The organism is Streptomyces sp. ISL-100 (assembly GCF_018614615.1).
Lineage (GTDB): Bacteria > Actinomycetota > Actinomycetes > Streptomycetales > Streptomycetaceae > Streptomyces.
Map to the genome: position 1 here is coordinate 1 of NZ_JAGGOK010000050.1, position 57671 is coordinate 57671.

General features: G+C 70.6%; 43 protein-coding genes, 1 tRNA gene and 2 pseudogenes (1 of these 46 running past the window's edge). 19 read left to right on the forward strand and 27 right to left on the reverse strand.

All coding sequences use genetic code 11. The features are described 5' to 3' along the window. The first annotated feature begins 147 nt into the window (after window positions 1–147). Window positions 148–1263 carry an ADP-ribosylglycohydrolase family protein gene (locus J7E89_RS22155; protein ID WP_214976120.1) on the forward strand — a complete coding sequence of 372 codons (1116 nt, stop codon included), beginning with the start codon at window positions 148–150 and terminating at the stop codon, window positions 1261–1263. A 22-nt stretch (window positions 1264–1285) separates the two neighbouring features. On the opposite strand, the gene J7E89_RS22160 is transcribed toward J7E89_RS22155, so the two are convergent. The 3 genes from J7E89_RS22160 to J7E89_RS22170 all read right to left on the reverse strand — a co-directional run bounded on the left by J7E89_RS22160 (window position 1286) and on the right by J7E89_RS22170 (window position 5738). Continuing rightward, window positions 1286–2842 carry a sodium:solute symporter family protein gene (locus J7E89_RS22160; protein ID WP_214976121.1) on the reverse strand — a complete coding sequence of 519 codons (1557 nt, stop codon included), beginning with the start codon at window positions 2840–2842 and terminating at the stop codon, window positions 1286–1288. 349 nt (window positions 2843–3191) lie between these two features. Continuing rightward, window positions 3192–3974 carry an SDR family oxidoreductase gene (locus tag J7E89_RS22165; protein ID WP_214976230.1) on the reverse strand — a complete coding sequence of 261 codons (783 nt, stop codon included), beginning with the start codon at window positions 3972–3974 and terminating at the stop codon, window positions 3192–3194. A gap of 114 nt (window positions 3975–4088) precedes the next feature. Then, the gene (locus tag J7E89_RS22170; protein WP_214976122.1) at window positions 4089–5738 is read right to left on the reverse strand and encodes a recombinase family protein; all 1650 of its coding nucleotides are present in this window, start codon (window positions 5736–5738) and stop codon (window positions 4089–4091) included. Window positions 5739–5911: 173 nt separating this feature from the next. Here J7E89_RS22170 and J7E89_RS22175 point away from each other — a divergent pair, with 173 nt between their 5' ends. Next, window positions 5912–6775: a hypothetical protein gene (locus tag J7E89_RS22175; protein WP_214976123.1), complete on the forward strand. Its 864-nt coding sequence runs from the start codon at window positions 5912–5914 to the stop codon at window positions 6773–6775. A gap of 99 nt (window positions 6776–6874) precedes the next feature. Here the strand turns inward: J7E89_RS22175 and J7E89_RS22180 are convergent, their stop codons facing one another. The 3 genes from J7E89_RS22180 to J7E89_RS22190 form a co-directional block, all read right to left on the reverse strand. Next, complete coding sequence (locus J7E89_RS22180; RefSeq protein ID WP_069928331.1) at window positions 6875–7084, reverse strand: DUF397 domain-containing protein; 210 nt, start codon at window positions 7082–7084, stop codon at window positions 6875–6877. Window positions 7085–7270: 186 nt separating this feature from the next. Next, window positions 7271–8128, reverse strand: a complete 858-nt coding sequence (locus J7E89_RS22185; protein WP_214976124.1) for a helix-turn-helix transcriptional regulator — start codon at window positions 8126–8128, stop codon at window positions 7271–7273. A 305-nt stretch (window positions 8129–8433) separates the two neighbouring features. Next, window positions 8434–9174, reverse strand: coding sequence for a GPP34 family phosphoprotein (locus J7E89_RS22190; protein WP_214976125.1), 741 nt, complete (start codon window positions 9172–9174; stop codon window positions 8434–8436). 144 nt (window positions 9175–9318) lie between these two features. Between J7E89_RS22190 and J7E89_RS22195 the strand changes: the two genes are divergently transcribed. Both J7E89_RS22195 and J7E89_RS22200 read left to right on the forward strand, forming a co-directional pair. Beyond that, the gene (locus J7E89_RS22195; protein WP_251060922.1) at window positions 9319–12321 is read left to right on the forward strand and encodes a D-alanyl-D-alanine carboxypeptidase; all 3003 of its coding nucleotides are present in this window, start codon (window positions 9319–9321) and stop codon (window positions 12319–12321) included. Between the two features lie 158 nt (window positions 12322–12479). Next, the gene (locus J7E89_RS22200; RefSeq protein WP_214976126.1) at window positions 12480–14408 is read left to right on the forward strand and encodes an MFS transporter; all 1929 of its coding nucleotides are present in this window, start codon (window positions 12480–12482) and stop codon (window positions 14406–14408) included. Between the two features lie 42 nt (window positions 14409–14450). Here the strand turns inward: J7E89_RS22200 and J7E89_RS22205 are convergent, their stop codons facing one another. The 5 genes from J7E89_RS22205 to J7E89_RS22225 all read right to left on the reverse strand — a co-directional run bounded on the left by J7E89_RS22205 (window position 14451) and on the right by J7E89_RS22225 (window position 21535). Further along, window positions 14451–15533: a C40 family peptidase gene (locus tag J7E89_RS22205; protein WP_214976127.1), complete on the reverse strand. Its 1083-nt coding sequence runs from the start codon at window positions 15531–15533 to the stop codon at window positions 14451–14453. 30 nt (window positions 15534–15563) lie between these two features. Further along, window positions 15564–16046: a poly-gamma-glutamate biosynthesis protein PgsC/CapC gene (locus J7E89_RS22210; protein WP_214919524.1), complete on the reverse strand. Its 483-nt coding sequence runs from the start codon at window positions 16044–16046 to the stop codon at window positions 15564–15566. Beyond that, window positions 16043–17815 carry a poly-gamma-glutamate synthase PgsB gene (gene pgsB / locus J7E89_RS22215; RefSeq protein ID WP_214976128.1) on the reverse strand — a complete coding sequence of 591 codons (1773 nt, stop codon included), beginning with the start codon at window positions 17813–17815 and terminating at the stop codon, window positions 16043–16045. Before pgsB ends, J7E89_RS22210 begins: the two co-directional genes overlap by 4 nt. Window positions 17816–17820: 5 nt before the next feature. Beyond that, a complete protein-coding gene (locus tag J7E89_RS22220; RefSeq protein ID WP_251060923.1) occupies window positions 17821–20118 on the reverse strand; it encodes a HAMP domain-containing protein in 2298 nt (765 codons plus the stop codon). A 184-nt stretch (window positions 20119–20302) separates the two neighbouring features. Next, entirely contained in the window at window positions 20303–21535 is a 1233-nt protein-coding gene (locus J7E89_RS22225; protein WP_374196854.1) for a CapA family protein, read from the reverse strand. 38 nt (window positions 21536–21573) lie between these two features. Here J7E89_RS22225 and J7E89_RS22230 point away from each other — a divergent pair, with 38 nt between their 5' ends. Beyond that, entirely contained in the window at window positions 21574–22512 is a 939-nt protein-coding gene (locus J7E89_RS22230; protein WP_214976129.1) for a hypothetical protein, read from the forward strand. A gap of 108 nt (window positions 22513–22620) precedes the next feature. Here J7E89_RS22230 and J7E89_RS22235 read toward each other — a convergent pair whose 3' ends face one another. The 5 genes from J7E89_RS22235 to J7E89_RS41865 are packed head-to-tail and all read right to left on the reverse strand — an operon-like array spanning window position 22621 to window position 30491. After that, window positions 22621–23886 (reverse strand): extracellular solute-binding protein, encoded by a 1266-nt coding sequence (locus J7E89_RS22235; RefSeq protein ID WP_214976130.1) that lies wholly within the window; start codon window positions 23884–23886, stop codon window positions 22621–22623. Continuing rightward, window positions 23883–24929: a hypothetical protein gene (locus J7E89_RS22240; RefSeq protein ID WP_214976131.1), complete on the reverse strand. Its 1047-nt coding sequence runs from the start codon at window positions 24927–24929 to the stop codon at window positions 23883–23885. The genes J7E89_RS22235 and J7E89_RS22240 overlap by 4 nt, the downstream gene beginning before the upstream one ends. After that, window positions 24926–26407, reverse strand: coding sequence for a vWA domain-containing protein (locus tag J7E89_RS22245; RefSeq protein WP_214976132.1), 1482 nt, complete (start codon window positions 26405–26407; stop codon window positions 24926–24928). Before J7E89_RS22245 ends, J7E89_RS22240 begins: the two co-directional genes overlap by 4 nt. After that, on the reverse strand, window positions 26326–28737 hold the full coding sequence (locus J7E89_RS22250; protein ID WP_214976133.1) for a serine/threonine protein kinase: 2412 nt from the start codon (window positions 28735–28737) through the stop codon (window positions 26326–26328). The genes J7E89_RS22245 and J7E89_RS22250 overlap by 82 nt, the downstream gene beginning before the upstream one ends. Next, window positions 28734–30491 (reverse strand): serine protease, encoded by a 1758-nt coding sequence (locus tag J7E89_RS41865; RefSeq protein ID WP_214976134.1) that lies wholly within the window; start codon window positions 30489–30491, stop codon window positions 28734–28736. Before J7E89_RS41865 ends, J7E89_RS22250 begins: the two co-directional genes overlap by 4 nt. A 57-nt stretch (window positions 30492–30548) precedes the next feature. On the opposite strand from J7E89_RS41865, the gene J7E89_RS22260 reads away from it, so the two are divergent. Continuing rightward, complete coding sequence (locus J7E89_RS22260; RefSeq protein ID WP_308315563.1) at window positions 30549–30905, forward strand: trypco2 family protein; 357 nt, start codon at window positions 30549–30551, stop codon at window positions 30903–30905. Window positions 30906–30968: 63 nt separating this feature from the next. Next, window positions 30969–32030 (forward strand): adhesin, encoded by a 1062-nt coding sequence (locus J7E89_RS22265; RefSeq protein WP_308315564.1) that lies wholly within the window; start codon window positions 30969–30971, stop codon window positions 32028–32030. 15 nt (window positions 32031–32045) lie between these two features. Here the strand turns inward: J7E89_RS22265 and J7E89_RS22270 are convergent, their stop codons facing one another. From J7E89_RS22270 to J7E89_RS22285, 4 genes are all read right to left on the reverse strand, one after another. Continuing rightward, window positions 32046–32498, reverse strand: a complete 453-nt coding sequence (locus J7E89_RS22270; protein WP_214976135.1) for a VOC family protein — start codon at window positions 32496–32498, stop codon at window positions 32046–32048. Further along, the gene (locus tag J7E89_RS22275) at window positions 32401–33558 is read right to left on the reverse strand and encodes a hypothetical protein (protein ID WP_214976136.1); all 1158 of its coding nucleotides are present in this window, start codon (window positions 33556–33558) and stop codon (window positions 32401–32403) included. The genes J7E89_RS22270 and J7E89_RS22275 overlap by 98 nt, the downstream gene beginning before the upstream one ends. 94 nt (window positions 33559–33652) lie before the next feature. Continuing rightward, entirely contained in the window at window positions 33653–33952 is a 300-nt protein-coding gene (locus J7E89_RS22280) for a caspase family protein (RefSeq protein ID WP_214976137.1), read from the reverse strand. 42 nt (window positions 33953–33994) lie between these two features. Next, window positions 33995–34384 (reverse strand): hypothetical protein, encoded by a 390-nt coding sequence (locus J7E89_RS22285; RefSeq protein ID WP_214976138.1) that lies wholly within the window; start codon window positions 34382–34384, stop codon window positions 33995–33997. A 193-nt stretch (window positions 34385–34577) separates the two neighbouring features. Between J7E89_RS22285 and J7E89_RS22290 the strand changes: the two genes are divergently transcribed. After that, window positions 34578–34871 (forward strand): hypothetical protein, encoded by a 294-nt coding sequence (locus J7E89_RS22290; protein WP_214976139.1) that lies wholly within the window; start codon window positions 34578–34580, stop codon window positions 34869–34871. 28 nt (window positions 34872–34899) lie between these two features. Here the strand turns inward: J7E89_RS22290 and J7E89_RS22295 are convergent, their stop codons facing one another. Continuing rightward, complete coding sequence (locus tag J7E89_RS22295) at window positions 34900–35676, reverse strand: DUF5707 domain-containing protein (protein WP_214976140.1); 777 nt, start codon at window positions 35674–35676, stop codon at window positions 34900–34902. 148 nt (window positions 35677–35824) lie between these two features. On the opposite strand from J7E89_RS22295, the gene J7E89_RS22300 reads away from it, so the two are divergent. Beyond that, entirely contained in the window at window positions 35825–36010 is a 186-nt protein-coding gene (locus J7E89_RS22300) for a hypothetical protein (RefSeq protein ID WP_214976141.1), read from the forward strand. 21 nt (window positions 36011–36031) lie between these two features. Here J7E89_RS22300 and J7E89_RS22305 read toward each other — a convergent pair whose 3' ends face one another. From J7E89_RS22305 to J7E89_RS22320, 4 genes and pseudogenes are all read right to left on the reverse strand, one after another. Next, the gene (locus tag J7E89_RS22305) at window positions 36032–36880 is read right to left on the reverse strand and encodes an endonuclease I family protein (RefSeq protein ID WP_214976142.1); all 849 of its coding nucleotides are present in this window, start codon (window positions 36878–36880) and stop codon (window positions 36032–36034) included. An 813-nt stretch (window positions 36881–37693) separates the two neighbouring features. Next, window positions 37694–37766, reverse strand: a tRNA-Arg gene (locus tag J7E89_RS22310). Between the two features lie 207 nt (window positions 37767–37973). Next, a pseudogene (locus tag J7E89_RS22315) lies at window positions 37974–38411 on the reverse strand (VOC family protein); the annotation flags it as partial. Between the two features lie 5 nt (window positions 38412–38416). Next, a pseudogene (locus tag J7E89_RS22320) lies at window positions 38417–38722 on the reverse strand (helix-turn-helix transcriptional regulator); the annotation flags it as partial. A 131-nt stretch (window positions 38723–38853) separates the two neighbouring features. Here J7E89_RS22320 and J7E89_RS22325 point away from each other — a divergent pair. Continuing rightward, window positions 38854–39063 (forward strand): MbtH family NRPS accessory protein, encoded by a 210-nt coding sequence (locus J7E89_RS22325; protein WP_214976144.1) that lies wholly within the window; start codon window positions 38854–38856, stop codon window positions 39061–39063. A gap of 9 nt (window positions 39064–39072) precedes the next feature. Here the strand turns inward: J7E89_RS22325 and J7E89_RS22330 are convergent, their stop codons facing one another. Continuing rightward, complete coding sequence (locus J7E89_RS22330) at window positions 39073–40080, reverse strand: helix-turn-helix transcriptional regulator (protein ID WP_214976145.1); 1008 nt, start codon at window positions 40078–40080, stop codon at window positions 39073–39075. 252 nt (window positions 40081–40332) lie between these two features. Here J7E89_RS22330 and J7E89_RS22335 point away from each other — a divergent pair, with 252 nt between their 5' ends. Both J7E89_RS22335 and J7E89_RS22340 read left to right on the forward strand, forming a co-directional pair. Then, a complete protein-coding gene (locus J7E89_RS22335; protein WP_214976146.1) occupies window positions 40333–40518 on the forward strand; it encodes a hypothetical protein in 186 nt (61 codons plus the stop codon). 16 nt (window positions 40519–40534) lie between these two features. Beyond that, window positions 40535–41440 carry a LysR family transcriptional regulator gene (locus J7E89_RS22340; protein WP_214976147.1) on the forward strand — a complete coding sequence of 302 codons (906 nt, stop codon included), beginning with the start codon at window positions 40535–40537 and terminating at the stop codon, window positions 41438–41440. Between the two features lie 83 nt (window positions 41441–41523). On the opposite strand, the gene J7E89_RS22345 is transcribed toward J7E89_RS22340, so the two are convergent. Next, entirely contained in the window at window positions 41524–42567 is a 1044-nt protein-coding gene (locus tag J7E89_RS22345; protein ID WP_214976148.1) for an aspartate-semialdehyde dehydrogenase, read from the reverse strand. Window positions 42568–42924: 357 nt separating this feature from the next. On the opposite strand from J7E89_RS22345, the gene J7E89_RS22350 reads away from it, so the two are divergent. The 7 genes in view from J7E89_RS22350 to J7E89_RS22380 are tightly spaced (at most 23 nt apart) and all read left to right on the forward strand, a layout consistent with a single transcriptional unit that may run on beyond the window. After that, window positions 42925–43518, forward strand: a complete 594-nt coding sequence (locus J7E89_RS22350; RefSeq protein ID WP_214976149.1) for an NADPH-dependent FMN reductase — start codon at window positions 42925–42927, stop codon at window positions 43516–43518. A gap of 23 nt (window positions 43519–43541) precedes the next feature. Beyond that, window positions 43542–44351: a thioesterase II family protein gene (locus J7E89_RS22355; RefSeq protein WP_214976150.1), complete on the forward strand. Its 810-nt coding sequence runs from the start codon at window positions 43542–43544 to the stop codon at window positions 44349–44351. Further along, complete coding sequence (locus tag J7E89_RS22360) at window positions 44348–46018, forward strand: condensation domain-containing protein (protein ID WP_214976151.1); 1671 nt, start codon at window positions 44348–44350, stop codon at window positions 46016–46018. The genes J7E89_RS22355 and J7E89_RS22360 overlap by 4 nt, the downstream gene beginning before the upstream one ends. Further along, the gene (locus J7E89_RS22365) at window positions 46008–47927 is read left to right on the forward strand and encodes an amino acid adenylation domain-containing protein (RefSeq protein ID WP_214976152.1); all 1920 of its coding nucleotides are present in this window, start codon (window positions 46008–46010) and stop codon (window positions 47925–47927) included. Before J7E89_RS22360 ends, J7E89_RS22365 begins: the two co-directional genes overlap by 11 nt. Further along, entirely contained in the window at window positions 47924–52636 is a 4713-nt protein-coding gene (locus tag J7E89_RS22370) for a beta-ketoacyl synthase N-terminal-like domain-containing protein (RefSeq protein WP_214976153.1), read from the forward strand. The genes J7E89_RS22365 and J7E89_RS22370 overlap by 4 nt, the downstream gene beginning before the upstream one ends. Continuing rightward, window positions 52629–53909 carry a MupA/Atu3671 family FMN-dependent luciferase-like monooxygenase gene (locus J7E89_RS22375; RefSeq protein WP_214976154.1) on the forward strand — a complete coding sequence of 427 codons (1281 nt, stop codon included), beginning with the start codon at window positions 52629–52631 and terminating at the stop codon, window positions 53907–53909. The genes J7E89_RS22370 and J7E89_RS22375 overlap by 8 nt, the downstream gene beginning before the upstream one ends. Further along, window positions 53906–57671: the 5' portion of a non-ribosomal peptide synthetase gene (locus J7E89_RS22380; RefSeq protein WP_214976155.1), read on the forward strand. 308 nt of this gene lie beyond the right edge of the window; 3766 of the gene's 4074 nt are visible here — the first part of the coding sequence; it begins with the start codon at window positions 53906–53908; its stop codon lies beyond the right edge, outside the window. Before J7E89_RS22375 ends, J7E89_RS22380 begins: the two co-directional genes overlap by 4 nt.

Here is a 57671-nt window from a genome sequence, read left to right on the forward strand (position 1 = left end):
CGGGTAGGGGACAGCGCCGCAGGCACCCGCACCGCACACCCGTCCCCTGAACACCCCGTTCCCCTTCGATTACAGTGCTGCGCCAGACGTCCTCCAGACCTCGTCCAGACGTCGTACGCCGGCACACACACCCGAAGGGCAGAAGCGGTGAGCGCACCAGTCACATCCGTATGGGGCCGCGCCGAGCAGCAGGACTTCCGCAGCCGGGTCCGCGGCTGCCTGCTCGGCGGAGCGGTCGGCGACGCGCTCGGCGCCGGCGTGGCCGCCCTGAGCCTCGACGAGATACGCGCGGCGCACGGCATCGATGCCGTCACCGACCTCGTCCCCGCGTACGGCAGACGCGGCGCCGTCACCGCCGGCACCCAGCTGACCCTCTTCACCGTCGACGGCCTTATACGGGCCCAGGTACGCCGCGACACAGGCGCCTGGCACCCGCCCACCGACGTACACCGCGCGCATCTGCGGTGGGCCCTCACCCAGCGCGACTGGGGCCCGGACGAGCGCCGCAAGGACAACGGCTGGCTCGCCCGCGAGGAGTGGCTGTACGCCCGCCGCGATCCCTCCCGCGAATGCCTGACCGGGCTCGCCGACGAGACCATGGGCACCCTCGACCAGCCCAGGAACCCCACCGCCCGCGACTCCGGCGCCATCACCCGCTCCGCGCCCTTCGGGCTGCTCGTCGGCTGGGAGCCGCAGCTCGTCTTCCAGCTCGCCGTCGAGTGCGCCGCGCAGACCCACGGCCACCCCACGGCGTACCTCTCGGCCGGGGCGTTCGCCGTCGTCGTGCACGGTCTGGCGCGCGGCGAGACCGTCGACGCCTCCGTCCAGCGCGCCCTCGCCCAGCTCGCCGCACGCCCCGGACACCAGCCTGTGACCGACGCCCTCAAGCACTCCCTCGGCGCCGTACGCCAGGGCATGCCGTCCCCGGCCCGCGTCGAGTCCCTCGGCGACGGCCGCACCGCCGAGGACGTGCTGGCCATCGCGGTCTACTGCGCCCTCGTCGGCGAGGACATCCGCCACGGCCTGCGCCTCGCCGTCAATCACAGCGGAGCGTCCGACGCCACCGGGGCGCTCTGCGGCAGCCTGCTCGGCGCCCTGCACGGTGAGACCGCACTGCCGCCGGGGTGGGTGGCGGAGCTCGAAGGGCGGGCCACGGTCCTCGAACTCGCCGACGACTTCGCGATGGAGATGACACAGGGCCCCGCCCTGCACGGCCCCGCGATCAACGCCCCCGGCTGGCTGTCCCGCTACCCGAGAGCCTGACCCGACACCACGCCACCCCGCGTTACTCCTTCACCCCCTCCCGCACAGCAGCATCACCCGCGCCGGCCGCGGCCGGTACCGCCGCGCCCGCCGACGAGTCGTCCCCGTCCGAGTTGATGCGCGCCAGCACCGCGTCGCGCTCCGGGGTGTCCTCCGGCTTGATGAAGCCGATGACGATGAACAGCACCAGCGAGACAGCCAGCGGCACCGACACCTGGTACTGCGTCGCGACGCCGTCCATCCCGTAGTTCACCACCCAGAAGGCGCACAGCCCGCACGCCCACGACACCAGCGCGGCCGTCGGCCCGGACTTACGGAACCGGGGCAGCAGCCCGAGCATGAACGGGATCGCGATCGGTCCCATCAGCCCCGCGACCCACTTGATGACGATCGTGATGATGTCCTTGAACGCCGGCGAATTGACCTGCGTCGCGATCGCCATCGACAGCGCCAGGAACGCCACGGTCGACAGCCGTGCGGCCACCAGCCCTGCCCGCTGCGACCAGCTGCGCGCCTTCACCGACAGCGCGGGCGCGATGTCGCGCGTGAAGACGGCGGCGATGGCGTTGGCGTCCGAGGAACACATGGCCATCGTGTGGGAGAAGAAGCCGACGATGACGAGCCCCAGCAGACCGTGCGGCAGCAGCTGCTCGGTCATCAGCGCGTACGAGTCCGAGGCGTCCGGCTTCTGCGCGTCGACCAGCAGCGGCGCGCACCACATCGGGAAGAACAGAACCAGCGGCCACACCAGCCACAGGACCGCCGACAGCCGGGCCGACCGCGTGGCCTCGCGGGCGTTCGCCGTGGCCATGTAGCGCTGCGCCTGGTTCCACATGCCGCCCGAGTACTCGAACGTCTTGATGAAGAGATAGGCCAGCAGGAACATCATGGTGAAGTCGCCGGTCAGCGGGTCGTTGTGGCTCTCCGGGAGCTTGTCCCATACCGTCCACAGCGAGCTGAATCCGCCGAGCTCACCCATCACCGCGATCAGCATCGCGAGACCGGCGAAGAGCTGGATGATGAACTGCCCCAGCTCGGTCAGGGCGTCGGCCCACAGGCCGCCGACCGTGCAGTAGATGCCGGTGATGACGCCGGTGATGAGAATGCCCTGGTTGAGGGAGATGCCCGTGAAGACGGTCAGCAGTGTGGCGATCGCCGCCCACTTGGCGGCGACGTCCACGATCTTGAGCAGGACGCCGGACCAGGCGAGGGCCTGCTGGGTGGGCAGGTTGTAGCGGTTCTTGAGGTATTCGAGCGGCGAGGAGACGCCCAGCCTCGACCTGAGCCGGTTGAGCCTCGGGGCGAACAGGCTGGACCCGATCGCGATGCCGATCGCGATCGGGAAGGACCACGTTACGAACGACGTGACACCGTACTTGTACGCGATGCCCGCGTAGCCGGTGAACATGACCGCGCTGTAGCCGGACATGTGATGGGAGATGCCGGACAGCCACCAGGGCATCTTTCCGCCGGCCGTGAAGAAGTCGCTGACGTTGTCCACGCGCTTGTGGGACCAGACGCCGATCGCGACCATGATTCCGAAGTAGCCGATGAGCACGGCCCAGTCGAGACTGTTCATGCCCCCTCCAGGGGTCCGCCTTGTCGCTGCGTTCAACTCAGTGAACTGGATCGTGCTTCGTCAGAACGTCCAATGGGGCGGCGCCCCCGTGCAGGAGCGGGGACTTTGGGGATTGAACCGTTTGTTCGGGGGGCTGGTCAAGGCTTTCAATGGTCAAGCATGTGAACGTAGGTCATAAAGCAGAACGTCTTTACTTGTTCTTGGCCAACCGGGACGTTGTCGTGAACGCGACGGCAGCCACACGATGGGCGGACGCTTCGTCAGGCGCCGTACACACGCAAACGACCGCACGGGACGCGGGTCCCGTGCGGTCGGAAGAGGGGGGAACAGGGCAGCGACCAGCGAGCGACTACCGCATCAGCTCACCCGCGTTGACCAGCAGCGACTGCCCCGTGATGGCGCGGGCCCGGTCCGAGGCCAGGAAGGTCACGGCCTCCGCCACGTCGCCGTCCGTGGCCAGTTCGGGCAGCGCCATACGCTCCGTCAGCCGGCCCAGCACCTCCGGCTCCGGTACGCCCTCGCTGTGCGCCGTGAACTGGACGTACGCCTGGACCGGCGGGCCCCACATCCACCCGGGCAGCACGGTGTTGACCCTGATCCGGTACGGCCCGAGTTCGCGCGCCATCGAGTACATCGCCGAGGTGAGCGCCCCCTTGGAGGCCGCGTACGCCGCCTGCTCGACCTGCGAGGGTGCGGCGATCGCCGACTGCGTACCGATGATGACGACCGAGCCGCCCCGTTCCTTCAGCGCGGGCAGGCATGCCCGCGTCATCCGCAGCGTCCCCAGCAGGTTCACGTCGAGGACGCTCTGCCAGGTGGCGAAGTCCGCGCCCTCGACGCCCCCGAAGTAGCTGTCCCAGGCCGCGACATGGACGACCGCGTCGATGCGCCCGAAGCGCTCGACGGCGAGTGCGGCCAGCGCCTCGCACTGCTCTTCGTGGGCGATGTCCGTGGCGAGGTGGGCCGTGTGCCGGCCGTCCGGATCGATCTCGGCGGCGCACTTGACGAGGTTCGCCTCGGTGCGGGCGCCGAGGACCGCATTGCCGCCGTCCCGTACGGCGGCCGCGGCGATCCGGTGCCCGAGCCCGGCACCGACACCCGACACGACGACGGTCTTCCCCTGAAGCAGCATCGGCATTCGGTGCCTCCCCGCTCTGGCTATCTATCTGACGGAACGTCAGAGTAAGTCCGTATGGCGTGGGAAGGAAGGGAAGGCCGGAGGCTGAGGCCGGGTCGGCGGTGTGGATCAGAGGTACTGCGGCTTGATGTGCTCGGGGTTGAACGGGGCGCGCCCTTTGCCGGAGGGCATCACGTAGATGGCGCTGAAGATCTCGGCTACCAGAGTGCGGCGTTGCTCCAGTCCGCCGGTTCGCCACTCGCTCTCGTAGTCGCGCGTCAGGCAGTGTCGTGCGTGCGAGGTGTGGTCGGCCAGTTCACCCTCCAGCCGGTCGAGTTCGGCATTCATCGATGCGAGAGCCTGGTAGTAGTCATCGGGCCGCATCCCTTGCACACTCTCCGAACCCGTGGCCCATGACGCGATGAGATCCCGCTTGCGGGCGGCGACACCCGAGATTCTTGTCCGCAGGGTGTCCACGATTTCGGCGCGACTGGTGGGTTCCTCTGTTGTCGACGCATCAGCGGCGTGGGCCCGAGCCCACTCGTTGATCAGCCCTTCCAAGTGCTGGTCCACCGGCTCCGCGCGTCGACTCACCTTGCCGCAGGCGTTACGGCCCTTGCCGGGGCAGTAGTAGATGACGTGTCCGCGGCCGGTAACCCGCTTGGTGCTCATGGGTGCTTTGCAGATCCCGCACCTCAGGTACCCGGTGAACACGTACTTGCGGTAGTTGGTGCCTTCGGGATTACTCAGAAGGCCCTTCTGCCGGCCGGCAAGCCGTCGCTGGTCCAGCTCGAGTTGGGCATCGGCCCACAACTTTTTCGAGACGACTGGCTCCCACGTCCCGAGGACGGGGAGCCCGTCTTCGCCGAGTAGGACGCGGCTCCAACCGTCTCGCTGTCGCGAGATCTCGCTCCGGTGCTTGCCCTGGTAGGAAACGAAGCCGCAGTAGCGAGGATTGGTGAGGATCGCCTTCACTGTCGGCGGCGCCCACTTGGCGCCTCGGGGGGACGGAATGTTGTCCTGGTTGAGGTCCCGTGCGATGCCGGTGATGGATCTACCGGCCGCGAACTGGTCGTAGATGCGCCTTGCGATCCGCGCACGGTCCGGCCGAAGGGTCCCGTTGGCGTTCCAGGCGTGCGGCGTTCTGCCCGTCAGCTCGCCGGCTGAGGCATCTGCCAGATGATTCCTGGCTACACGGCGGGAGGTGTCTTCGGAGGCCTTGAGGGCCATGATGCACAGCATCCGCGCCATGTGCCGATCGGCGTCATTGATGAGGTTGAGGTCGCCTGTGACGCCGACCGCCGGCTTCATCGTGTGCTCAACTACGTCGATGAGGTCCTCGAGATCCCTCGGCTGTCGCGCCAGCCGATCAGTGTCATAGAAGATGACGCCGTCGATCCGGCCTGACAGAAGGTCGCTCAACATGCGACGGAAGGCCGGGCGGAGCACTATCCAGTCGATCCCACCGTCGCTCTTCGCGATCCGCTTCTTCTTGAAGGCTCCGGTGTCGTTCTCTCGGTAAACCTCGGCGAACGAGCCCCAGGCGAGGTTGATCCGTTTCTGCTCGGTGTCTCGTAGCTGGAGATCGATCCCCTTCTCGATCCCATGGCGGTCGAAGGACGTGCGCAGATAGCAGCCAGGTCGTTGTGGAACGTACTCACGCAACGAGTCTCCGACGGCGAGCGCGACTGATGTGCGGTTCCGAACGCGCTCCGGGATCACGATGCCGTCCCATGAGGCGTCAAGTCCCGTCGTTTCGATGGCGCGCAATGTGTTCATGGCCCTCCCAGGTGGCGGTGTAACGCACCTCAGAACGTAGCCACTTAGAGTGGCTGTATCGTCGCATTAGGCCACTATCGGCCGCATGAGTGACTACTCGCACGGACATTCCTATTCGTTGCGAGCTGACGTACCGTCAGCAGCGCCCGTAGAGGTCCGATAAGGGAGGCTGTGTGAAGGGGAGTGGGCGCGACAAGAGCGACCTGGAGCTGTACGCCAAGTTGGCGTCGGTCGGGCCGTACGGCGTTGCGGTTGGACATGCCTTGATCACCATGGTCGAGCCGCATCCCGGGCACGAGCGCGACTACCACAGATGGTATGAAGATGATCACTACATCGCCGGCGCGATGGCCATGCCCTGGATGTACGCCGGCCGCCGCTGGGTCGCCACCCGTGACCTTCAGCTGCTGCGCTACCCGGAGAAGTCGGCCGTCGCGCAGCCCGTCACCGCGGGCTGTTACCTCTCGACGTACTGGGTGACGGAGGGCCGCTACGAGGAGCACATGAAGTGGACCGTCGGCATCAACAAGCGGCTCAACCGCGACGGGCGCGTCCATCAGGGCCGTACGCACGTCTTCACGGCCTTCCAGGACCACGAGGCCACCGTCTACCGCGACGGGTCCGCCGGGCCGCGCGACTTCCACGCGCTCGACCATCCGTACCGTGGACTGGTGCTGGAGGTCGTCGACGCCGAGAGCCCCGAGCAGCGGGCGGAGCTGCTGGAGTGGCTGCGGGGCACCCATCTGCCGGAGCGACTGGCGGGTACCGGCGCCGGCTCATCGGCTGCCATGGTCACGGTCTTCCGGCCGACGCCGTTGCCGGGCGACCGGATGAGCTACGTGAAGCAGGTCGAGGGGGTCGATACCCGGCTGACGCTGCTGTGGTTCCTGGAGGCCGATCCGCGCGAGGCGTGGGAGGAGCGGTTCGGCGGTCTGGACGGGCAGGTGGCCGCTTCGGGGCTGGGCCGGGTGGAACTGGTGGCACCGTTCATCCCGACGGTCCCGGGGACGGACCAGTACGTAAACGAACTGCGCTGAGCGTATGTGGGCCGGGGTACGCCAGAGCCCCCTCGGCCAGGACGGCGGACCGGTCGAGAGGGCTCTCTGCCGTAACTCGGGCTGCTCAGTGCGGACCTGTCAGCCGAGGTCGAAAGTCCCCTGGCCGACCCCGCCCACGAATGCGCTCCAGGAACCGGGAGCGAAGGTGATCGAAGGGCCCTCGGGCGCCTTCGAGTCCCGCACCGCGACGGCGTGTGTGACCGGGGACTTGACCTCTACGCATGCGCCGTTGCCTCCGGAGTACGAGGACTTCGTCCAGGTGTCCGTAGCGCCCTGATGGATTGCCATGTTCGCTCCGATTTTGCTGGTCGTGGAGGGAGACGCCAACGTTTTGTGCTGGCGGGAGCGACGCTACTCGCGAACTTGTCGGCGTGAGGGGGGCGTTCACCCGACCGGATGGCATATTCCATGTAAGCCTTCCGCTGCGGGGCGGCCACGGTGTACCGTTCCGGTTCCCTCGGCGGAAGCGCTGCTTCATCGCGCGTATTCCTTCGCGATGTCCGCGATGAACTGGCGCGACGCTTCGACATTCAGCGCCTGGGCGCGCAGATGCTCGTACATCACGCTGTACTTCTGAACGTCGTTGGCCTTCTCCAGGTAGAGGTCGCTCGTGACGCCCTCGATGTAGACCACGCTGGAGTCGGCCGCGTCAGGGAACTCCAGGATCGCGTAATGGCCGCTGATGCCGGGATGGGCGCCCATGTCGAAGGGGAGTATCTGGACCGTCACATGGGGCAGCTGAGACTGCTCCACCAGGTGCTCCAACTGCTCGCGCATGAGCTGCTTGTCGCCGACTACGCGGCGCAGCGAGGCCTCGTCAATGACGGCCCACAGGCGCAGCGGCTGTTCGGCCGTGAGGATGCGTTCCTGTCGGCGCAGTCTGACGTTGACCCGTTTCTCCACGTCGGTCGCCGCCGTCTCGGGCAGCGCGCCGGTGATGAGCGCCTCGGCGTACTGCGGGGTCTGGAGGAGGCCGGGGACGATCTGGGGGTCGTACACGCGCAGTGAGGCGGCGTCGGTCTCCAGGCCGATGTAGACGCTGTACGGGATGTCGCCGAAGGCGTGCCACCAGCCCTGCTGGCGGGAGTCCTTGGCCATCTGCATCAGCGAGTCGACGATCCGGTGGTCCTCGACGTCGTACACACCGCACAGGTCGCGTACGTCGCGCTGGCTGATGGAGCGGCGGCCGTTCTCGAGGCGGCTGATCTTCGACTGGGAGACGAGCAGGCGCTCCGCCACCTCTTCGGCCGTCATGCCCTTGAGCTCGCGGAGCCGGCGGAGCTCTTGGCCGAGTCGGCGTCGCCTGACGGTTGGGTTGACGTTGGACGCCACGGGAACTGCACCTCCGGCTGAGTGCGTTGTGCCTATGTACTGCCAGCACGCTCTACTGCTCAGCAGACTGCCACCAATGGTCATGTCCGCGCTGGGAAATGGCCACACACGGTGCCGGCGCAAGCGCGCGGGGTGGCGGTCCGGTCCTGTCCAGGATGGCCTGGACGACCGTTCCACTACCCCGCGCGCTTCGGTGCGGCTCCCGAACCGGGTCTTGGGGACGTCGGTGCGGCGTTGGTGCTACGGGTGCTGCTCGGGTGCTACTCGGTGGCGCTCGGGTGGTGCTCTTCGGGCTGCGGCCCGGCTCAGTGCGCCGCGAGGCGCGCCATGCCGTCGCGGCGTGACTGTGATTGCGATTGCGGTTGCATCGGTACGGTCGACTGCGGTCGGCCACCCGCTGCGGGTCCTCGGCGCGGCTGTGCGGCCACACCGTTCTGAACGTCCATCACGGCGTGCGCCACGAGTCCGCCCATGGGGTCGTGCCTGATCAGATCCCGGAGGCGGGAGCGTGATGAGCGCCCCTCGTTGCCGGGGTAGAGGTGCTTGCCGAGCCCCACTGCGTGAGCGAGCGCGGCGAGCGCCGCGGTCCGCGGGTCCGGCGGTACGCCGGTGCGGATCGCACTGTCCAGCCGGGACCTGATTTCCCGGCAAATCACCGATTCCGTCGCTTGGTAGCGAGTCGTCGGCAGCACTCCGCACATCTGTCCCGCCACGGCATGCACCATGCCGCACCGTTCCAGATGCGAAAGATACGTCTGGCGGAGCCCCAGTCGGGGTCCGCCGATCCAGTGGACCGCCCGTACCGGGCTGCCGCGCCTGCGCAGCAGTTCCAGTGCGGAGTCCAATGTCGGATCTCCTGTCGGCCGTGCCATCACCACGGCGATACGATCCCCGTCTGGGGCTATCCGTCCTGCCAGAGCCAGCTCTACTAGCTGTGCCCCGGCCAGGCCGAGGTCGAGCGACTGCGGCTGCGCTGTGGTACCCGTTGCCGGGTCCAGAGCGAGCAGTAGAAGCTCCTCCGGAAGTGTTCTGCGGCTCCTGCCCATCCATGCCTCCCCGCGTGGATGAATGACAGGGTGACCCCTCTCACATTCATCTGTCGAGAGCGCCTGGGTGCTTCGTGCGGGAACCGGCAGGTATGTCGTTCTCGTCTAGCGAGGAGGCCGGGGTCTCAGACAGGACACTGGTACATGGTTCGGACATCGGACTGCGGACAGCGGGCGTATGCGCGGGCGCGTATGAAGGAGGCATCGGTGGCGGGCGAGTCCCCCGACAAGTCGGAGCAGCGGAAGTCGTCGGGGGAGAAGGCCCCGGGCGAACGCGATCCGCGGCTCGCCGTTTTCCGGGAGTCGGCCGCGAGGCCGGAGCCGGAGGACCGCGGCCGCGTCGATCAGCCGACGGCAGTCTTCAAGATGCCGCCCCCGGAGCAGTCTCCCCCGGCTTCGGAGACCCCTGAGAGCCCCGAGACCCCTGAGCGCGATGCGCGCCTGCGGGCGGCGGTGGCGGCGTGGGTCGCCACGTCGGACACGCCGGCCGATGCGGCGGCCACGGCAGCGGAGGACGAGACCGACGCCGCTGAGCCGCCGGCGGACGAGTCCACCCCCGACACACCCACCGCTGACGCCGGCGCGGCCGGCGCGGCCCGCGAGGGCGGCCGGGCGGCTGCTGCCGCAGAGGCGTCGCGTTCGGCCGCTACGGACGGCGACGAGCCGTTGGCGGGCAAGGCTGCGGCCACGCTGCCGGCGGACGCGGACGCGGACGCGGACGTGTCGGGTGCGGGCCGGGCGTTTGCGCCCGCCAAGAACGAGGTTGGCGGCGAGTCGTCGCCTGACGGTGACGCTACGGCTGCGCGGCAGGCAGAGGCGGACGGTGACGCCCCCGGCGCGGGGCGTGCGGCTGCTGCCGAGGCTGCGCCGCAGGCTGAGGTGGATGGTGACGCCTCCGGTGCGGGTCGTGCGGCTGGCGCCATGGGTTCCGGTTCGGCTGCTGCTGACGGTGAGGTGCCGTCGGCGGGTGGGGCCTTGGCGCGGGCTGACGTGGACGCGTCGGGTGCGGGCCAGGCGGCTGCTGCCGCCCAGGTTGTGCCGGATGCTGAGGTGGACGGTGACGCCTCCGGCGTGGGCCGGGGGGCTGGCGACACTGCTGACGGTGAGGTGCCGTCGGCGGGCGGGGCTGGGGCCTCGGCGCGGGCTGACGTGGACGTGTCCGGTGCGGGGCGTGCGGCTGCAGACGACGACCAGTCGTTGTCGGGCGACGTTGCGGGCACGTCGGACGCGGGCGTGTCCGGTACGGGCGAGGTCGGCGGGGAGTCGTCTTCGGGCGGTGACGTTCCCGGTGCGCGTCGGGCGGCTGGTGCCGGGGTGTCGGGATCGGGCACTGCGGGTGGCGACGAGCCGGCGGCGGGCGAGGTTGCGGCCATGCCGGACGCGGACGTGGCGGGCCGGGCGGCTGCGCCGCAGGGTGGCGCCGGTAGTGCCCGGGTGAGCCGTGACGGTGCCGAGTCGCAGGGCGACGCGAAGGCGAGTGGGGCTCGGCGTGAGGCGTCCGCCGACTCGGGCGACTCCGGTGACGACACTTCTGGCGATGAGCCGTCGGACGGCTCCCCCACGGGGCGTGGGGTTGACCAGGCCACTGCCGTGTTCAAGGCTGTGCGGCCGCGGCAGGCCGTGGATCAGCCGACCACCGCGCTGAAGGCCGTCGGCAAGCCCGAGACCAAAGAGTCCGCCGCCGAGCGCACCAGCACATTCGTTCCGCTGAAGCGGGACGACGTAGGGCCGCCGGCCGCCAGGCCGAGCCGTACCCCCGACGCGCCCCCGGCCGGCCCCGCGCCGTCCGGGCCGGCCGGGTCGCCCCCCGCGTCCGCCCCCATGCCGGAGGCGGAACGTACGCGGCAGCAGCCGCTGCCGCCGAGGCCGCCGCTCGACCTGCTCGCCGAGCTGACTAACACCCCGCCCCCGCCCGAGACCCCGGTCAGGACCGCCGTTCGGCGGGTCAAGATCTGGACCCCGCTGGTTCTGCTGCTGGTGATCGTCTTTGCGGTTGCACAGTTCCTGCGGCCGCTTCCCTCGCCCACGCTCGCGCTGACGGCGAAGCCGACGTACACCTTCGAGGGTGACGCGCTCAGCATGCCGTGGCCCGAGGGCGGCCAGTCGGCCGTCGAGGTGCAGGGCGTCGGCAGCATCGGTACGCACGGGGAGCAGAAGCCCTCGCCGATCGCCAGTGTCGCCAAGGCGATGACGGCGTACGTGATCCTCAAGGAGCACCCGCTCAAGGGCGACGAGACGGGCCCGAAGATCACGGTCGACGAACAGGCCGAGAGGGAGTCCAAGCTCCCCGACGAGTCGACCGCCGCGATCAGGGAGGGGCAGCAGTTCACCGAGCGGCAGATGCTCCAGCTGCTGATGATCCCGTCGGGCAACAACGCGGCGCGGCTGCTGGCCCGCTGGGGAGCCAAGTCCCAGGACGAGTTCGTCACGAAGATGAACGACGCCGCCAAGGACCTCGGCATGAAGAACACGACGTACACCGACCCGAGCGGCCTCGAGGCCTCCACGGTGAGCACCGCGGTCGACCAGCTCAAGCTGGCCAAGGCGGTCATGGAGAACGACGTGTTCCGCGAGATCGTCAACATGCCCGAGGCCGAGATCCCGGGCATCGAGGGCAAGATCTACAACAACAACAACATCCTGCTGCAGCCCGGCGTGAGCGGCATCAAGACCGGCTCCTCCACTCCCGCCGGCGGCAACCTGCTGTGGACCGCAAACACCGTCATCGACGGCAAGGAGCGCCGGATCGTCGGTGCGGTGATGGGGCAGCAGGACGCCACCACGCCGGACTCCAAGCTGCAGCTCGCGATCGCCAGGAGCCTCAAGCTGATCCAGGCCGCCCAGCGGGACGTCACGTCGGCGACCGTCGTGAAGAAGGGCGAGGTCGTCGGTTACGTCGACGACGGCCTCGGCGGGCAGACGCCGGTCGTGGCGACGAAGGACCTGAAGGCGGTCGGCTGGCCGGGCCTGAAGGTGGAGCTGGCGATTTCCGACGCCGGAAAGCCGCTGCCGCACGCCGCGAAGAAGGGTGACGAGGTCGGTCAGGTCACCGTCGGCTCCGGACCCGGTCAGGTCAAGGCACCGGTCGCGCTCCAGAAGGACCTGGTCGAGCCGGGCTTCGGCGCCAAGCTGACCCGTGTCGGCTGACGTTGGGCCGATGAGCGGAGTGCTGCCGCCGGACGTGGGAACCGGCGGCAGCACCACGGGCGCCGCGTGTTAGCGTCCGGGCAACTTGGGACGCGGGGACGGCGTCCTTACGCATGTCGGGGGGGTGTTGGTACCCGGGGAGAACGGGGAGAGCCGTAATGACCACCGCTGAGCCCACGCGCGCCGAGGGCGGGGACCGTAACCGGGACGAGGGCGGGCGTAACGCGGGCGGCACAAGGGGCGGCACACGGGGTGGCCAACAGGGCGGTATACGGCTGAGTCCGGAGGCGGACGATCCGGGGCGGCCGCAACGGCCCGAGCCGGCGGCGCGCGTGCGGGTGTCCGCGCCGACGCCCCCCGCGGCCCAGGACGACGACCGCCCACGCCGCTTCCTCCGCCACCCCGTCACGATCACGACGGCCGCCGCAGCGGTGGTGCACGTCGTCTGGTTCTTCTGCTTCGCAAACAGTGGCGGTGACCTCGCGGCGCAGGACGCCTGGGCCGAGTTCGTCGGCCGCCACCCCGACTCCGCGTACAACCTCGCCTGGTACGGCGGGATGCACCCGGTGTCGTACAGCGTCGTCTCGCCGTACCTGATGTCCGTCCTCGGTGTCCGTACGACGATGATGATCGTCGGCACCGTATCGGCCACCCTGACCGCCCTGATCCTGGTCCGCGTCAAGGAGGTCCGCAATCCCCTGTGGTGTTCGCTCGCCGGGGTCTTCGCCTTCCTCTGCAACGCCCTCTCGGGGCGCGTCACCTTCGGCCTCGGCATGATGTTCGCGCTCGGCGCGGTCGCCGCCGTGTTCTGCTGGCCGCGCCGCTGGGCCGCGAACCGGTGGGCGAAGGCGGCCGTCGCCGCGCCGCTGGCCGGGCTCGCCACCGCGAGCAGCCCGGTCGCGGGCCTGTTCCTCGGCGTCGTCGCGGCCGCGCTGTTCCTCAACAAGCGCCGCCCCGGGGCGTACGCGCTCGGCGTGGCGCCGGTCGTCGTCGTCGCCCTGTCCTCCTGGCTGTTCCCGTTCTCCGGTACGCAGCCGATGTCGCTGGCGACGGCTTCGCTGCCGTGCCTGTTCGGCGTCCTGGTGCTCGTGCTCGTACCGAGCGACTGGAAGACGGTCCGCACGGGAGCCGCCGTCTACTCCGTCGGGGTGCTGCTGACCTGGCTGATCGACTCTCAGATCGGCAGCAACGTCTCGCGGCTGGCGATGGTGTTCGCGGGTGTCGTGCTGCTGGCGGCGCTGCCGTTCGCCGCGCCCCGGACGCTCAAGTGGTACGCCATCGTGCTCGCCTCCGTCGGCTTCAGCGTCTGGGTCGGCATCAAGACCGTCGACGACGTCATACGTACCGCGCCGACGGCGTCCTGGGCGCGTGAGCTGGCGCCGCTGGTCAACCAGTTGCAGGAGGTCGGCGCGGAGAAGGGCCGGGTCGAGGTGGTCCCGGCCAGCAGCCACCGGGAGGCGTCGGCGCTCGCTCCGTACGTCAATCTCGCGCGCGGCTGGAACCGGCAGGCCGACATGGAGCGCAACCCGCTCTTCTACGACGACACGCTGCACAGCGACACGTACCGGGAGTGGCTGGACCGCTGGGCCGTGCACTACGTCGTGCTGCCCAAGGGCGCCCCGGACTCGGCCGGCGGCGCGATCGAGGAAGCGGATCTCGTACGCGCCGGCCAGCCGTACCTCAAGCCGGTCTGGAACGACGCCAACTGGCAGCTCTTCCGCGTCGACGACCCGACGCCGCTCGCCGACCCGCCCGCGACGGTCGACCGCGCGGGCGCGGGCGAGCTGACGATCCGGGTGAAGAGCGCGGGCCGGGTGCTGATCCGTATCCCGTACTCGCCGTGGCTGGGCCTGGTCGACGCCGAGGGGGAGCGGGTCGAACCGCCGAGCGAGACACCGGAGTCGAAGCTGCGGGGCGACGCGGCGGACCGGACGTTCACCAACCCGAACGGCTGCCTGATGAAGGCGGAGGAGGACGCGGCGGGAGACGAGTGGACGCAACTGCTCGCGCCCGGCCCAGGGGTGTACCGGCTGGCGGCGCCGTACGGGCTGACCCGGGGCACGGCCTGCCCGGAGGAGCTGCGCTGACCACCCGCGGCTCCGCCCCGGACCCGCCCGTACGGCGTGCGCCTACACCCGCTTCGCGCTGCGCAGGGTGCTCGCGTAGTAGCCGTTGCCGTCCAGGCGTGACGTGCCGCCCTTGTCGCCGATCGTCGGCCCGTTGACCTCTTCACGGCTCGACACGAAGATCTTGTGGCCGTCGGTGTCATGGCCCATGAAGATGCCGACGTGGTCTATCCGTTCCTTGGTGCGCGCGTCGAGCTTGAAGAAGACCAGGTCGCCCGGCTGCAGTACGTCGATGGACTTCGGCCGCGACTCCGGGCCGACCCCCTCCAGCTCGATGACGTCGGTGCCGAGCTTCGAACGGGCCATGCCGTTGGCGGTGCGCGGCAGGCCGTCGCCCAGCTTGTCGGTGGCCATCAGCGGGAAACGGCCCCGGTACCCGAAGACCGTACGAATGAAGCCGGAGCAGTCCATGGAACGGGCGCGCATCGCTTCCGGCTGCATCGTGGTGCCGTTGCGGAAGGTGTACGGGATGCCCAGGTAGTCGTAGAAGTCGGACTCCTCCAGGCGGTAGTCGTTGCCCGGCGTGCCTTCGGGGTTGATGGGGCCGAAGTTGGCGTCACCCGCGTACGGGATGCCCTCGGAGTCCTTCTTCACGGGGGCCTGGTCGACGTACTGGAAGGCGATCGCGAAGAGGTCGTCCTCCTTGCTGCCGAAGAACTCCTTGAACCAGTCCTTGAACCACTGCTCCCGCTCCGCGCCCTTGTGCCACGGCTCCGGCATCAGCCGCACCCAGTTCTCGGTGACGACCCGGGTCTTGGTGCTCGTGGGTTCGGTGAAGGAGCGGCTGGGGCCGGTGAGCGTGGCGGTGCGTGCGTCGTCGGTGAAGGTGGCCAGGATCGCACCGCCCTCGCCGCGCAGGAGTGTACGGGCCGGGCTCTGCAGCCGTTCCCAGGTCTGCTTGCCCGAAGCCAGGCCCGAGCCGGAGGACTTCAGGGCGGGCGTGTCGGTGACCGCCTGGACGGCGGGGGCCTTCGCCTGCTCCTCCTTGCGGAGTTCCACCGTGAGGTACGCGCTGCCGGCGAGCAGGGCGAGCACGGTGGCGGCGTGCAGCGCCTGGCGGGGGCCGCGCTTGGTCTTGGCACTCATGAGGTCAGCTCCGTTCGGGACGGGTGGCGGTCAGACGGTCGGCAGCGCGCCGAGGAGAATTCCGGCGGTGAGGACGACGTACGCCATGAGCGTCACCGAGCCGGTGGCGAGCAGGGTCGCGCCCTTGGGCTGGCGGACGAGCTGATAGGCGATCAGGCCGGGAACGATGAAGCCGAGCGTCTGATTGGTGTACATCAGCGGGAATTCCATCGACAGGACGATCATCAGGGTCGCCTGGAAGAGCACACCGGTGAGGACGACGGCGGAGAAGAGCCGCTTGCCGTAGAGGATCACCACGCGCTGGACGGCGAGGGTGGCGACGTACGTCAGAACGGTGACGCCGACGACCATCGCCGCGCGCTGGAGGTCCTCGACGAGGGTCAGGGCCAGCCAGCCCGGGGTGATCATTCCGCCGGGGGAAAGGTTGGTCGTCAGGTAGCAGACCAGCGAGAACATCAGGCCCAGCGCGATGCCGATCGCGGCGATCTCAGGCGTGAGTACGGACGGGATCAACGGGGTTCTCCTGGGTTCTGCTGCTGGACCTGGTCCACCGGCCGGGCGGGCTCGAACATGCCGCGCTGGGGCCGTGGTGCGGTGGGGGGTGCGGGGGGTGCGAGGTCTGCCGGGTGACCGGACGTGCCGGCGTCACCGGTGCGCCGCCGCCGCGGTACGGACGCCTGGGGGGCGGGTCGCTGTCGTGCGGGCCCCTGGGCTGCCGGCTCCTGTGCTGCCGGCTCCTGTGCTGCCGGTTGCTGTGGTGCCGGCCGCTGTTGTACGGGCCGCGGAGGCGCGGACTGGTACAGGGCGGCCGACTGGTGCCGCTGCGGCTCGTACGGCTGCGGCTCGGGCTCGTACGAGTCGTACGGCTGCGGCTCCGCTTGGTACGGGACGGGCTGGACGGGCTGCTGCTGGTAGCGCGCCTCGTACGCCTCCGAGTACGGCTGGTACGGGTCGATGTACGGCTTGTACTGCTGCAGGGCCAGCGTCTCGTCGTCCCGGGCGGCGGGCCGCGCCGACTGCGCGGGGACCTGTGCCGTGGGCCCTTGCGCGTCGGCGCGCGTGCCGGAGGCAGACCCGCCGGCCGGAACATCGTCCGCCGTCTCGTCCGCCGGCAGCTCCGCGAGGTGCTCCAGCAGCACTTCGCCCTGCCCGTGGATGTTGCCGATCGCGACCAGCGACGAGTCCGGGCCGAGCTCACCGAGCAGCAGGCCCATGAAATCGTCGGCTGACCGCCGGTCACCGCCGAGGTCCACCGCGCGGTCCCGCCACTCGGCGGGGATCGCGTCGATGGCGCTCTTCGCCGGGTGGCCGATCACGAACACCTTCTCCGGCTGGAGGTCCGGGATGATCGCGCCCATCTGACCGTTGCGCTCCACGCGGTCCGGCCGGCAGTTGATGACGACGTTCAGCGGGCGGCTGATGGCGTCGAGGTCCAGCAGCTGGTTGATGTTCATCAGCGTCGACTCGGGGTCGTTCGCCGCGAAGACGTTCGCGAACCGCAGCCGCTTGCCGTCGGTGGTGGCGTACCGCTCGACCGAAAGCACACCCGGGTCCGGCGGCGCGTCGTACATCCCCTTGAGCGCCGTCTCGCGCTCCACACCCAGCAGTCCGGCGACGGTCAGCGCGATCGCCACGTTCTCCTTGAAGGTGAACCAGCTGAAGCCGCGCAGCTCCTCGTCGGAGACGGTTTCCGGATCGGCGTAGATCAACTTGCAGTCACGCGCGTCCGCTTCCTCCTGGAGGATGTGGAAGCGGTCCTGCTCCGCCGTGACGCAGATGCCGCCCTCCGGCATGGAGCGCGACAGCGAGCGCGCCACGTCGTCGAGGGTCGGGCCCATCTCGGCCAGGTGGTCCTCACGGACGTTGCACAGCACGCCGATGGTGGACCGGATCAGCTTGGACTGGTTGATCTCCTGGAGGGCCGGCATGACGGCCATGCACTCGATGACCAGAGCGTCCGGGTTGTACGACGCGGCGCGCCGCACGATGCCGATCTGCTCCACCACGTTGGCGATGCCGAACTTGCGGTAGACGGGCTCCTCGGTGGCGTCCGGGTGGATGAACCGGGCCGCCGTGCCGGTGGTCTTGGCGACGGTGACGAGGTCGCCGCCGCGCAGCGCGCCCGCGCACAGCCGGGTGATGGAGCTCTTGCCGCGGATGCCGTTGACCAGCACGCGCGTGGGGATCCGCTCCAGGTTGATGAAGTGGCGGCGCTGTTCGACGACGCCGGCCGCCAGCAGAACAGCGCAGCACACCATCAGAACGGTGTAGAGGAAGAGCACGCCGATCAGTTCCTTCCGGCGGAGATGGTCGTGGCGGGCGCACCGTCCCGCTTGCGCTGTTCCTGGAGCTGCTGGCGCAGGAGTTCCAGGCTGCGGACGACCGCGCCCACCTCGTCGTGGTGGCGCGGGTAGAGAACAGTGCGGCGGTCCCCGTCGGCGAGTGCCTCGGACTGCCGGGCGAGCTCGCGCAGCGGCCGTACGACGACGATGTGCAGCCAGCCCAGGCAGGCGGCGGCCGCGGTGATACCGAGCAGCCCGGCCAGGACCGTGCGGTTCTGGAGGCTGTACTCGGGGATGGCCAGGCCGGAGGCGGGCTGCCAGCTGACGACGGTCCAGCCGAGCGACTTGGCAGCGCCGCCGCCGACGAACGGCGCGGCCGCCGCGAGCTGTACGCCGTCGCCGTCGCGGTAGAGGACACCGCTGGCGCGGGCGCTCATGCCGACCTTCTGGTTGGTGCCCGCGACGAAGGATTCGAGCCGTTCGTCGGGGAGCTTCTCGAAGGCCCGGTAGCCGGTGTTGCCGCCGATGATCTGCCACTTGGCGTCGACGACCCGGACCTGGCCGAGGCCGGGGCGCTTGAGCAGCGAGTTGATGAAGTCGATACGGAACTCGCCGACCACGCGCGCTCCGTCACGGCCCGGGATCTCGGCCTGTCCGGCGATGACCGGTTCCTTGCCCGACTCGTTGAGGAGGATGAGCTGCTGTTCGGTGGTGGAGAGTTTGCCGGACTCCTGCTGCGGCTCTCCGCCGGCGCTGGTGATGACCTTGCCGTCGGCGGACAGGACGTACAGCGACTCGTAGCGAAGATGCTCGGTGCGGGTGCGCTCCAGGACCTTGTTCATGTCGTCGGGCGAGGTGCGGTCACCGATGAGGGAAGCGACCGACACGAGGTCGGCGTGGCCCTCGTTGAGCGCCCGCCGGACCCGGTCGGTCAGCGTCTCGGTGCGTTCGCGCTGGTCGTTGACCATCTGCTCGGGTACGACGACGGTGGAGTCGGCGCGGTTGAGCAGCAGCAGCATCGGGGCGGACCAGGCGAGCAGCAGCACGCCGCAGACGGCTATGAGCCCGCGGCTGCCGAACCGGCCGCGCCTGCCGGGGCCTTCGGCGGCGGTGCTGTCCACCGGTGCGCCGATGAGCTGGCGGCGTACGCGCTCCAGGGCGTGTCCGATCCGGGCGGCCTCGCCGTGCGACGGCGTGTTCACCGGCCGGGTCAGGTCGCCGCGGGTGAGGCGCCTGCTCTCCAGGAAGAGCCGGATCAGGGGGCGTTGGACCGTACCGAGGAGCAGCGCCACGGCCAGTGCGCCGATGACGAGGAGGGAGCCGGCGGCGAGCAGGCCGAACAGCGGTCCGGCGGAACGGGTGGGGTCCTCGGCCACCTCGACCATGGCGACCACGGTGAGGCCGAGGCTGGTGGCGACGGTGCTCTCACCGGCCTCGGGGCCGGCGAGCGTCGCGTACCCGGCGACGGCGCGGTCGCCCTGGGACTCGGTGCCGTACAGGCTGCCGCTGACGCCGAGGAAGCCGCCGGAGCCGGGCTCCTTGGACTTGAGGGGGTGCTGGGTCGCCTTGATGGCGGCGGTCTTCGCGAAGGCCTTGAGCTCCTTCTCGGACCGCTTCACGACGCCACGCTGGAACTCGCTCTGGGCCTGCTCGGGTTCCTCGATGCCGTCACTGCTGAGGATGCGGCCCTCGCTGTCGACGACGGCGATCGCGCGGAACTGGCCGAGTGCGATGCCGGGGAAGCGGAGGCTGTTGGAGGCGATCAGCAGCTGCTGGGGGCGCCCCTCCCAGGACAACAGGGCGAAGGAGAGCAAACGGGTCTCGCCGTTCTGCAGCCGCACCATGCGGGGGCTGAGGCCGTTCTCCTCGCGGAGCTTGGTGGTGTCGACCGCCGTGACCGGGACGTTCTCGCCGCGGGCGGCGAGCAGCTTGCCGGACTTGATCTCCAGTACGGCCGTGCCCGTCCACTTCTGGTAGACGCTGCCGATCTTGTCGAGTGCGGCGTCGGGCGAGACCGGGTCCGAGGCGTTGAAGAGGCCGGCGGTCCGGTTGAGGTCGGTGACGCTCTCGTCGATGGAGGCGCGCAGCGCGACCGCGCCGTCCTCGGCGAAGTGCTTCTGGGACGTCAGCACGGCCTTGGGCACGAGGTCCTGGTCGGCTTTGCCGAGGCCCAGGGCAGTGATCCCCGCCAAGGTGAGCAGCAGGGCCGAGAGGGCCGCGATGGGTGGGCGGATGCCACCCAGGAGCGACATGTCGGCGCGGCGACGGACCTTGTGCCGCCGCGTCGCGGGCGAAGCGGCCATGAGTGTTCACCTTCAGTTTCTGGGCAACAGCGGGTAAGGGCGTGCAGTGGGTCTGGGTCTGCCTGGCGTGACGCAGCGTCGGATCGGGACGCCGCACAAGCCACCGGAGCGTCATGACTCGTGAGGGCCCACAAATGGTTGTACGAAAACCGCCCTGTGTGACGCGCGTTACGTCTGCGTTTCGTCAGCCCGGCAGGTCCTGGAGTGGCTTCAGGCCGTCCTTCGAGGCTCCCCGGTTGAGCATGGTTCCCTGCGTGCGCTCGAACGCGAGCCGGTAGCGGGCCCGCTCCTCGTCCGACAGGTCCTTGTCGTCGCGCAGGGCCTCGGCGACATTCAGGAGGCGGTGGTCCTTCACCCCGGGCGTCTCCCCGCCGCCGTCCGGGTCCTTGCCCGCCTCGGCTGCCTCCGCCGTCTCACCCGGGTCCGGCGGAATGGTGACGAGCGTCGGCACGTAGCGCGCCTGCACGTCCCAGCCGCCGTCCTTCTTCCGGAACTCGAACCAGCCGATGATGCCTTCCTCGGTGAGACCGGTGGGCACGTCGTGGCGGGCCAGCTGGTTGCCGAGGCCGTACGCGACCCAGGTGCCGTCGATCTTCTCCATCGGCTGCACCACATGGGCGTGGTGTCCGATCACCAGGTCGATGCCGGTGTCCTCGGCGAGTCTGCGGGCCAGCTTGAGCTGGGGGGTGCCCGGCTCCGGGTGGTGCTCACGGCCCCAGTGGATGCTCAGGATCACCACCTCGGCTCCGGCTGTGCGGGCGGCCTTCTCCGCTGCGGCGATGTCGTCGAAGGAGGTCTTGTTGGCGAGCCACGGCTTGTCCGCGGGTACTTCGCGGCCGTTGAAGCCGAGGGTGTACGAGAGCTGCGCGACCTTGACGCCCTTGACGTCGAGGATCAGCGGCTTCTCGCTCTCCGCGCGGTTGCGGGCGGAACCGGTGTGCTTGAGGCCGGCCGCGTCGAGCGCGTCCAGCGTGCGCCGCACTCCGGCCGGGCCGTGGTCGAGGCTGTGGTTCGACGCGGTCGAGCAGGTGTCGTAACCGACGTTCTTGATCGTGGTGGTGATCTGCGGCGGAATGAGGAAGTCCGGGAAGCTCTGGAACGGCCCTTCCGGCTTGCCCACGACCGGTTCGAAGTGGCAGATCCCCAGGTCGGCCTTGCTGATGACGGGCTTGATGCCGGCCATCGTCCGGTCGAAGTCGATGCCCTTTCCGCCCGCGTCCTTGGCGTCCTTGCGTGCCTGGTCCGTCAGCTGCGGGTGGATCAGGATGTCGCCCGCCGCGGCGACGGTGAACGCCGGAGGGCCGCTCACCTCGGCGTCGTCGTCCGTGTCCAGGAGACCGCAACCTGCCGCTGTGGCCGCCAGAAGGGCAAGGGCGACAGCGCGGGGTATGCCGGGCAAGTGGGGATGTCTCGTCACGATGGTATTTTCACCGCCCTATGACACGGATCCCGACCATGAAGCTAACGATTTTGGTAACTCTGCTGGTCACGGTGGTGGCTGTGGCGGTTGTCACCATGAACTCTTCCTCACAAAAGGGCGATTCAGGCGTAGGCGAGAATGCGCCTAACCCCTCCCGTAACGGGATTGATCTGGAGCGCCGGATCAACGCTTTCGCCACCGAGATGGTCGCGGACTCCGGTTACCGCCCGCCCAGCCGCGTGGAGCGCCGCACCGTCGCCGAGGGCGTCGGGCTCCTCGTCGACGGGCGGCGCGCGGAGGCGGGCCGGAAGCTCGCCGAAGTCGATTTCGGGGTCCGTACGCTCACGGACAGGGCCACCGGGCGGCGGTACGCCGAGGTGGCCGACGCGGCCGGGGAGGCCAATCGCGGCTGGGGCCGGGTGTACGTCGGGCTCGGCGCCCCCGTCCGCTGGTCGGTGCAGGTTCCGCACCCCGTGGCCGACGCCGACAGCGAGCGGCTCGGGTCCGCCGTACTGACCGGGCAGCCCGGGGGCGTACTGGTGGTCGCGGGCGCGCACCGGAGGGCGGGCCGGGGTGACGCGGCCGATGTCGCGCACCGGCGCGACACGGTCTTCCACGCGGTGTGCGACGAGCTCACGGAGCGCCGGCTGCCGGGTGTGCAGCTGCACGGCTTCGCGGACAGCACCGAACCGGACTACGACGTGATCGTGTCCACGGGCAGGGACAGGAGCACCGAAGCACGCGAGAGCGGCCGCCGGCTGGCGCGGGCGCTGGGGGGCCGGGACTTCGAGGTGTGCCGGGCGTGGGCGCGCACGTGCGTGCTCGAAGGCCGGGAGAACAAACAGGGCCGGGCCGCGGCCGAACTCGACGTGCCGTTCCTGCATGTCGAGTTCAGCCACTCGGTACGCTCCGACGCGGCGCGGGCCGGGCGAGCGGTGGCGGCGGTGCGGAGCGCCGTGGCGGCCTGGACGTAGGCGCCTGCGGCGGGCTTCTTCCCCACCCCGCCGCTTCCCGCTGTGACACCTTGCGGCTCCGCCGCGTGGGGGGGCAAGCCCCAGTAGGGCCCGCCGCAAGCGTCCGCCCTACTCCTGACCCCCGCCCGGTGGCGCCGCGCACACCGACGGGACCCGGGGCGTGCCCAGTTCGCGGTGGCGGGCGGTCTCGTCGTCCAGCTGCCGCAGCAGGCCCGTCAGGAGCTCCGCGTCCTGCGGCGCCGCCAGGAACTCCAGCACCGCCCGGTAGAACGCGCCCCGCACCCCCGCCGGCATCACGTCCGACGCGTCCGCGCACAGCCGCTCCGCCCCCGTCAGCGTCTCGTTCACCGCCCGGTTCGCCCAGGCGTCGCCGTACGAGCCGACGGACACCGGGAAGAACGGCCGGTTGCTCTCCGGCACCGCCCGCGCCCATGTGGCCCGCGCTTCGTCGCCGGTGAGGAAGGTGATGAGGGCCCGCGCGCCCTCCGTGTCCCTGAACATCGCCGCCATGTCACCCGCCACCTCGTACGCGCCCCGGTTGTTGTCGAGCTCCGCGACGGCCTCCGTGGTCGGGGCGTACGCGACGTCCTTGCCGTACAGCCGCCGGACGAAACTGCCCTGGTGCTCGCGCCCGCACCCGCCACCGGTCCGCTTCAGCAGCCCCTTGCCGTCGTTGCCCTCGAAGTCGTTGCGCAGAGCGGCGTCGGCCCGCGGTCCGATCAGCCGGCCCCACGTCTTCCAGGCGTCGCGGACTTCCTTGCTGCCCCAGGCCAGTTCGCCGGTCGCCCACTGTTCGTACACCGCCGGGCCCGATTTCTGGAGCAGGATGTCCTCGATCCAGTCGCTGCCCGGCCATCCCGTCGTCGCGCCGGAGCCCACGCCGATGCACCAGTTGCCCTGCTGGGCGGGGCGGCCCGGGTAGTGCCAGACGACGCTCTTGAGGTCGACTTTTATGGGCGTCCAGTACGTGTTCTTGCGGCCCCCGATGGTGAGTTCGGGAGCCCACGGCTCCGGGGAGCGCTCGCGGACCTGCTCGGGAAGCGGTACGAGCACCCGGTTGTGCGCGTATTCGGTGAGCTCCCCGAGGCTGTTCAGTACGGCGATGTCGGGCGGCGATCCGGCCTGCATCTGCGCGAGGAGCGTCTCGCGCAATGACGTCGTGCCCTGGTAGTCGACCTCGATCCCGTACTTCCCCGTGAACTGCTCCAGCACCGTCTCGAAGCTCTCCGCCTCGTCGCCGGTCCAGGGACCGAGCACGCTCACGGTCGGGGGTGGGTCCTTGGTGCAGGCCGCCGAGGTCAGGGCGAGCCCGGCGAAGAGGCAGAGGGCGAGCAGCAGTCGCAGGGCCCGCGGGGGGCGAAGGGAGCGGGTCATCGGTAGCCTCCCGTGCGGCGCCGGGGCACGGCGTACTCGACGAGCAGCGACTGGAGCGTCCACAGGACGACGCCCGCCATGAGCGCGGTCCCGAGCGGAATGAACACCGTGCCTCCGGACCACGCCTCGGTGTTCCCCTCCCGTAAAGCCTCGTCCATGTCGGCCTCGGCGTCGGTGATGACGGTGGCCGCCACCGGTCTGCCGGAAGGGCCGGCCGGTGTCAGCCCGTCGGCCGCGTGCTGTACGAGCGTCTGACTCGCGTGTGCCTGCCACGTCCCGAACGCGAGCACCGGAACGGCCGCCAGCAGCAGCGTCACCGCCGCCAGCGGAATGCTCAGCCGCAGCCGGACGCGCTGCCGCAGGAACACCTGGGTGCCCACCAGCCGTACGCCGAGCAGCGCACACGCCGTGACTGCCACCGGCCACGCCAGCAGCGGCGCGGCTCCCCAGTCCTCCTGGCGGTCCAGCGCCGCGCTCTGCCGGGCCTGGAGCGCGGCGATCCGGTCGAGGATGCCGGACTTGCGGGCGTACATCATCCGCTCCGCGTACGAGAGGTTGGCGTGGCTCAGCTTCGGCTGCTTCGACTGGGTCCACGCCCCGTCAATGCGCAGGGCGTAGCTGTCGACGAGCCCGGACGCGATGCGCAGGGTCTGCTGGTCCTCGCGGTTCAGGGCGCCCGTGGCGGCGGCCCGGGCGAGGCTGCTTTTCGCCTCGGCGACCTGGGTCCGGTACTCCTCGCCGCGCGCCAGGATGTCCGGCCACTTGTGGTTGCGGGCCCGGTAGTCCAGGTGCTCGCGTGCGGTGATGTGGGCCTCCTGGAGGGAGGTGTTGGCCCTGGCGAGTTCGACGACGGCGGGGCTGGTGCGGTCGCGGATCGACACGGAGTCGCGGTGGACTTCGTCGTACGCGCCGAAGAGCGCCGCGCCACCGACGGCGGTCAGCGCGAGCAGCCACGCGAGCTGGCGGCGCAGGTAGCCGACGGTGCTGACGCCGTCGGCTCCGGTGGCTGAACGCCAGAACCGGCGTGGCAGGTACGTCGTCATCGGCACTCGGGGTCCTGCGGCTCCTGGGGCTTCTGCTGCTTCTGCCGCGTGCGCTTTGTCTGCGGCGGCAGCATCGTGCTGTGGGCGCGCAGCACCATCGCCGAGTTGATGTCGAGCGGCCGGATGTCCGGGCGTATCTCCACTTCCCCGGCCGCCGCGTCGATGATCCGTACGACGTCGCCGAGGCGCTGCAGCATGGGCTCGTTGCCCATCGCGTGGGCGCGGCGCACGGCCTCGCCCCAGGCCGCGCGGGCCCGTACCGGATCGCCGGCGCGCTGGGCGGCGCGGCCCTCTTCGAGGCCGCGGACGAGGGCGTCGTGATGGGCGTAGTGCGCCACCTTGGGGTCGTACGTGCTGTAGAGGTCGCGATGGCGCGTCCAGTGGACCAGGAGAGGGCGCGCGGGCGGTAACTGCGGCGCGATGCTGCCCTCATCGCCCTGTGGTTCCTGCGCCTCCCGGACCACCTTCAGGTCGGCCAGCCACAGCGCCCGGTCGACGGGCTCCTGCGGCGTACGGGAAGCGGCGACGCACACCAGGTACTCACGGGTCTCGTCGCCCCATGGAGGCGTACGGAATTCCAGGCACCGGTCGCTGATCGTCACCCGGTCCGCCAGCAGGTCGCGGCGGGTGGGGTGGACCTGCTGGACGGTCAGCGGGGCGCTGCCGGGGCGGTGGGTGAGGCGCAGGCGCAGGCCGGTGAGGTGGCGGCCGGCCGACTCGGCGGTGACGGCGCGGAACTCGCCGGGCAGCGCGTCGAGGTCGCGCACGGCGTCGGCCTTGCCGTCGAGGCCGCCGGCGACCAACTGGAGCTCGTCGGGGTCCCAGTCCTCGCCGATGCCCAGCGCGTCGCAGGTGAACAACCCCCGGCAGGAAGCGACTTCGGCCGCGAGGGCGGCGCGCTGCTCGTGTTCGTTACGTCCGTCGCTGAGCAGCAGCGCGTGCCGGACGGCGGCGGTGGGGCGTGGCCCGAACAGCTCGCGGGCGAGGGCCAGCCAGCTGCCGATGGCCGTGCCGCCGCTCGGTACGAGGCGGGCGATGGCGTCCTCGGCTTCCTTGCGGGTGGTGGCGTCGGCGCGTACGAGAGTCGTCGCCGACGGGCCGGAGCCCGTGGGGTAGACCAGCTCCGCCATGTGGCGTCCGGCGACGATCGCGAAGTACGTGCCGTCGGGCAGCGCGCGTACCGCTTCCGCCGCCGCGTCCTGGGCGGCCCACAGCTTCTCGCGCGGGTAGCCCATGGAGGCGGAGCAGTCGAGGAGCAGCACCTCCGCCCGGGAGGGGGGTGCCGGAGCCGCCGCCCCTTCCCGGGCCGCTGCCAGGTCCACCGTCACCGTCACCACGGCGCACATGCGCGTCCCGCCCTCGGCCCCGCGCTCCACCGAGACGTACGGCTGCTGGCTCACTTCGAGGAAGACGGCTCCCGCGCCTCCGGTGAGGGCGTCCCCTGCGGCGGCGCCCCCTGCGAGGGCGGCGTCTTCCACGTCTCTCGAATCTGCCGCATCTTCTGTGCCGTCCTGAGCCATGTGTGCTCCTTGTGTGTCCAGCGCAGTGGCCGAATCCCGTTCGCCAGGTCGAGCAGCGCGTGCGCCCGCACGTCACCGGCCTGCTGGGAGAGGCCCCGGTACGCCTCCTCCAGGCGTCTGCGCAGCCTGTTCTCGGTGAGGTCCTCGTCCTGGACGCGCTCACGCAGTTCCGCCAGCCGCCGCGCCCTGCCGGAGCCGTCCGGGCCGTCCGGACCGCCGGGAGCCCCGCAGACCCAGTCCAGGACGACCTCCCTGATGTGCGTCTCCAGCCGCAGCACCGCGTGCCGGTCCGTCAGTCCCTCTTCCTCCTGCAACTGCGTGACCCGGGCGAGCGCGGTGACGATCGACTCCAGGGGCGGCGGCGCGCCGTCCGGGGGCCGCCGGCCCGCCAGGATGCGTACGATCGCGGTCCGCGCGGCGGTGCGGTGCCGTGAGTCCTTGGGTACGTGTTCCAGGATGTCCAGCGCCTTCTCCCGCTCTTCCCGGGCGAGATGGATGCGGGCGAGCCCGAAGGCCGCGCTGCCCAGGGAGTGGTTACGGAGCCACACCGCCTCGTAGTAGTCCCTGGCGCGGCCCGGTTCGCCGAGCCGTTCGTGGCAGTAGCCGAGGGCGAGCTTCGGGGCGTACTCGCCGGGGAGCGAGTCGTATACGAGATCGAACTCCTCGCGGGCCTCGGCTATGCGGTCGTGGTCGAGGTGCAGCAGCCCGGTGTGCCAGCGCAGGCGCCAGTCGTGCGGGGCCATGGCGCCGACGAGGCGAGTCGCGAGGTCGAGTTCGTGGCGGGCCCGCTTGTGGTGGTGAATGCGCCAATGGCTGCGGCGGGCGAATTCGCGGCGGGCCAGGTCCAGATGCAGGCGGCAGCGCAGCAGGTGCAGTTCCGGGGACGGCGTCCAGTCCGCGAGCAGTTGCAGCAGACCGGGTGCGTCGTACGAGATACGGGCGAGGGAGGCCGCGTGCGGGTCGTCGGGGTCCGCCTTGGGTACGGGCAGGCCGGCCGCGACCTCGTCGGGGGAGGGCCGGGCGGCGATCAGGGGGAGGCGGTGCGTGCCGTACGCCCAGCGGTCGAGGGCGGGGGCCTGGCCGAGACCGCCGTCCAGGGCGGCCGACGCCGGTTCGAAGAGGCGGGAGGGCTCGAAGGTCTCCGTACCGAGCCGTAAGGAGCGAAGTTCGCGGATGACGCCGCGCAGCTGGAGCGACATCTCGGCAGCCGTGGCGAACCGTTTGCGCGGCTCCTCGTCGGTGGCGCGGGCGAGGGCGCGGTGCAGGGACTCGGCGCCGAGGCCGGGGGCCGGGTGGTGGGCGGAGTCGGCGAGCTCGCGCAGGGTCACGCCGACGCTGTAGAGGTCGGACTGGGGGTACGCCCGGCCGTCCTGCTCGACCTCGGGGCCCTGGTAATCGTCGGTGTACGGCCCGGGAGCCCCGAACTCCCGTACCCCGCCCACATCGATGATCTTGATGCCGTCGCCGCAGTGCATGACGTTGGCCGGCTTCATGTCGCCGTACACCTTGCGCTCGTGCGTGTGCAGATAGCCGAGCGCGTCGAGGATCCGGATTCCGTAACTGACGATGAACTCGTGCACGCGCGGCCCGGCGAACGGCTCCTCGTCGCGCGCGATCCGCTCTGCGATCTGGTGCAGCGCCATGCCGCCCGCGAACTCCATCACGATGTAGTCGGTGCCGGTGGGGCGGTGCGTCGCGTAGTTGATGACGCGGATGATGTCCTTGTGGTTGAGGTCGGTGAGGTGGCGGCGCTCGCGCAGCGCGACCTCGCGGGCCAGCGAACTGTGCGGGTTGCGCAGGCCTTTGAGGGCTACGGGCCGGTTGTAGAGCTGCGCGTCCTCGGCGAGATATACCCAGCCGAGTCCGCCGTGTGCGATGGGGCCGACGACTTGGTACTGGTCGGCGAGTACGTCGTCGCCGGACAGCTGGGGCTGGAGCGCGTACGGCGTACCGCAGCTGCAGCGTCCCTCGGAGGTCACGACGCCGATGAGCTCAGTGCAGTCGGGATTGCCGCAGCGCATGACGTGGGAGGTGGGCTGGTCCTCGGCGGCCTCGACGAGGAGGGCGGGGTCGGGGACTTCGACGAGGGGCAGGTCCATGAGGCGGTCACCGGCGGGGGAGAGGACGAACTGGGCGGCGGAGGGCGTCTTCTGCGCCGCCGTCTTCGCCGCCGCTCCCGTCTCCACCTTCTTTGCGTCGTCGTCCACGGGCAGGCCGGTGAGATCGCAGAAGCCGGTTTCGGTGACCTGCCCTGTGCAGCCGGGGTGCGGACACGCCCTCGTATTCATCGCTGCCCCGTTTCGAGCGCCCTGCGGGCCTCCGTAACGAACCGCTCGACCGCCGCCTCCGCCACGCTCAGCTCGCACGGCCCACCGGTCAGCAGCCGCTGCGCCTCCTGGTGCAGGGAGGCCGCCGCCTCGGTGATGCCGTGGGCGGCGAGGCGGGCCTGGTGACCGTCCAGGAGGCCGCGCAGGTCCTGGTGGCGGGCGAGCTGCCCGGTCAGTGTCCGGTGGGCGGTCTCCGCCTCCAACAGGGCTGTCTCCACGGTCCTTTCGACGTACGACAGCTTGACGAGGAAGCCGGTCGTGCCCTGCTGCGGATCGGCTTCGAGGCGCGCGGCCTTGAGCTCCAGGTCCGGGGCGTACCGGGGGACGGACGGCAGCGGGCTGACGCAGGTCGCCGCCCGCCGGCGTAACTCCCGGGCGAGTTCCTCCGTACGGGCGAGAGCTGCGACGCGGCGGCCGATGCGCTCCAGCCAGTGCTGGGGACGCGTGGCCGGATCGAGGAGAAGTTCGTACGTACGGTGCAGGGCGGGCGAGTCGAGCTGGCGGAAGACGAGCAGGAGCCGCCCGCCGCGCCGTACGAGCGTGTGCAGCAGTTCGACCGTCTCCAGCGGCTGGAGGGCTTCGTCCACGCCGCGGGCCACGGTGGTCAGCGGCAGGGCTTCGGCGGCGATGCGCGCGGGCAGGGGCAGCAGCCCGGGGCCGTCGAGTGCCATGCCTTCGGCGATCTCCTCGGCGATCTGCGCGGGTGTCTTGCCGCCGACGTCGAGGGCGAGGTCGAGGCTGCCGGCGCGGGGGGAGGTGCCGGAGCGGTCGGGGGCGGAGGCGGCGACGGAGGTGCGGGGGGAGCGTTCGCGGTCGGCGAGGGTGAGGGTGCTGCGCAGGGCGAGGGCGGCGTCCTGGTCCTCGTCCCGTACGAAGGTGATCTCCACGTCGGCCAGGTCGTCCTCGGCCGCCAGCCAGCGGGTGAGCCAGCGCGCGAACCCGCGGTCGGGAGCGGGGCGGGGGGATGCGGGGCGGCCGGCGGACGCGGGGCCGGGGTCGGGTTCGTCGTGACCGGTGGTGAGGGTGGCCGGGACCGGGGGCCGGCCGCTCACGAAGCGCTCGCGCACGAGGTCGAGGTGCTTGACGATCGTGCCGGTCGGGATCATGTACCCGTGCCGGTAGTGCGCACCCTCGCGCTCGGAGTCGAGCTTGCTGACGACGATCCCGATGACGCGGCCGGTGCGGTTGTCGACGACGCCGGCGCCGCTGAAGCGCCGCATGAGGGTGTCGGCCTCCGTGACCGGATCGATCTGCACCCACTCGTCGCCGGGCCCGCCGGGGCCCTTGATGAGCGCTTCGGCCCACTTGCCGCCGGTGATGCGGGAGGGGTAGCCGGCGAAGTGGACTCGGCGGTTCCAGATGGTCGGCAGCCGGTGGAGCGTGGCGTGCGAGGCGACCGGCGGTGGCCCGTCGAGCTGGAGGAGTGCGAGATCGCCGGTGTGGTCGTCGGCGCGTGGGACCCAGTGCTTCGGTACGACGGTGGCGCGCAGGGCGCACGAATCGGCGCTTCCGGAGCCGGGGAACTCGACCGTCACGGCAGGCTGGTGATCGTCGGTTCCGGCGATCCGGATGACATGTGCGCAGGTCAGGACGAGCCCGTCACCGAGCAGCACGCCCGCTCCGAGCACCTGGCCGCGCGGGTCGGCGGTGCGCAGCCGTACCCGCCAAGTTTCTTGATCCGTACGGAAGTTGGTCTCAGTATGTGGCGCCCCCATGCTGTACCAGCGTAGTCGCAGCAGGTGACAATGGGGCCTTCGCTGCAGCGGGGGGATGTGAGCAAGTTGAACGCGAACAACGTCAACTACACCGACGAGGCGACACAGGGTGCGGAACTGGCGGACGTGATCAGCCAGGTGCGGGCCGAACTGGAGGAGGCTCAGCGCCGGGGCAGGGAGAGTGGGCTGCGCTTCCGGGTGGAGCGGGTGAGCCTTGAATTCGCGGTCCAGGTCCGCCGCGAGACCGGTGGCAAGGGCGGCCTGCGGATTGGGGTGGTCACGGCGGACGTGGGCAGGACGACGGCCAGCGACACGACCCACCGCATCCAGGTGGAGCTGCAACCGCGCGGCCGGGACGGCGGCGGCCCGATCGACGTGGGCGGCGAAACGGACGACGGACTCGCGGACGACTGAGCGAACCGAGTTGGTGGGACCTGCGGATCCTCTGTCTCGCGGGGCCGGGCTCATGCATAGTGGGTGCACTTGGCCACCGGCCACTGCCTACTGCCTACTGGCCGGCTGTTCGGGGCGATTCACGAGCTCGGGTGCGAGAAGGTCCACATGGTGTGCGAACGGTGCGGTGGCGGACGAAGGGGCGCGCTGCCGGGCATGGTCTGCCCCGGCTGTGGGCCGGGCGCGGGCGACGGCCGGGTGGCGAGCGGGGCCTGGGTCGCCCGCGAGACCGTCGCGGGCCGTATCTCCACCCTCTCGCGCCCGCGAAAGGCGCTGCTGGCGACTGCGGTTGTCGTCGTACTGGCGGTACTCGTCACGTCGGCCGCGTTGCTGTCCGACACGGACGGCGACAGCGGCGGTGGGGGTGGCGCGGGCGGCCCGGCGGGCAACTCGGACGACCTGTCCCGCGGAGTACCGACCCGGATCGGTCCGACAGGGCCGCCCGACGCTGCCGCCACGCCTTCGGACAGCGCACCCGCGAGCGGGAACCCGAGCAGCCCCGCCGCCACGTCCCGGCCCCCGGCGAAGAAGCCGAAGGCACCCGAGAAGCCCCCACCCGCCCGGCACCCCTCCTACACGGCATGGGCGGGCCCCGGCTGCTCCTCCGGCTCCAGCCACTACGACGAGTCCGGCCGCTTCGAGAACGGCGACGCGGGCTGGTACACGGTCGAGTCCGGCGGCTACGAAGGCGGTTCCTGCGACGGCAGCTTCACCGCCGTGCCCATGTCGGGTGCCCCCGACAAGGACCGTGGCAACACCACGACCTGGTCCTGGCAGGTCGGCGACGGCTTCGACGAGTGCGCGCTGGCGGTGTACGTACCGAAGAGCCACCGCGACCTGGACGTCGCGGGCAACCCCACCTTCTACCGCCTGCTGGCCGACCCCGAGGACGAGGACTCGTCGTACGCGGCCTTCGCCGTCCGCCAGACCGCCCACCGGGGCAGCCTGGTGTCCGTCGGCAGCTACGAGGTGAAGGGAGACCGGTTCGCGGTCCAACTGATCGACCGGGGCCGCGACTGGGGCGACGAGGACCTGGTCGGCGCACACCACGCGGCGGCCCAGATGAAGATCACCTGCCGCACGTAAGAGCCAGTGGCCGCCTCACACCGTTCCACCGGCGCTGAGGCTCCCGAAGTCGGGGAGGGAGAGCGAACCGTCTTCGGCGAGACGGAATCCCGGATTGTGCGCGATCTCCCAGGCGTGGCCGTCGGGGTCGGTGAAGACGCCGGCGTATCCGCCGTAGAAGGTCGTGGCGGCAGGCTTGGTGACGGTCGCTCCCGCCCGCTCCGCCGTGGCGACGAGTTCGTCGACCTCTGCGGGGCTCCGCACGTTGTGCGCGAGGGCGATACCGCCGAAGCCGCCCGCCCGGGAGTCCTCGATCCCGCAGTCGAGGGCGAGCTTGTCACGCCCCCAGAGGACCACGGCAAGGCCCCCCGCCTGGAAGAAGACGGTCTCCTCAACCTCCTGCCCGTGCCAGCCCAGACGCTCGTAGAACGCCCGGGCGCGCTTCACGTCGGCGACCCCGAGGGTGATCAGGCTGATGCGCTGTTCCATGGCCCGAAGCTATCCCGCGAGGAGAGGCGACACACTCCGCGACGCACTCGATGTGCACCCGGTTGAAGTCAGTGAAATAGCTCAGTACGCCGATGCCGAAACGACTGTTCGGGTAGACATCGATTCCCTGTGCCCGCCAAGCCGCCAGTTCCTCGACGTACTCGGGAAGATCCGCGAACCGCATGCCCGCGTGGGAGAAGACTTCACGGAGCTCCCGCTCTCCCATGCCGATGCCGTTGTCCACACACTCGATGTAGGCCCGGCCGTTCTCCTGACCCTGCACGAAAGAGATTTCACCGGCCCAGCCGACGGTGTATCCGGGGTACTTGTGTTTGGTGCGGAGGTATTTCGTGCGGGCGCCCCGGTAGCGGCACGCGTCCAGTGCGTTCTGATACAGCTCCCGGATCGCCAGTGCCGGGTCGCCGTACAGCTCCTTGCCCATCAGCAGCTCTTGGATGCGGTCGTCTGCCAGGCGGAAGCGCAGATCGGTCGACTCGTACACCCGCTTGCCCTCAGGGGTGAGGGCCGCGCGGACCTGGTCGGCGGTGGCGTGTGCCGGGAGGTCTTCGAGCGGTTTCAGCTGTGGTTCGGTCTCGGGGAGTACGTCGATGGTGCCGAGCGCCGTGTCCAGCGCGGCGGCCTGCTGCTGCAGAGCAAGCCCGATGGCGGGATGGCCGCAGATGGCGTGCAGCACGCGGGTGCGGCCACGCGGGTCCCACCGCGCCTTCTCGAGGGTCTCGTGAAGGCCTTCGAGGTCCACCGAGTAGCTGATGCCGACGTGATCGACGACCACGTCTCCCATCATCGTGGGATCGATCGCCAGCCGGTGCGCGACCGTCAGCAACGCCACTACGAGCTGGTCCCGGACATCCTGTTCGTACTCCGAGGAACCGGCGAGCTGCCGCACCGGGCGGCCGGCACCGAGATCCGGTGAGGATTGCAGGACATGCAGCAGGGCGAGCAGGTTCCCGTGCTCGAACACCTCGGTGACGAGTTTGCCGGCGTTCGCCGAGGGAGCGGTTGCTTGGAACCCCGCCACCGGTGCCGTCAGCCCCGCCATCACGGTGTCGCACGGTTCGCAGGTGTCGCGCGGCTGCTGTCGGACGAGCCAGCGGTGAAACAGCCACCACGCGATCCCCGCGGCCCCGGCCGCGTCACCGGTGCCGGCGGCACGCGCGGCCCTGCGTACCAGCCGGGAATGGCCGGAGAAGAACTGCTCCGAAGAGCAGGAGCGTTTGTTCCGGCAGCGCCTCCTGGAAGAAGATCTCAACAGCCGACTCGATCTCGTCGCGGCCGGTCTGGTCCACGTCGTGGACATCGACCACGTACCCGTTCCTGTTCAGTGCCTCGGCCAGCTCGGACAGGTCGTTCTGGATGAACGGCAGATCCTTGATGCTTTCGTCCCGGTAGGACGGCACACCGATCAGCAGGGCGCGGAACGACGACTCACTCATGGCAGGCTCCCGTGGCGTCTGCTTGCCTGGTTACCTACTCGCCTACTCGCCAAAGGTCAGGGTGATTGCGCCTTTGGCTGCCATCTGGGCCGATGTGCCGATCAGTGTGATGCCGCCGCTCGCCGTCACCTCGAAGGAAACCTGCGCCTGACGCAGCGCCATGCCGCCCTCGGGCACGACGATGGTGCCGATCACCTGCTGCAGCCCGTTGACCGCACGCTGAAGGTTGTCCCGGAGCACCGCGACGGGGATGTCCCGTACGGAGCCGTTGTCAGCCTCCCCGGCCCGGCGACCGAAGATCCCTTTGTCGCCCGTCGAGTCCTTGGCCCCGGCCCCGGTCGACTCCGCGTCGTCGATCGAGACAAGGAACGACAACGTCTCCAAGAGGGTCTCGGTCGCTGCACCAGTGCTCGCCTGACCGTTGTCGAACATGGTCCCCCTGCGGGTGTCTGTGTTCCGGAACGGTCATCCTAGGAGCAACCTCCCGGGCGCACATGTAACTTGGCGTATCTGATGGCCACTGCGCGACGAAGATCGATGTCGACTTCGGAGAGCGATGAGTACGGGGACCGGAGGATTCTCGGCGGGAGCCGAATCCATTGACGGACGTTCGCCCCTTCCTCAAGTGGCCAAGGTCGTCCAAGACTTCGCGCGGTTCGCGCAGGACCAGTACGCGGACATGGTGGCACTGTTGTCCGCGCTGTCCACCAGCCTGCAGTCCACCGGTAACGCCTATGTGGCAGCCGACACCGCGAGCGAAGCCGCGCAGGGCTACGGCCTCACGATCACCCTGCTCACGCTGCCCGTGGCCCTCCTCGCAGTCACGCGAGGAGGGCTACGGCCGTGGTGGTACGTCCCGCTCGTGATCACCGGCTTGGCCGCGTGGGGGCGGCTGACCGGGTTCCTGCCGACGGGATGACTACTGGCGATGGGACGGGGGGCTTTTCCTACTGCACGTCGACGTAGTCACCGGCGGCGGAGACGGCCGGGGTGGTCGTGGTCCCGGCGAAGCTCCAGCGCCAGTAGCCGTCCGCTGACGCGGTGACGGTGGTTGTCAGGTCACCGGTGCTGGAGGTGTTCACCGTCTTGACGGTCGTGTACGTGCTGGTGCCCGCCTTGCGGAACTGAAGCTTGACCGGCTGGGCGGTGTAGCCCGCGTACGCACCGGTGTCCCAGTTGGCCCGCGTGAGCTTGCCGGTCACGGTAAGAGTCTTCCCGGCGCCCACCGGCTCCGGACCCGCGTTGGCGGTCAGCTTGGAGAGCCGCTGGAGGCGGGTGGTCGTATAGGCGTCCCGGTGGGTCCGGCTGTCGTCCTCGGCCCACACATCGACGCCGACCTTCCACGTCCCGGCGTCGGCGTTGGTGAGCCACCAGTCCGGTTCGAAGGTGAACGTCTTGGAGCAGGTGGAGGTGGTCGAGCCGGCGGCGACGCAGTCCGCGGAGGTGGTGTCCTGGTCAGGCGTGATGTAGCTGTCGGGGTTGTTGGGATCGGTGCCGCGCCACAGGTGGAAATCGGCGTCCCAGATGCCCGACGGGTCGGTAGCGGTCACCGAAGCGGTGACCGTCGTGTCGGCGGTGCCGACGACTATGTTCTTACCGCCGTTGACGGCGACGCCGGTGATCTGGATGTCGCCGACGGTCTCGTCCGCGTACGCCGCAGGGACGGTGAACGCGCCCAGTGCGGCGGCAGCGGTGAGTGCAGCGAAGATTGCGCGCTTGCGCATGAATCTCCCCGGAGTATGAAGACGCACCCGCCGGATGCACGACACGGCGGGCGAATGAGCGCCCAACTGTAAACAGCCGAACGCCTCTCCACAACGCCGGGCGGACGCAGCGACTACTCGGTCGGCGTGAGATCAGGACGGCGTCGAGATGCGGCCGGGCCGGGCGGCGGCCCTGCTCGTCCTCGGTGAGCCGCGCAACCTGTACCGCTCCTTCACTCGCTTCGGCCAGTCCGCCGACCCTCGCGTTCGGCTGCACGACGCCCGGCACGGCACTGCCACCCTCCCCCTGACCCCAGGTGTCCGGCTACTGCCGCCCGTCATCGGGCGGCAGTAGCCGACGTACCTCGCCAGAGCCCTACCAGATCGCCTCGACCCACTCCGGGTGGTCGATGAACGGGTTCCGGTTGTACTGGTAGGTGCTGTATATGACCTCGTTGCGGTTGCGCTCGAAGGCGTCCGGCGGGTCGGCGTCGTTCCACTGCTTCAGGACGGAGAGCCGGCCGTGGTACGGGACGCTCCCGTTGATGGCGTCGTTGGCCTCCAGGTCGGGCCAGCCGTCGGTGCCCTCGTAGCGCACCGCCATGTAGAGGATCATGCGCGCCACGTCGCCCTTGTGGGCGTCGCGGGGCTCGAAGGAGTTGGAGTCGGTGTAGCTGCCCGGCGCCCCGCTGACCGCGCTGCCGCCCAGGTCGAAGTCCTTGTTGCCGCGGGTGCTGTTGACCTGTACGTCGGCGGGGCGCAGGTGGTGGAGGTCAGTGCCGGGGCCGGTGGACGTGCCGAAACTGCCGTGGGACTGCGCCCACACGTGCTCCCGGTTCCAGTCACCGACGTCGCCGCCGTTGAGGGACTTGCTGCGGGACGTGCCGCTGTAGAGCAGGATCACGTTGCTGCTGTTGGCGGGGTCCTGGTCGGTCTTCATGAGCGCGGTCCAGACCGCCGAGTACGAGATCTTGGTCTGGTTGCTGATGATCGTGTTCAGCGCGCCCTTGAGGGCCGAACCGGACTTGCCGATCGCGTCCGCGTAGTACGTGTCGTCGTACGCGGTGACGGTGGTGGCGCCGGCGGTGGTGGTCGTATCCGTGGCGGTGCTCGTGGCGGTGTCCGCCGCGGCGGCCGGCACGGTGACGGCGGCGAGGAGCGCGGCGGTCGCCAGAGCGGGTAGCTTCCAGCGGCGCGGGGAGCGGCTGCGGGGGGACGAAGGCATGGGGGAGTCCTTTCCCGGGGTGGGGACACGGGGGAACGGGCTTGCGATCTACGCGGGTTGACACTTGCGGCAAGGGGGGAATGGCAGGGCCTGGGGTGCTGGAGTGTGAACAGGGTGGGTCGATCTTGTGTCTTTGTCATGGACGTGTCGATCCGGGTGGTCCCGGCCAGAGACCGGACCTCCCCCGGTATTCGTTGCGGCGGGATGAAATCCCACGCCACGCGCGTTGGTGCCCTTCCGGTAGAGCAGGACGAACGGGAGGCGCCTCGCGTCAGAGGTGGGGCAGACAGAGCGAAAGCAGACAGACTCGGAAGAGACCGAGTCGGAGCAGACCGAGCCGCAGGGCTGGGCCCGCAGGCTGGCCGACTACGCGTGGCGGTACAGGGCGAACGTGGTGCTCGGCGCGGGCCCGGTGGAGCCGAACTGGAATGCGGTGGCGTGGGTTGAAAAGAGCGAGTCCTTCGCTGCTGGTGTCACGGCCGAGCTGCACTTTCACGACCTGCGGCACGCGGGCAACACCTTGGCCTCCACGGCTGGCGCCGGCACGCGAGAGCTCGCCGGTACGCGAGAGCTGATGACGCGGATGGGACACAGCAGCTTCCACGCAGCGCTGATATACCAGCACATGACCAGCGGCCGTGACCGAGCCATCGCCGACCGGCTCGGTGCCATGATCCGGGAGGGCGGGGGAGAGGGGCCCGCCTGGAGGATGTGGCATCCGCGTGGCATTAGTGGCACGCGTGTGGCACGGCCTCGAACACGACGAAGGGCCAGCCTGGGAGGAAACCCCTCCTGGACTGGCCCTTTGTTCTGTGCCCCCGGCAGGATTCGAACCTGCGACACCCGCTTTAGGAGAGCGGTGCTCTATCCCCTGAGCTACGGAGGCGGGGCTTGCGGGCGAACCTGCTGAAAACCCCGGTGTGGGATTGTCGGCCGGTGCGGCAAACCTCCTGGTCAGCCGACGTGCAGACGCCGCTGGGGTGGAGTCCTCACGGACGCTTTCCCGAGCGGGCGACCTGGTAGCCCACTGACCGCTGACAGCCTAGCGGATCTCGCTGGGCGGGTGCGCCTCCATATGGGATCAGGCCTCACCGACGTACTTGCGGCCGAAGCTCTTCGCCACGGCGAGGCCGCGATCGACGTAGAACCGCTTGCTCACGGCCACGTCCGTGGCTCCCAGCAGGAGCACGATCTCGTCGATCTGCCGGGTGGCCGGGCCGGTGTCCTTCCTCGCCGACGTGGCGACCTTCCAGATCGTTCCGTCCGGGGCCTGTACGACGCCGCCGTAGCCCCAGAACGACTTCGCGGCAGGCTTCAGCGGCGTGGCACCGGCGTCGAGGGCGGCGCCGCTGAAGCCGTTGACGGTGGCCGGCTGGGAGACAGTGAGCGACAGCGTGAACCCACGGAAGCCGGTCGTCGGCGCCTCCGACGCCTGCAGACGCACCTGAGGGCCCAGACCGAAAGCGGTGTAGAAGCGGTTGGCAGCCGTGGGATCGGCTACCTCGAGGGTGACGGATGCGAAGGAGGTCATGTCCGTCACGCTAGTTGCCGCTCGGCCGTCGGTGCTTCTCGATTCCTGACCGGTCTGGCGACTCGCCCCGCCGCAGCGCCCGCCGTGTGGCGCCGGTAGGTGGTGGGCGGCATGCCGGCCAGCTCGGTGAAGCGGGTGCTGAAGGTGCCCGGCGATGAGCAGCCGACCGCCAAGCAGACCTCGGTGACGCTGAGCTCGCCGCGACACAGCAGCGCCGTCGCGCGCTCGATGCGACGCCTCATCAGGTAGGCGTACGGCGACTTGCCGTGGGCGAGCCGGAACTGCCGGCTGAGGTGCCCGGCCGACATGTCCCAGGGCTTGGGGCGGCATCGGTTCTGCCGATGTGGGGGTTCGGGAGGTTTCATCAGGGCGGTGTTGTGGCGGGGGGCCGTGCGGCTCAGGGTGGGCGGTGTAACCCCGAGCAAAGTCGTGGAGGTGGGTCGTGGTCCAGGACGACCAAGAGGGCCGTTTCGCCGTTGTGATCAACGATGAGGAGCAGTACTCGATTTGGCCGGAGGGGCGCGGCCTGCCGGACGGGTGGCGCGGTGCGGGCTTCAGTGGGTCCCGGGAGGAGTGCCTGGCGCATGTGGAGGTCGTCTGGACCGACCAGCGGCCGCTGAGCGTGCGCCGGGTCGCTGGTCAGTCGGTGTAAGTGGGGCTGTTACAGGTCGTGGGGGAGCCAGCCTCGCTGGACCGCTCTTACGCCCGCTTCGAATCTGCTGCGGGCGCCCAGGCGGTCCATGAGGGCCGTCGCGATGCGGCGGGCCGTGCGGTGCGAGACGCCGAGGCGCTTGGCTATGCCCTCGTCCGTGTGGCCCTCGGCGAGCAGCCGCAGGGCCGCCGCCTCCTGCCGGTCGAGTTCGCCGGCGTCGCGGCGGGGCTTGTCGCCCAGTGGGCGAGAAGCCTCCCAGACGGTCTCGAAGAGGGTGCAGAGTGCGGTGAGCGTTCCCTTTCCTGTGATGACCACCGCGCCTTCGCTGCTGTCCTCGCTGTTGAGGGGGATGACTGCCGTCTCCCGGTCCAGGAGGGTCATCCTGAGCGGGAGCTCGCCCGCCGTGCGGACCTGGCCGCCCATCGTGGTGAGCCAGTTCGCGTGGGCCACGCTCGCCGCGCAGTTGCGGACGCTCTCCAGGTAGATCGTCCGCATCTTCACCCCGCGCCCGAGCAGTTTTTTGTTCAGTGGGCGTGCGGACGCCATGTTCTCCTCGGTCTGCGCGCCGCCCGGGGCGAAGGCCATCACCTCCCGCTGCACGCTGTCCGTGAGTACTGCCAGCCTGGCCCGGATCTGCGCCACGTCGGCCAGGTGCTCCATGCTGACCTGGCCCCTGGCCGGCCTGCGGTCGGCGTACTGGTCGGCGTACTCGGAGATCAGTTGGGAGGCTGCCGTCCGTGCTGCCGCCATGCGCTGCCGGTGCAGGGCGAACTCCGCCTGTCTTCGGGCCAGCAGGTAATCGAGGCCGAGCTCCGGGTTGACGGCCCGGGGTGGCTGGGTGGGGGCGGCGGAAGGCTGGATCAAGGACAGTTTGGACAGTTTGTCCCAGGCGGCTCGTACGGCGTCCTCGGCGAGGTTCAAGTGTCGCGCGAGTGCGGTGACGTCGTCCTGAGGCCGTTCCAGCATGGCCCGGTACACGGCTTCGGTCGGCGTATCCAGTCCCAGTAATTCAAGCATCGCTCAGTTCCCCGTTCCGGCGGTGTTGCTCCATCGTCTTGCGTACGGCGCAGGGGCGGCCCGCCAGGGCCGGTCAGTGACACGGTGGCCACTTTGGGTCATGACCCAAAGCGGCCCGCCGTTTTCCTTCCCCCAAGGTTCACCTGCGGTGATGCTACTTCCGAGGCGGACGAATCCGCCAGGAATCGGTCCACGGCCGGTTCGCCAGACGAAGTTTTCCTCTTGGATTTACGTCCCGAAAGGACGCCGGTCATGTTCCGTGCCCGTATCGCCAAGGCTGCCGCTGTCACCGCGCTCGCCGCCGCGGCGCTCCTCGCACCCGCCGTCGTTGCCCTCACCCCCGGCGACACGGCCACCGCCACCACCGTGTCGGCAGCCACGGAGGGGGCGGGGACGATGTCCGCCGAGGGGCCGCAGCCGGACATGGGCTGGCAGTGAACGGTCGGGAGCCGGCGTGGACCTGAGACAGCTGACCACCTTCCACCGAGTCGCGACGCTGCTGAGTTTCACCCGGGCCGCGTCCGAGCTGAAGTACGCGCAGTCCAGCGTTACCGCCCAGGTCAAGGGACTGGAAGTCGCATTGGGCGTGGAGCTCTTCGAAAGGCTGAGGGGGCGTATCCGCCTGACCGCCGCCGGGGAGCGGCTCGTACCGTACGCGGAGCAGATCCTGTCGCTGGTCGACGAGGCCCGGGACAAGACGACCGGCTGGGCGGAGCCTTCGGGTGTGCTCACGATCGGTACGACGGAGAGCCTCACGTCCTACCGCATGCCGCCGGTGCTTGAGTTCTTCCACCACCGTTACCCCCTGCTCCAGCTCGCGCTGCGGCCCAGCCAGTGCGCCCAGACGTGCGAGGCGCTGCGGCAGGGCGAGTTCGACATGGGGTTCCTCATGGAGGCGGAGACGGAGCACGCCGGGGTACGGACCGAGGTGCTGGGGCGGGAGCCGCTGGTCGCGGTCGCCGCGCCCGGTCATCCCCTCGCGTCGGTGCGCCATGTGACGACCGACGAGCTGCGCGGGGCACGCGTTCTGGCGCCCGAGGCGGGGTGCGCGTATCGGGGGCTGCTGGAGGCCGAGCTCAATGCCGGCGCCGGCCGGCCCGTACAACTGCTGGAGTTCGGCAACATCGAGTCGGTCAAGCGCGGGCTCGCGGCCGGTCTCGGGGTCAGCGTGCTGCCCACGATGGCGGTGTCCGACGCGGTCGCCGCCGGGACGCTGACGGTCTTGGACTGGGAGCCGCCGTTCGAGGTGTTCACGCAGATCGCGTGGCGCCGGGGCCGGCAGCTCACCCGGGAGATGCGGGTGTTCATCGACCGTACGGTTCAGTTCATGGCGCAGGATCAGTTGCAACTGGTGGGCTGAGGCCCTCCGCCCCCAGGTCACCGGTACGTCGTCGTGAAGTCGACGTACCGGTGGCTTTGTGGTGTTCGGGGGCGGCCGGTCCCTCACACGTGCCCCTTGGCCACCAATTCCTCCATGATCTGGAGGGCGTTGAGCGCGGCGCCCACCCGGAGGTTGTCGGTGACCAGCCACAGCAGGAAGCTGTTCGGGTTGGAGGGGGAGATTCGTATCCGTCCCACGTGGATGTGGTTCGGGTTGCCCAGGGTGGCGGGAGTCAGGACATCCCCGTGCATGCCGTCGTCATGGACGGTTACGTCGGCCGGCGCGCCCAGCAGTGCCTTCAGTTCTGTACGGTCCACCGGTGACAGGCACTCGACCCACACCGCCGCTGAATGGCCGTTGACCACCGGGACCCGGACACAGGTCGCCGTCACGTCGAGGTCGGGCAGTCCGAGGATCTTGCGTGACTCCTGGAGCAGCTTCTGCTCCTGGAGCGTGAAGCCGCTGGCCAGCACCTGGCCGATCTGCGGTACGACGTTGAACGCCAGCGCGGGCGTGAACTCCTTGGCCGGCATCTCCGCCTGCGGGTCCTGCAGCGCGAGCCTGGACGCCTCCTGGAGCTCCTCGATGCCGGAGTGGCCGCTGCCGGACGCGGCCTGGTACGTACTCACGACGATCTGGCGCACTCCCCAGCGGCGCTCCACGTCGCGGACGACGCGGACCAGCGGGATCGTGACGGAGTTGGGGTTGGCGATCACGCCGGCCGCCGGGCGGCGGTCCAGCTCCGAGGCGTTGACCTGCGGGACCACCAGCGGGATGTCGGCGTTCATCCGGAAGGCGAAGGTGTTGTCGATCACCAGGGTGCCGTGGGCCACCGCGATCGGCACCCAGGCGCGGCTGACGGCGTGACCTGCGGAGAAGAAGACGACATCGGCGTCGCCGAAGTGGAAGCCGGTCAGGTCTGTCACGCGGTAGTCGCGGTCTCCGACCCGGATTTCGAGGCCGGCCGAGCGGGCGGAGGCCACGAGGTGCAGTTCCCGGTAGCGCAGTCCCCGGTCCTCGATCAGTTCGAGGAGGGTGCCACCGACCGCGCCGGTCGCGCCGACGATGGCGATGCGCGGGGCGAGCGGGTCGTCGACCAGGGGCATGGATATCGCCGATCGAGTAGAGCCGGGGCGTGGTCGTCGGTCGTCGGTCGTCGACCGGAAGTAACCGGAAGTAGTAGTTGAAAGCAGGGAAAGATTATCGCCGTACCCCTTCTGACCAGCAATCAGAACGTACGCGGATCACCGATGGCTCCCATCGGCGGCGCCGATCGGCCGGCTGGCCCCTGGCCCCTTCTCGACCCCCTTCGCCCCCGTCGGCCCGCCCCCGATCGGAATCCCCGAAGCGGACGATCGGATCTGCCCGTCGGGATGACGTTGACCCCGAAGTTTCGCTTGGCCAAGGGTTGGGGCCGAACGGTCCTGGGCGACCGGGAGTTCGGCAATCGAATGGGTGGGTTCATGCAGCAGGCCGTCAAGGTCGTCGGAATCGGGGGGTCCTCGCGGCCGGGCTCCACCGTGGAGCAGGGGCTGCGGGTGGTGCTGGCCGAAGCGGCCCGGCTGGGTGCGGACGTCACTCTGATCGGCGGCGCCGAACTGGTCATGCCCCTCTACGATCCGCGTGCCGTGGCACTGCCGCCCGAGGCCCACCGCCTGCTGGCCGCGCTCGTCGCCGCCGACGGGGTGGTCCTCGCCAGCCCGGCGTACCACGGGACGGTGTCGGGCCTGCTGAAGAACGGCCTCGACTACACCGAGGAGTTGCGGGAGGACGGCAGGCCGTACCTGACCGGACGCGCCGTCGGCTGTCTGTCCGTGGGGCAGGGCTGGCAGGGCGCGGTGAGCACGCTGGGCGCCCTGCGGGACGTCGTGCACGCGCTCCGGGGCTGGAGCACTCCGCTGGGAGTCGCGATGAACAGCGCGGCGGCGGGCTTCACCGCGAGCGGGGAGTACGACGACCCGCACATCCAGCAGCAGTTGACCGCGATGGCCGGCCAGGTCGTCGAGTTCGCCGAGGCGCACCGGGCCCTGCGGGCCACGGCGCTCCAGGCACGGTGAGGAAGGCCGGGAACCGCGGCGACATGGACGTTGAGGCGAGCTGGATCCGGTGCTTCCACCCGAAGCCGGAGGCCGCGCACACCCTGGTCTGCTTTCCGCACGCGGGAGGTTCGGCCAGCTACTACTACGGCCTTTCGGCGGCGCTGGACGCGGACATCGAGATGCTGGTGATCCAGTACCCGGGCCGGGAGAACCGGCTGTTCGAGGAGCCCGTCGCCTCCATCGCGGCGCTGGCGGACTCCGTGAGCGAGGCGTTGTCCGCCCGGCTCGGGGCCCGGCTCGGGACAGGGCTGGGCGTACGGCCGGTCCTGTTCGGGCACAGCATGGGGGCGATCGTCGCCTTCGAGGTCGCGAGGCGGCTGGAGCGGGCGGGCGGTGGCCCGGCGCCCAAGGCGCTCGTCGCCTCGGCCTGTTCGGCCCCCTCGGACGCTCCGAACCGAGCGGAGCGCCTGGATCCGGTTGACGGGGAGCAGGACAGCGACGTACTCGCGCGGATCCTGGGCCTGGGCGGCACCACCGAGGGGCTGGGCGAGCACACGGACCTGATGGAGCTGGTCCTCCCGGCGATACGCGCGGACCTGTCGGCCCTCGTGGCCTACCGGGCTGCCGACCAGGCCGCGGTGGGCTGCCCGGTCACGGTGTTCGTCGCTGACGGCGACTCCGAAGTGGCGGCGGACGAGGTCTGGCTGTGGGGCAGGCACACCACCGCGGGCGACGCCGAGGTGCACGTCTTCGAAGGCGATCACTTCTATCTGAGCAAGCTGCCGAAAGACTTTCTCGATCTGCTCCAGGAAACTGTGCGCACTTCTCGCCCGGAGATCTCACCCGCATGAACACCATGGGATTCGTGGAAGAAGAGCTCGCCCAGATGTGGGCGGAGCTGCTGGACGTCGCCGGTGCGCCGGTGGACATGGAGTCGGGGTTCGCCGCTCTCGGCGGCGGGGCGGACGAGGCGCGGCTGCTCGCCGCCCGCATCGACGAGGAACTCGGCGCGCACGTCGCGGCGGACGGGCTGCTGGGCGCGGACACCCTGGAGGCGATGGGGCGCCTGGTGCGCGAGGCCATGGAACGGGCCAGGGCGCAATGGTCTGCGAACGGATCAGTGGGCGGCTCCGTGCTCGCGGCGCCCGCCGGGCCCCGCGCCGGGGCCCGCCAGGAGCGGCCCCAGCTGTCGTTCGCCCAGCAACGGCTGTGGTTCATGCAGCAGATCGACCCCGACACCACCCTCTACAACGTGCCGACCGTGCTGCGACTGCGCGGCGCCCTGGACCGGGCCGCCCTCGGCCGGGCCCTCGACGCCCTCGTCGCCCGCCACGAGGTGCTGCGGACGACGTACGCCGCTCCGTCCGGCCGCCCGTACCAGGTGATCGGGGACCCGGCGCCGCTGGATCTGCCGTACACGGACCTGACCGGCGCCGCCGACCCGGCGGGCGAGGCGGACCGCGTCGCGGCCGAGGAGGCCGCGGGTGTGTTCGACCTGGCCGCCGGGCCGCCGCTGCGGGCTCGGCTGGTCCGGGTCGGCGCGGACGAGTACCGGCTCATCGTGACGTTCCATCACATCGCCGTTGACGGGTGGTCGGTGGAGATCTTGTTCCGCGAGCTCGGGCAGCACTACGGGCGCGGTGACTCGCCGGCCGATGTCACCCTGCACTACGCGGATTACGCCGCCTGGCAGCGCGAGCGGCTCCAGGGAGAGACCCTGGACGCCCTCGTCCGGCACTGGCGCGGTGCGCTCGGGGACGACCCGAAGGCACTCGCCGTACCGACCGACCGGCCGCGCGGCACGACGCGGAGCTTCCGCGGCGCTGTCGCCACCCGCGAGATGTCGCCCGAACTCATGGCAGCGGTACGGGAGTTCAGCCGCCGCGAGCGTGTCACTCCGTACATGACTCTCTTCGCCGGCCTGCACACGCTGCTCGCCGGCTGGTCGGGCGCCACCGACATCACGGTCGGCACCCCCGTCGCCGGCCGGGACCGGCCCGAACTCCAGGACCTGGTCGGCTGCCTGATCAACATGGTGCCGGTACGGGTCCGGCTGGACGGCGGCCCCGGATTCCGCGAGCTCCTGAACCGGGTCCGCACGGCGGTGCTCGACGCCTCCGCGCACCAGGAGCTGCCCTTCGACAAGCTGGTCGAGGCCCTGGTGTCCCGGCGCAGCCGCGACTTCCTGCCGGTCTTCCGGGTGATGTTCAGCTTCATCCAGGAGCGGTCGGAGCCGGTCTTCGCCGGGCTCGACGGGTGCTCCCTGGACCTCACCGGCCCGCAGGACACCGCGAAGTACGACCTCAGCCTGTACGCGCAGGAGCGCGGCGCGGGCCTCGCTCTGACCCTTGAGTACGACACCGATCTGTTCGGTCCGGACACCCCGGCCGCGCTGCTGGCCGCCTACGAGCAGACGTTGGCGGAAGCGATGGCCCGGCCGGAGACACCGGTACTGGAGCTCGCGGCGGCCCGGTTCGGCGCCGTCGGCACTGAGAGGAACCCCCACCGTGACCGTTGACCAAATGGCCACACACGCACCCCCGGCGACCATCGACGCGTGGTTCGCCCGGCAGGCGGCAGCGCGCGGCGACGCCGTCGCCGTGACCGGCCGCGACGGTCGGCTGACCTACCGCGAGCTGGAGCGCGACGCCAACCGGCTCGCCCACCACCTGCGCACCCTCGGCGTCGGCCCCGAAGTGCCGGTCGCCGTCTGCATGGAGCGCACCACCGGCCTGGTGACGGCGCTGCTCGCGGTGCTCAAGGCAGGCGGGGCGTACGTACCGCTCGACCCCTCCGCCCCGGACGGGCGGCTGCGCTTCACGCTCACCGATGCCAAAGCCGCTGTCCTGCTGACGGACACGGACGGGCGCGGCCTGCGCGCCGCGCACACCGTGCTGATCGGGGGACCTGGCGGCGGCGTCGACCTGACGGCGTACCCGCAGACCGCGCCCGAGGACCCCGGCACCGGCCCGGCGAGTCTCGCGTACGTCATCTACACCAGCGGGTCGACCGGCACCCCCAAGGGCGTCATGATCGAGCACCGCAATGTGACGGGCCTGCTCACCGGCGTCCGCGACCGGTTCGGCTTCGGGCCGGACGACGTGTGGTCGATGTGCGCGTCCGCCGCGTTCGACGTCTCCGTGTGGGAGATGTGGGGCGCCTTGCTGCACGGCGGCCGGCTGGTCGTCGTACCGGACGAAGTGCGGCGCTCTCCGCAGGAGTTGCACGGGTTGCTGCACCGTGAGGGCGTCACCGTGCTCAATCAGACGCCGGCCGCCTTCCGGCAGCTCGTACGGTACGAGGAGGAGTCCGCAGCCGGTGACGGCTCCCCCGCCGGACTCGCGCTGCGGCTGGTGGTCTTCGCCGGGGAGGCGCTGCCGCCGGAGATGCTGCGGCCGTGGATCGCGCGGCACGGCGACGAGGTGCCGGTCCTGGTGAACATGTACGGGATCACCGAGACCACCGTGCACTCCACCTACCGCCGGATGACCTCGGCCGACCTCGACGGGGCGGCGGGCAGCATGATCGGCGGCGCCATCGGCGGCTGGACGCTGGAGGTGCTCGGCGCGGACGGCGAGCGGGCGGCGGACGGCGAGGCCGGCGAGCTGTACGTCGGTGGCGCGGGCGTGGCCCGCGGCTACCTGGGCCGCCCCGCCCTCACCGCCGAGCGCTTCCTGCCCGACCCGGACGCGGCCGTGCCGGGCGCCCGCCGGTACCGCTCGGGCGACAGCGCGCGGCGCGCGGCCGGCGGCGCCGTCGGCAGCGGTTACGTCGATCACGAGTACCTGGGTCGCCTGGACCACCAGGTGAAGATCCGCGGCTATCGCATCGAGCTCGGCGAGATCGAGAACGCGCTCACCCGCCACCCCGCCGTCCGCGACACCGTCGTGGTCGTCGACCAGGACGCGGCGGGAGCCCCGCGCCTTGTCGCGTACTGGGTCGCCGCGGCCGGGACACCGGCCGGGCCGTCCGAACTGCGCGAGCACCTGGCGCTGACACTGCCCGAGTACATGCTGCCGAATGTGTACGTGGCGCTGGAGCAGCTGCCGCTGACGCACAACGGCAAGGTCGACCGGCGCGCGCTGCCCGCCCCTGAAGCGGTACGACCCGAACTCGACGCGGAGTTCGCGGTGCCCGGCACCCCCGTCGAGAAGGCCCTCGCCGACATCTGGGCCGAGGTCCTCTCGGTCGACCGGGTCGGACTGGACGACGACTTCTTCGAACTCGGCGGCCACTCGATGCTCGCCACCGAAGCCGTGGCCCTCACCAGGGAACAGCTCGGCGTCGGCGCGACGCTGCGGCTGTTCTTCGACCGGCCGACGGTACGGGAACTCGCGAGCGCCCTGGACGAGCTGCTCGCCGTACAGCACGACACCGGTGACGACAGCCGGTCCGCATCCCACCCGCACGGGGAGAAGAACGCATGACGTACGAGACGGATCTGCCACTGCCCGAGCAGGCCGTGGCCATCATCGCAATGAGCGGACGCTTCCCGGGCGCCGCGGACGTCGACGAGCTGTGGCGCATGGTGGCGGCGGGCGAGGAGGGGCGTACGTCCTACTCCGACGAGGAGCTGGCGGCGGCCGGGGTTTCCGAGGAGCTGCTGAGCGACCCGGCGTACGTGAAGTCCGGTTTCCCGGTGGACGGGTTCGACCGGTTCGACGCCGACTTCTTCGGTGTGACCCGGTCTGAGGCCGAACTCATGGACCCGCAGCACCGGTTGCTGCTTGAGACCGCCTGGCAGGCGCTGGAGCGCGCCGGTTACCCGGCCAAGGATTTCGAGGGGCGGACCGGTGTGTTCGCCGGCACGTCGGGGAGCGGCTACCTCCAGGAGCGGATCGCCTCGCGCGGCGGCGTCGGCGACGGCCGGATATCGGACGAGATCCAGGTGGCGATCGGCAACGACCCCGGCATGCTGGCGCTGCGGGTCTCGTACAAGCTCGGTCTGACCGGGCCGAGCTTCACCGTGCAGAGTGCGTGTTCGTCGTCGCTGGTGACGGTCCATCTGGCGGTGCAGTCGCTGCTCAGCCGCGAGTCCGACCTGGCGCTGGCGGGCGGTGTCGCGGTGCGCGAGTTCGAGCCGCGCGGCTACCGGTACGAGGAGGGCGCGATCCTCTCGACGGACGGCCACTGCCGGCCGTTCGACGCGGATGCTTCCGGGACTGTCTCCGGTGACGGTGTGGCCCTCGTGGTGCTCAAGCGGCTGGAGGACGCGGTCGCTGACGGCGACCACATCCACGCGGTGATCCGCGGCAGCGCGGTCAACAACGACGGCTCGGCCAAGATCGGCTTCACCGCCCCGTCGCCGCACGGCCAGGCCGAGGTGATCGCGGAGGCGCTGGCGGTCGCCGGGGTCGGGGCGCGTACGGTCCAGTACGTCGAGGCGCACGGCACCGCGACCCCGCTCGGAGACCCGATCGAAGTCCAGGCGCTGACGGAGGCGTTCGGCCCGGACGCTGCCGCCGGGTCGGTCTACCTGGGCTCCGTGAAGTCGAACATCGGCCACCTGGACGCGGCGGCCGGTGTCGCGGGCCTGATCAAGGCGACGCTGGCACTGGAGCACCGCTTCATCCCGCCGACGGCCCACTTCCGTAGCCCGAACCCGCGCCTCTCCCTGGACAAGGGGCCGTTCCGGGTCAACGCGGAGGGTGTGCCGTGGCCGGATACGGAGACGGCGCCGCGCGCCGGGGTGAGTGCGTTCGGCATCGGCGGCACCAACGCCCACGTGATCCTTGAGGCGGCGCCGGTCGCGGCGCGGGCGGACGGTGAGACCGACGCCGACTGGCAGGTGCTGCCGCTGTCGGCCCGTACGCCCGAAGCCCTGGACGCTGCCGCCGCGCGTCTCGCGACGGCTCTCAGGGGGGAGGGGGCCGGGCGGAACGCCGTGGGGGACGACGCCACTGCGGGCAGGCACGACTCGGCGTACGACGCCGTCGGGCTCGGCGACGTCGCGTACACCCTGCAGCTCGGGCGGGCCGGCTTCCCGTATCGGCGTACGGTCGTCGCCAAGGGCCGTGCCGGCGCCGTCGACGCGCTGGAGCGGTCCGCAGCCGGCGTGGCCGCCGCGGCGGACACCGCGCCCGACGTCGTGTTCGTCTTCCCGGGGCAAGGTGCCCAGTACGCGGGCATGGGCGCCGAGTTGTACCGCACCGAGCCGGTGTTCCGTGACGCGCTCGACCGGTGCGCCGGGATACTCCTGCCGTACCTCGGCTGGGACGTGCGCGAGGTGGCGTTCGCCACCGGCGGGGACGGGGACCGGGCGAAGGAGCGGCTGCGCCAGACCCTCTACACCCAGCCCACCGTCTTCAGCATCGACTACGCCGTCGCCCAGCTGCTGATGTCGTGGGGCGTACGCCCCGACGCGATGACCGGGCACAGCCTCGGCGAGCTCGTATCGGCGTGCCTGTCCGGGGTGTTCAGCCTGGAGGACGCCCTGCGCGTCGTCGCCCGGCGCGCCACGCTCATGCAGGACCTGGCCCCCGGACGGATGCTGTCCGCACTGCTGGACGAGGCGTCCCTGACCAAGGCGCTGGACGGCCTGAGCGCCACCGTCGCCGCCGTCAACGCGCCGGCCTCCTGCGTCGTCGCCGGTACGCCCGAGGAGGTCGCCGAGGCCCGCCGGGTGCTCGAGGCGCAGGGAGTGTCCGTACGGGAGCTCGATACCTCGCATGCCTTCCACACCGCGCTGGTCGAGCCGGCCCTGCCCGGTCTCGCCGAGGTGCTGCGTTCGGTGCGGCTGAACACGCCGCAGATCCCCTTCCTGTCCAACGTGACGGGCACGTGGATCACCGACGAACAGGCCACCGACCCCGACTACTGGGTGTCCCACACCCGCGCGCCTGTCCGCTTCTCCGACGGGATCACCGCCCTTGCCGAGCGCGGTGATGTGGTCCTCGTCGAGGCCGGGCCCGGCAGCCAGCTCAGCGGGCTCGTGCGGATCCACCCGGAGCCGTCGCCCGTCGTCACCCTGCTGCGCAAGCCGCGCGGCGAGGCCGAGGAGCAGTCCGCCGAGGCCCGCACCGTACGCGAGGGGCTGGCCGAGCTGTGGCGACACGGTGTGGCCATCGACTGGGCTGCTCTGCACGGCGACCGGGCCCGCCGCCGGGTGCCGCTGCCCGCCTACCCCTTCGAGGGCCGCAGTTACCTGCTGCCCAAGCCGGAGGCCACCGCCGGCGCCGGGAACGTACGTACCGACCCCAAGCGGTGGACGTACGCCCCCGTCTGGCACCGCGCGCCCCTCCCGCAGGCGGACGAGCCGGACACAGAGGGTCCGCTCAGCTGGCTCGTCCTCGCGGACGGCGCCGGTCTCACCGACGGGCTGACCGCCGCCCTGCGCGAGCGCGGCCACACCGTGACCACCGTGCGCAAGGCAGCCGCGTACGCCCGCACCTCCGACCACGCCTTCGACGCCGACCCCGCCGACGCGGGCCATCTCGGCCAGATCGTCAAGGAGCTGCGGCAGGCGGGCGCGGCCCCGGACCGTGTGCTGGACGCCTGGGCCGTGACGGGTGAAGGGGAGGACCGCGGTGATGCGGTACGCCGTTACGCCACCGGCCTGGACACCGGTTTCCACAGCCTCGTCTCCCTCGCTCAGGCGCTCGGCGAGACCGGTGAGGACCGCCCGGTGCGGATCGACGTCCTCACCGACAGCCTCCAGGACGCGCACGGGACGGCCGTGGTGCGGCCCGAGCGGGCCACGCTGTACGGCGCGGTCACCGTCCTGCCGCAGGAGTACGCCTGGCTGACCTGCCGCAGCGTCGACGTCATCCTCCCCGCTGACGACGACGCCGCCGCCCGCACCCGCCTCACCGCGCAGCTCGGCGCCGAACTCGCGGGCGCGGGGCGCGAGAACCTCGTCGCCTACCGGGGCGCCCAGCGCCTCCTGCGGGCCTTCGCGCCGGTCGAGCTGGCCGCCGTACCCACCGGGCGGGCCTGGCGCGAGGGCGCCGGGTACCTCGTCACCGGCGCGTCCGGCGAGACCGGCCTGGCCTTCGCCGAACAGATCGCCGCGAGCGGGGCCAGGGCCGTGCTTGTCGGCGACCCGGACTTCCCTGCCGAGAGCGAGTGGGACGCCTGGCAGTCCGGCGCGACCGGTGACGACGACCGCGTACGCGACCGGGTCACCCGGCTCGCCGCACTGCGCGCCGCCCACCCTGACACCGTCGCCTACCGCACCGCCGACCTGGCCGACCCCGGCCAGGCGCGCGCCACCGTCGAGGAGGCCCGTAGCGTGCTGGACGCCGTCAACGGCGTACTGCACCTCGCCGACGACCGGGGCTCCGGCCTGACGGCGCTCAAGACACGCGACGACTTCGACGCCGTACTGGCGGCGCGGGTGAAGTCGACCCTGCTGCTGGACGAGCTGCTGGCCGGTGACGGGCTCGACTTCTTCCTCACCGCGTCGGCCACCACCGGCATCGTCGGTGGCTTCGGCCAGGCCGAGAACTGCGCGGCCTCCACCTTCCTCGACGCGTTCGCCCAGGCGGCCACCGCCGCCGGCCGGCCCACTGTCACCGTCGACTGGTCCCAGTGGGACTGGGACGACTGGTTCGAGCAGCAGATGGCGGGCCTGCCGGAAGTGCGGGAGCTGTACGAGCGGCTGCGCCTTTCCCAGGGCATCCCGGCCGCCGACGGCCTGGCACTCGCGCGGGCGGCCCTGTCCGGCGGGCTCCCGCAGGTCGTGGTCTCCAGGGCCGACTTCCAGGACGTACTGGCCGACCAGTCCGGTCTGACCGCGACCTCGTTCACCGACTCGCTCGGCGGCGGCCGCACCCGTACCGACGACGACTGGGACCCGGCGACGGTGTGGCCGGACGACGAACTCGCCCAGTCCGTGGCCCGGGTGTGGCACGAGATGCTCGGCGTCTCGCCGATCGGACCCGACGACGACTTCTACGACCTGGGCGGCAACTCGCTGTTCGCCATTCAGATCGTCGGGCGGCTGCGGCAGGCCCACGGCGACTTCCCCATGAGCGCCGTATTCGAGGCGCCGACCGTTCCGGGGCTGGCGGCCGCGATCCGCTCCCACCAGGCCGAATCGATCGGTCTGGACGAGTTCGAGGCACTGCTGCGCGAGGTCGAGAGCCTCTCCGCCGGCGAGGCCGAGGCAAAGCTGAAGGGTGACGACCATGTCTGACGAGCAGTCGCAGACGCAGTCCGACGAGACCGAGGTCGCGCGCAAGCTCAAGGAGCGGCTGTCCTCGCTCTCCCCCGAGCAGCGCGCCGTACTGGAACGGTCCATGCGAGAGCGCAACGTCAAGGCGCCGTCCGCCGTGGACTCCGGCGCCAAGGCGGCGGCGAAGAGCGAAACGCCCCGCCGCAGCCGGCGCCCCGGCAGCACCATGGACTTCAGCCTGTTCTTCTTCTCCGGCGACGGTACGGCGAAGGGCCCGGGCAAGTACCAACTGCTGCTGGACAGCGCCCGCCACGCCGACGCGAACGGCTTCGACGGCATCTGGGTCCCCGAGCGCCACTTCGTCGACTTCGGCGGCCTCTACCCGAACCCGTCGCTGCTGGCCTCCGCCATCGCCGTACTGACCGAGAACATCCAGATCCGCGCGGGCAGCTGCGTCCTGCCCCTGCACCACCCGGTGCGGGTAGCCGAGGAGTGGGCGGTCGTCGACAACCTGTCCGGCGGCCGGGCCGCGATCTCGGCGGCCTCCGGCTGGCACCCCGACGACTTCCTTCTCGCGCCGGGCGACGGGCAGCAGCGCTACCCGCGCCGCAAGGACGAGATGTTCGAGTCGATCGACGCCATCCAGCGGCTGTGGGCGGGCGAGAGCGTCGAATTCCCGCGCGCCGACGGCTCGTCGCAGTCCGTACGCACGCTTCCGCGCCCGCTCCAGCCGAAGCTCCCGGTGTGGGTGTCGGCGCAGGGCAGCATCGAGACGTTCGTACGGGCCGGGGAGACCGGCGCGTACGTCCTGACCGGGCTGGTCGCCCAGCGCCCCGCCGACCTGAGGGACAAGATCGCCGCCTACCGCGAGGCGCTCGCCAAGGCCGGGTACGACCCGGCCGAGGGCAAGGTCACCGCGATGGTGCACACCTTCGTGGGCTCGGACAACGAGGAGGCGAGGGAGACCGTACGGGGGCCGCTGACCGCGTACCTGAAGACCTTCCTCGAACAGCAGGACAGCTTCGGCAGCGAGTTCTCCAAGCTGAACGAAGCCGAGCGCGACGTCATGCTCAACGCCACCTTCGAGCGCTACTTCGACACGCTGGCGCTGCTCGGTACGCCCGACAAGTGCGAGTCCCTGATCGAGGACCTGGTGGACATCGGCGTGGACGAGGTCGCCTGCCTCGTCGACTTCGGGCTCGACCCCGGGCAGGTCCTCAAGGGCCTCGACCACCTCACCGAACTCAAGAACCGCTACCGGCACCGGGGCGATACCGAAGGAGACCAGTCGTGACCGGACTCGCAGACCGGCTGGCCGGCCTCACCCCCGCCCAGCGCGCCCTTCTCGACCGGCGTATGCGCGAGCGCAGAACCAGCACCGTCACCAACGCGCCGATTCCGCGCCGGAAGCGGGAGAACCGCGTACCGCTGACCGTGGACCAGGAACGCATCTGGCTGATCCACCAGTTCGACCCCGAAGACCCCGTCTACAACGTGTACTTCGCCTCCCGCCTGCACGGTGAGCTGGACACGGACGCGCTCCAGCGCGCCGTGGACGCATTCGTTCAGCGCCATGAGGCGATGCGTACGACGTTCGAGCAGGACGGGCACGCGCCCGTCCAGGTGATCCACGGCTCCATGGCGGTGCCGCTGGACCACCAGGACCTGCGGTCCGTGCCGGCCGACCGGCGCGAGGACGAGATGATGCGGCTCGCGACGGAGGAGCTGCGCAAGCCGTTCGACCTGGTGAAGGGCCCGCTGCTGCGGATCGCGCTGCTGCGCCTCGGCGACCGGGAGCACGTGCTGGTCGGCACGGTCGACCACCTGGTCTGGGACCGCGGCTCGATGGGCATCTTCAACGCCGAGATCGCCGAGTTCTACACCGCGTTCGCCACCGGCCGCGCGCCGCAGCTGCCCCCGATCGAGGTGCACTACCCGGACTACTCCGAGTGGCAGCCGCAGTGGCTGCGCGAGGAGGTGCAGCGCAAGCACCTGCCGTACTGGAAGAAGCAGCTCGAAGGCGCCGACCTGGTGCTGGAACTGCCGACCGACCGGCCCCGCCCGCCGCTCCAGACAGCGAACGGTGCCCGCTACCAGTTCCCGCTCACCCCGGAGCTGACGCAGGCGATCCGCGACCTTGCCAAGCGCGAGGACGTGACGGTCAACATCGCGCTGCTCGCCGCCTGGCAGCTGATCCTGCACCGGCTCACCGGGCAGCAGGACATCGTGGTCGGCACCACCTCGTCGACCCGCAGCAGGCCCGAGACCGAGCCGATGATCGGCTACTTCCTCACCATGCTGCCGCTGCGCACCACGGTCCGGCCGGCGATGACCGTACGGGAGCTGCTCCAGGCGACCCGCACCACGATGATGGGCGCCTTCGACCACCACGACATCCCCTTCGGGACGCTGCTGGACGAGCTCGACCTGGACCGCGACCCGAGCCGCACGCCGATCTACCAGACGTCCTTCATCCTCGTGGACTTCCTCCACGAGGAGGAGACCCCCATGGCCGGGCTGACCGTCGAGGAGCTGATGCTCGACAACGCCACCGCCAAGGACGACGTGATGCTGGGCTTCTTCGACGACCCGGCGCTCGCGGACGACCACTTCCACGGCGTGCTGGAGTACAACACCGACCTGTTCGACGAGAGCACGATGGCCCGGATGGCGCGGCAGATCGTGCGGCTGCTGGAGCAGATGTCCGAGGACGCGGGGCGCGCGGTGCGTGACCTGTCGCTGCTCAGGCCGGACGAGGCGCGCACCGTCCTCGTCGACTGGAACCGGACCGAGGCGGCGCGCGAGGACGGTGACTCGCTGGATGTGCTGGTACGCCGCCAGGCTGCCGCCACTCCTGACGCGGTCGCCGTCTCCTGCGGCGACGAGCAGCTGACGTACGCCGAGCTGCTGGACCGGGCGGGCCGGCTGGCCTCGCACCTCCAGCAGCGGGGCGTGGCACCCGAGACCGTCGTCGGCGTCTGCCTGGAGCGTTCCGTCGACCTGGTGGTCGCCCTGCTGGGCGTGGTCATGTCGGGCGGCGCCTACCTGCCGCTGGACGCGGGATACCCGGCGCAGCGCCTGGCCACCATGACCGGCGACGCGGACGCCAAGTTCCTGCTGACCCGCTCCGGGTTGCTCGACAGCCTCGCGGACTGCCCCGGCGAGCGGATCTGCCTGGACACCGACGCGCAGGCTGTCGCCGCCGCCCCGGCCGTCCCGGCGGCTCCCGGCGCGGGCGAGGACCGGCTGGCGTACGTCATCTACACCTCCGGGTCCACCGGCCGCCCCAAGGGCGTCGAGGTCACCCACCGCAACCTCTCCAACCTGCTGCTGGCGATGGCCGCCGAGACCGGCCTGGGCGCCGGTGACACCCTCACAGCCGTCACCCCGGTCACCTTCGACATCGCTGGCCTGGAGCTGTACGCCCCGCTCATCAGCGGGGCCCGGGTACACGTCGTACGCAAGGAGGAGGCGGTCGACGGCCGCCGCCTGGCCGCTCTGCTCGCCGAGACCGGTGCCACCGTCATGCAGGCCACCCCGGCCACCTGGCAGCTCCTGGTGGAGGCGGGCTGGCGCAACGACGGCTCGCTGCGGGTCCTGGTCGGCGGCGAGGCGCTGCCCCCGGCGCTGGCCGAGCAACTCGTCCGCGAGCCCGGACGTACCTGGAACGTCTACGGCCCGACCGAGACGACCATCTGGTCCACCGCCCACCGCCTCGACAGCGGCACCGAGCAGGTCTCCATCGGCCGCCCGCTGGACAACACCCAGGTGTACGTACTCGACGAGCGCCTGGAGCCCGTTCCGGTGGGCATGCCCGGCGACCTGTACCTGGGCGGCACCGGAGTGGCCCGAGGCTACCGAGGGCGGCCCGCGCTGACCGCGGAGCGGTTCGTACCCGACCCGTTCGGCGGCCGGCCCGGCGCGCGGCTGTACGCGACGGGCGACAAGGCGCGGCTGCGGGAGGACGGCACCCTCGTCTTCCTCGGCCGCGACGACGGCCAGGTGAAGCTTCGCGGCTTCCGTATCGAACTGGGCGAGATCGAGGCCCGGCTGGAGGAGCACCCGGCGGTGCGCCGCGCGGTCGCCCTCGTACGGGAGGACCGGCCCGGCGACAAGCGGCTGACTGGATACGTGGTGGCGGCGGAAGATGCCGCTCCCGGTGCCGAGGAGTTGCGTGAGCACCTGCGCCGCTTCCTGCCCGACTACATGGTCCCGTCCGCGATCGTCGCCCTGGACGCTTTCCCCCTCAACACCAGCGGCAAGATCGACCGTCGCGCTCTGCCCGAACCCGTCATCGAGCGCGATGCCGCGAGCTACGTCCCGCCGCGCGACGCCGTCGAACTCGAAGTCGCGCACATCTGGGAGGAGGTGCTCGGGGTCAGGCCGATCGGTCTGCACGACCGGTTCTTCGACCTGGGCGGCCACTCCCTGCTCGTCCTGCGGCTGATGGCCGAGATCGAGAAGCGCTTCGGGCAGCAGCTGCCGATGGCGGCGATCTTCCGGGGCGCCACCGTCGAGCGGTTCGCCCGCATGCTGCGCGACGGCTACCAGGACGAGGCGGACGTACACCTCGTGGAGATCGGCTCGGGCACCACCGGCACCCCCGTCTTCTTCGCCCACCCGGCGGGCAGCGAGGTCGTCTGCTACATGCCGTTCGCCGGGCTCATGGAGGGCGGCGACCGGCCGCTGTACGCACTCTCCTCCCCGCCACCGGTCGACGGAGTCCTGCCGTACGCCGACTTCGGGGCGCGAGCGGCGGCGTACGCGGAGCTGATCCGCGAAGTGCAGCCCGAGGGCCCGTACACGGTGGCCGGCTGGTGCTACGGCGGCACCAACGCTTTCGCCGTCGCCGGTGAGCTGGAGAAGACGGGCGCGGAAGTGTCCGTGATCATGATGGACTCGCACCCGCCGGCCGAGGTCCCGGAAGGCTCCGAGCCCGACCCGGCCGAGATCGTCGAGGCCATCGCGGCGAACCTCCAGTGGGACTACGGCAACGCGCTGAAGTCCGTGGAGGAGCTCAAGGGGATGACCCCCGACGAGCACCTCGACTACCTCC

What these genes read in the sequence shown, in the direction of transcription:
- J7E89_RS22190 (WP_214976125.1), bottom strand. Translation starts at nt 9,174, where the DNA reads ATGGGCAGGAGCCGCAGAACACTTCCGGAGGAGCTTCTACTGCTCGCT.
- J7E89_RS22335 (WP_214976146.1), top strand. Translation starts at nt 40,333, where the DNA reads ATGTTCCGTGCCCGTATCGCCAAGGCTGCCGCTGTCACCGCGCTCGCC.
- J7E89_RS22330 (WP_214976145.1), bottom strand. Translation starts at nt 40,080, where the DNA reads ATGCTTGAATTACTGGGACTGGATACGCCGACCGAAGCCGTGTACCGG.
- J7E89_RS22250 (WP_214976133.1), bottom strand. Translation starts at nt 28,737, where the DNA reads ATGAATACGAGGGCGTGTCCGCACCCCGGCTGCACAGGGCAGGTCACC.
- J7E89_RS22275 (WP_214976136.1), bottom strand. Translation starts at nt 33,558, where the DNA reads ATGGCGGGGCTGACGGCACCGGTGGCGGGGTTCCAAGCAACCGCTCCC.
- J7E89_RS22160 (WP_214976121.1), bottom strand. Translation starts at nt 2,842, where the DNA reads ATGAACAGTCTCGACTGGGCCGTGCTCATCGGCTACTTCGGAATCATG.
- J7E89_RS22165 (WP_214976230.1), bottom strand. Translation starts at nt 3,974, where the DNA reads ATGCTGCTTCAGGGGAAGACCGTCGTCGTGTCGGGTGTCGGTGCCGGG.
- J7E89_RS22230 (WP_214976129.1), top strand. Translation starts at nt 21,574, where the DNA reads ATGAAGCTAACGATTTTGGTAACTCTGCTGGTCACGGTGGTGGCTGTG.
- J7E89_RS22170 (WP_214976122.1), bottom strand. Translation starts at nt 5,738, where the DNA reads ATGAACACATTGCGCGCCATCGAAACGACGGGACTTGACGCCTCATGG.
- J7E89_RS22355 (WP_214976150.1), top strand. Translation starts at nt 43,542, where the DNA reads ATGGACGTTGAGGCGAGCTGGATCCGGTGCTTCCACCCGAAGCCGGAG.
- J7E89_RS22180 (WP_069928331.1), bottom strand. Translation starts at nt 7,084, where the DNA reads ATGGCAATCCATCAGGGCGCTACGGACACCTGGACGAAGTCCTCGTAC.
- J7E89_RS22220 (WP_251060923.1), bottom strand. Translation starts at nt 20,118, where the DNA reads ATGGCCGCTTCGCCCGCGACGCGGCGGCACAAGGTCCGTCGCCGCGCC.
- J7E89_RS22295 (WP_214976140.1), bottom strand. Translation starts at nt 35,676, where the DNA reads ATGCGCAAGCGCGCAATCTTCGCTGCACTCACCGCTGCCGCCGCACTG.
- J7E89_RS22305 (WP_214976142.1), bottom strand. Translation starts at nt 36,880, where the DNA reads ATGCCTTCGTCCCCCCGCAGCCGCTCCCCGCGCCGCTGGAAGCTACCC.
- J7E89_RS22350 (WP_214976149.1), top strand. Translation starts at nt 42,925, where the DNA reads ATGCAGCAGGCCGTCAAGGTCGTCGGAATCGGGGGGTCCTCGCGGCCG.
- J7E89_RS22360 (WP_214976151.1), top strand. Translation starts at nt 44,348, where the DNA reads ATGAACACCATGGGATTCGTGGAAGAAGAGCTCGCCCAGATGTGGGCG.
- J7E89_RS22235 (WP_214976130.1), bottom strand. Translation starts at nt 23,886, where the DNA reads ATGACCCGCTCCCTTCGCCCCCCGCGGGCCCTGCGACTGCTGCTCGCC.
- J7E89_RS22345 (WP_214976148.1), bottom strand. Translation starts at nt 42,567, where the DNA reads ATGCCCCTGGTCGACGACCCGCTCGCCCCGCGCATCGCCATCGTCGGC.
- J7E89_RS22370 (WP_214976153.1), top strand. Translation starts at nt 47,924, where the DNA reads ATGACGTACGAGACGGATCTGCCACTGCCCGAGCAGGCCGTGGCCATC.
- J7E89_RS22200 (WP_214976126.1), top strand. Translation starts at nt 12,480, where the DNA reads ATGACCACCGCTGAGCCCACGCGCGCCGAGGGCGGGGACCGTAACCGG.
- J7E89_RS22205 (WP_214976127.1), bottom strand. Translation starts at nt 15,533, where the DNA reads ATGAGTGCCAAGACCAAGCGCGGCCCCCGCCAGGCGCTGCACGCCGCC.
- J7E89_RS41865 (WP_214976134.1), bottom strand. Translation starts at nt 30,491, where the DNA reads ATGGGGGCGCCACATACTGAGACCAACTTCCGTACGGATCAAGAAACT.
- J7E89_RS22375 (WP_214976154.1), top strand. Translation starts at nt 52,629, where the DNA reads ATGTCTGACGAGCAGTCGCAGACGCAGTCCGACGAGACCGAGGTCGCG.
- J7E89_RS22240 (WP_214976131.1), bottom strand. Translation starts at nt 24,929, where the DNA reads ATGACGACGTACCTGCCACGCCGGTTCTGGCGTTCAGCCACCGGAGCC.
- J7E89_RS22280 (WP_214976137.1), bottom strand. Translation starts at nt 33,952, where the DNA reads ATGAGTGAGTCGTCGTTCCGCGCCCTGCTGATCGGTGTGCCGTCCTAC.
- J7E89_RS22300 (WP_214976141.1), top strand. Translation starts at nt 35,825, where the DNA reads ATGCGGCCGGGCCGGGCGGCGGCCCTGCTCGTCCTCGGTGAGCCGCGC.
- J7E89_RS22195 (WP_251060922.1), top strand. Translation starts at nt 9,319, where the DNA reads ATGGTTCGGACATCGGACTGCGGACAGCGGGCGTATGCGCGGGCGCGT.
- J7E89_RS22270 (WP_214976135.1), bottom strand. Translation starts at nt 32,498, where the DNA reads ATGGAACAGCGCATCAGCCTGATCACCCTCGGGGTCGCCGACGTGAAG.
- J7E89_RS22285 (WP_214976138.1), bottom strand. Translation starts at nt 34,384, where the DNA reads ATGTTCGACAACGGTCAGGCGAGCACTGGTGCAGCGACCGAGACCCTC.